This is a genomic window from Hyphomonas oceanitis SCH89 (genome assembly GCF_000685295.1).
Classification (GTDB): domain Bacteria; phylum Pseudomonadota; class Alphaproteobacteria; order Caulobacterales; family Hyphomonadaceae; genus Hyphomonas; species Hyphomonas oceanitis.
Map to the genome: position 1 here is coordinate 57,672 of NZ_ARYL01000004.1, position 55,599 is coordinate 113,270.

The following is a 55,599-nucleotide window of genomic DNA, read 5'->3' on the forward strand; positions in this document are numbered from 1 at the left end:
GAGGTGGCCGACGAGCAGCCGGAAACTGAATAGAAGCGGGCCGTCCGCTCAGTTTTCTGTCAGCATCCCAGTTGACGCCTTCGCACCGTTTATGTATGCCCCCGCCTTCAGCTTGAGGGAGGTTTCCCCCCGGCTTCAGGAGTTAGATATGGCAAATACCCGTTCCGCCAAGAAGATGGTCCGCAAGATTGCGGCTCGTACCGAAGTCAACAAGGCGCGCCGCTCGCGTGTGCGCACCTATGTTCGCAAGGTCGAGGAAGCCATCGCTGCAGGCGACAAGACAGCTGCACAGGATGCCCTGCGCGTTGCACAACCCGAGCTGATGCGCGCCGTCACCAAGGGCGTGATGCACAAGAATACATCTTCGCGTAAAGTCTCGCGCCTCTCGGCCCGCGTCAGCGCGATGGCCTAAGGCCTTCCGGACAAATGTCCGGTACAAGAATTTGAAACCCGCCCGGTTCGCGCTTGGCGGGTTTTTTATTGCCTCGAATTCAGAATAATCAGCTCGCCATGAATGATCGGTTATGATCTGCTTGATGCATGCTTTTCCGGGAGCCACTCCTGCATTTTCAGGCGGCCGACGGCATCAGCTCTGCGTGTTTGACGCCTTTGCAACTTGTGCAAAAATTTACTTCAGAAAAGCCCCGAATTTCACAGCCAATATCGTGTAGGTGGTGTTGACAGAACATTCGCGAACAATTGCGCCGAACGACTCACTCACAAAAAAATGCACAGGGGTAAGCGGCTGATTTTGATGGCCTTTTGATTACATGCCGAAAGAGTCAACTGGCCATTTCCCGTGATCGCAGAAAAGTAACACTTGTCAGTAAAACCGCTGGAAGTTACCTTGTGGATACCAGCAAAAAACTCTCCCTGCACGGAGTATTTACGGGGCCCAGATTTAATCTGGAGGGAGAGTTGCGTGCCTGCTGGTCAGGACGAAACATAACAAGAAAATGGGGCTCGGCGATGGACCGAAATACACTTTTTGATTCTGAGCATAGCGTAGAGTTTTCGGGCGCGGAAAAAGGCAGCAATATCCCCGGCCAGTCGATCTGGAAGCAGGTACGGGCGAAGCTCGCGACCGTCTTGAACGCAACCGACTACGATCGCTGGATCGAAGACCTGCGGCTGATCGCAGAGGTTGACGGCGAGATGGTGATCGCGGCGCGCGATCCGCTTGCCTATGATCGCGTGCTGGCTGAACACAAGCGTCTTATCCAGCGCACCTGGCGCGACTTTGATCCGGCACGCCGTGGCATCCGTCTGGAATGCTGGCGCAATGCCCGCGCAGAAGTGCGCGAACTGGTATCTGACCCCTGGGCCGACGTTGCACCTGAACCTGCGCCACAGCCCACAGCGGCTGCTGCATCCGGCGGCAATGGCAGTGATGGCAGCAAGACGACGGTTGCACCGACGGCCACGGGCGCGCCAGACATGACGTTCGGCACACTTGTCACCGGCGAGTCCAACGAGATCGCCGTACAGCTCGCACAGCGCATCGCGCTGGGCCAGACAGTCGGCACGTCGACGGCGCTCATCTATGGGCGTCAGGGCACCGGCAAGACGCACATCCTCTATGCCCTCAAGAACGAGGTCGAAGCCCATGATCCTGAGCGCGTCGTCGTCTACCTGACGGCCGAGGAATTCATGTCGGCCTATCATGATGGCGTGAAGGTGAAAGACACGAGCGCCCTGAAGAAGCGCCTGCGCTCCGCCACCCTCCTCTTGATCGACGACCTGCACCGCATCGCCGGCAAGCCCGGCACGGAAACCGAGCTTTACCAGAACATCCGTGAAGTCACCGGCAATGGCGGCCTCGTGGTTTTGGCAGGCGACGAAGCCCCCGGTGACGTCACCGGCTTTGGTCCGCGCATGCGGGCTGAACTCAAGGGCTCGATCGCTGTCGAGGTCGGCCTGCCTGATGCCGGCATGCGCCGCGAGATCCTCGTGCGCCTCGCAGCACATATCGAAGCCGGTCACCCGAGCTTCGTCCTGACGGACGAGATGATCGCTCGTATCAATGCAGGCATCCGTGGCCCGGGCCGTGAACTCACCGGCGCCATCTGGAGCCTCTACACCGAAGCCGGCTTCGGTGAGCGTGCGCCGACCATGGAAATGCTCGACCGCGTCATCCGCCGCCATCAGGGAGAAGTGAAAGTGCCGACAATCGAATTGGTGAAACGTGCCACGATGAAAGTCTTCGGAATTTCGAAGAGCGACCTGGAAAGCCCCTGCAAGGCCCGCGCGGTTGTCTATCCCCGTCAGGTCGCGATGTATCTTTGCCGCGAGAAAACCGGCAAGTCCCTGCCCCAGATCGGTCACAGCTTCGGCAAGCGGGATCACACGACGATCCTCTACGCCCACCGCAAAGTGTCCAAGAATATTGCATCTGATCCCGAACTCGCGGGCGACATTGCCCGCGTCTCCGAGACCATTTTCGAACTCCAGGCGGCAGGCGTAAACTAGCTCCCCCAGGTTGCCCTCGCGCAATTCTGCATCGGCGCTTGGCTTTTCCGCCCGATTGTTTAAGTGTTCTTAGCCCGCTCTCCACCGGAGGGCGGGCTGATTCTACCACGGGCTACCTGCCCGACTGGAACGAACCAGCCCTATTGAAACAAGCAAGGCAGACAGGCGCGATCCGGCGCCCGTGATGGACGGACCAACAGATGAAGCTAACGATTGAACGCAGCGATCTCCTCAATGCCCTTTCGCATGTGCAGAACGTTGTCGAACGCCGCAACACCATTCCGATCCTCTCCAACGTGCTGCTTCAGGCCGCCAAGGGCGAACTGAAGCTCACCGCGACCGATCTCGATATCGAGGCCGTCGACAGCGCTGATGCCAAGGTCTCCCACGAAGGCGCTGTTACTGCCCCCGCCGGCACACTGTTCGACGTGATCCGCAAGCTGCCCGCTGGCGCCGAGGTCGAGCTCGAAACGCAAGCCGACAACCAGCGCCTCACGATCCGCGCAGGCCGCTCGCACTTCGAGCTGCCAACCCTGCCCGCCTCCGACTTCCAGACCATGAGCGGCGATGACGGCGCGACGGCCTTTTCCGTCGACGCAAAGGATTTTGCCCGCCTGATCGACAAGACGCGTTTTGCGATCTCCACCGAGGAGACCCGCTACTATCTGAACGGCGTCTACCTGCACGGCGCCAAGAATGACGATGGTGACGCTGTGCTACGTACGGTCGCCACCGATGGCCACCGCCTCGCCCTGGCCGAGATCCCGGCCCCCAAGGGCGCTGAAACGCTCGAAGGCGTTATCGTGCCCCGCAAAGCCGTGGCTGAAGCGCGCCGCCTGATCGACGCCACCGATGGCGATATCGACATCGAAGTGTCCGACACCAAGATCGTCGTGCGCGCAGGCCGCGCCGTGCTGACGTCGAAACTGATCGACGGCTCCTTCCCGGATTATGCCCGCGTCATTCCAAAGGGTAATGACAAGAAGCTCGTCGTCGACAACAAGTCCTTCGAAGCCGCCGTCGACCGTGTCTCGACCGTCTCGGCAGAGCGCTCGCGCTCGGTGAAGCTGTCCCTGTCTGAAGGCAAGCTGACCCTCGCGGTCAACCATGCCGAAACCGGCGCCGGTACCGAGGAAATCGAAGCCGAGTACAGCTCCGACGCCATGGAGATCGGGTTCAACGCGAAATATCTGCTCGACATTGCCGGCCAGATCGAGGCCGACACGGCCGAGTTCATGTTCAACGACCCGGCATCGCCTGCGCTCGTGCTTGATCCGTCAGACGATTCCGCGCGCTACGTGCTGATGCCACTTCGCGTCTAGAGCCTTGATCATTGCCCTGCATCGCCGCCAGTTCATGCTCGGCGCTGCAGCGGTCGCCAGCCTCGGGGCCTGCGCCTCAACAGAGATACGGAGCAAAACGATGTATGGTCTGATCGGCAAGTTCACCTCTACGGATGGCGACAGGGACCGTTTGTCGGCCATCCTGCTGAAGGGCCTGCGCGATATGCCGGGCTGCCTCAGCTACATCGTTGCGAACGATCCCGCTGACGCCAACGCGCTCTGGATCACCGAAGTCTGGGACAATGCCGACAGCCACAAGAACAGCCTCACGCTGCCCTCAGTCCAGGCTGCCATACAGGAAGGCCGCCCGCTGATTGCGGGCATGGAGCAGATTGCCCAAACGGCACCGATTGGCGGCCATGGCCTGACCACGGCATGAGCCTGCGGCCTGCCGGAAAGCCATGACCGCGCTAACTCGCCTCTCCCTGACTGACTTCCGCAATTACGCGTCTCTGTCACTGCCGCTCGACGGACGCCATGTCTGCCTGTTTGGTGCCAATGGCGCGGGCAAGACGAACCTGCTCGAAGCCGTCAGCCAGCTCGGCCCGGGGCGCGGCCTACGCTCCGCGACGCTTCCGGAAATGATGCGCAAGGATGCCCCGGGCAGCTGGACCGTCGCCGCCACGCTCGACAATGACCAGAAGATCGGCGTGGCGCTCGAAACCGGCTCGGGCGCCAAGCGTAACGTGCGCATCGATGGCGCCTCCGCGACCGCATCAGACCTGGCTGACCTTATCCGCATCGTCTGGCTCACGCCCTCCATGGACGGCGTGTTCCGCGGGGGCGCGTCCGACCGGCGCCGTTTCCTCGACCGTCAGGTCATGGCCCATATTCCCACCCATGGCCGCGCCGCCAGCCGCTATGAACAGGCCATGCGCGAGCGCAACGCGCTGCTCGAACGCGGCCATGTCGACCCGGCCTGGGCCGATGCCATCGAGGCCCGCATGGCTGAAGCCGGCGCCGAGATGGCCATCAACCGGGCCCATGTGCTGGAAGCACTACAGGTCGCCATCGAACTACGCCCGGACGGCCATTTTCCCAAAGCGGACCTCACGCTCGAAGGCGACGCCGAACAGGCGGCTCTTCAGGGCGACGACTTCAAATCCATCTTCGAAACCCTCGCCGAAACCTTCCGTACGACGCGTCGCCGCGACATTGCCGCCGGCCGCACAATCGACGGCCCGCACCGCTCAGACCTCGTGGTCATTCACCGCCCCACAGGCGCGCCCGCCCGCGACGCATCAACCGGCCAGCAGAAGGCGCTGCTCATCGGCCTGATCCTCGCCTCTGCGGGCGCCCTGCGCGCGGATGGCGATGGCCCCGCGCCGCTCCTTCTGCTCGATGAAGCCGCAGCCCACCTCGACCCCGATCGCCGCGCCGCGCTCTACGAGGAACTCGGCGCCCTCGGCGGTCAGGCCTGGCTCACCGGCACAGAACGTTTCCTGTTTGAGGCTTTCGGCGACAGGGCCCAGCGTGTCCGCGTGGAAGATGGCGCCGCCCGCGTCGAGGACTAGTCAGCCACTGCCGGCGAGAACCATTCCACCAGCATCGGATTGACCTCATCGTGGCGCTGATAGTTCAGCCCGTGCGTGCCACCTTCAATGATCCGGACCTGCGCACGGGGGATCAGCGCAACCAGCTCTGCCGCACTCGCTATGGCGACGGTTTGGTCCTCACCTCCGAACACGGCCATCACGGGCGTTTCGGTTTTCTCCGCAACAGCGCTGAACAGGATTTCCCGGTTCGACATAGGAAAGTTGCGCAGCGTCGACAGCAGCGCCTTGCCATAGCCGCGATAACCCATCTGGCGCGTGACATCGCCCTGCAGGCGGTTGTCCGGTCCCAGCGCGCTCTCGTCATATTGCGGATCGCCCAGCAGGATGCCGCGACCGAACACGTGCCAGATCCAGTCGCCGACGACCGGCAACTTGACCAGCGCCGCCGCCACGCCGCTATCGCCCTCAACATCCAGCCCGGCGGGCACGAACAGAAAGACGCGCGATACGCGCTCCGGGTGGCGCCCGGCAAAGGCCATCACGATCGGCCCGCCCATGGACAGGCCGACCAGGCCAACAGGCTCGACCAGCCCAAGGCCATCGAGCACGTCCATCAGTTCCCGGTCGTAGAAGTCTTCGTCATAAGGCCCGTCGGGCCGGTCAGACCAGCCGCGCCCGAAATGATCGTACTGGACGACGCGGAACCCCGCCTCGACCAGTGCGGTGGCATTCTGCTCGAAAATGAAGGCCGGTGTCGAAAAGCCATGCACCATCACGATCACATTGCCGTCGTCGGGCCCGCGCGCCTGATAATGCAGCTGGCCGTCTGTCACCTGCAGGAACTCGCCCGGCGCCTCGGCGCGCGCAGCCGCATCCATCGCCTTCAGGTCCTTGCCAGCCCACCAATAGGTGCCTGCCAGAACGGCGACAACGAGCCCGACCGCCCACAGCAATATCTTTGTCATACGCCCACCCCAATTTATTCTGGCCACAGGCCCGTCAGCTTTCTTCCATCAGAGATGTTTATCGAGCCAAATTCCCCATTTTTGCAAGTCTCTAATACGGGGGGAGCGATCCCGGCAGGCGGTAATGCCGGATTCACGTCACACGCCATCAGGCAAACGATAAATTTGGGCCCCGAAACGCATTCAACCGCCCGCAAGGTGTGGATCATCGGGCCTAGCCGGTCTACGTAAGGGCAACACAATATCCGGAGACTGCCCCATGAAAACCCGCGCCGCCGTTGCCTTTGAAGCCAAGAAACCGCTCGAAATCGTCGAGCTGGACCTGGAAGGCCCGAAGGCGGGCGAAGTCCTCGTCGAAATCATGGCCACCGGCATCTGCCACACAGACGCCTACACGCTCGACGGCCTCGACTCTGAAGGCCTCTTCCCCAGCGTACTCGGCCATGAAGGCGCAGGCATCGTGCGCGAGGTTGGCGCAGGCGTCACCAGTGTGAAGCCCGGCGACCACGTTATCCCGCTTTACACGCCGGAATGCCGCCAGTGCAAAAGCTGCCTCTCCGGCAAGACAAACCTCTGCACCGCCATCCGCGCAACACAGGGCAAGGGCCTGATGCCGGACGGCACCAGCCGCTTTTCCTACAAGGGCCAGACCATCTACCATTACATGGGCTGCTCCACCTTCTCGAACTTCACCGTCCTGCCCGAGATCGCTGTCGCGAAAATCCGTACAGACGCGCCTTTCGACAAGGCCTGCTATGTCGGCTGCGGCGTCACCACCGGCGTTGGCGCCGTCACCAACACGGCCAAGGTCCAGGTCGGCGACAATGTCGTCGTGTTCGGCCTCGGCGGCATCGGCCTCAACGTGCTGCAGGGCGCCCGCATGGCTGGCGCCGACAAGATCATCGGCGTCGATATCAACGACTCCAAGAAGGAATGGGGCGAGAAATTCGGCATGACGCATTTCGTCAATCCAAAGAACACCAAGGACGTGGTCGCCCACATCGTCGAGCTGACCGATGGCGGCGCCGACTATTCCTTCGACTGTACCGGCAACACGACCGTCATGCGCCAGGCGCTCGAATGCTGCCATCGCGGCTGGGGCACATCGATCATCATCGGCGTGGCCGAGGCCGGCAAGGAAATCTCGACGCGCCCCTTCCAGCTCGTCACCGGCCGCAACTGGCGCGGCACGGCCTTCGGCGGCGCCAAGGGCCGCACAGATGTGCCGAAGATCGTCGACTGGTACATGAACGGCAAGATCCAGATCGACCCGATGATCACGCACGTCATGGGCCTCGAGAAAATCAACGACGCTTTCGACCTTATGCATTCGGGCGAGAGCATCAGGAGCGTGGTGGTTTATTGATGTGTGTCGAGGATTACTATCGGACTGATCAATACGCTCTGTTTCTAGACAGTTTGCGATTTTCCCAAACGCAAGTTCTTGAGACGGAACAGGACGTTCGAAGTATTCCTTGGGCTATAATCGCCGCGCACAATCTCGTTCAAATGTCGTGTGTTGTCGCCCTTGATGAGCGAGATACAACACAATCTGCTTGCCTCAGCGATCAAAAGCTCAAAGGCGGTATGACCGTTCGAGAGAAAACAATTGAATTGCTAAACTCTGGGCAGTTTGATTCTTTGCCCGAACCGTACCTCGCTAGTCCTGCATCGCTACTAAAGCGCGTTCAGGATAAGAATGACCTCATGGCTGTGGAAGCATTTGATCTAGATGATGAGGTCAAGTGGAATTTGGAACGGCTGAATGAGTATAGAGATATGGTCATTCATTTTCTTCCGTCGTCGTGGAGCCTGGAATTAGATGGAATGTCGGAAATATTCCGATCCGCTTTTGAATTTGCATTACTAACGTTACGTACACCCGGTACATACAGCCATCGAATGGAAGTCCAAAGCAGACATGATGCGGAAGAAACTTGTCTTCGAATGATAGAAAAGTTGAATGAAGGAAACTCAAAATGTACAGCCACATGACGGTCGGCACCAACGACCTCGAAAAATCGAAAACCTTCTACGACGCCCTGTTCACATCGGTTGGCGGCAAGCCTGCGATCACTGATCCCAAGGGCCGTCTCGTCTACCTGCACAATGGCAGCGTCTTCCTCGTCACGCCGCCCATCGATGGCCAGCCTGCCACGCACGCCAATGGCGGCACGATCGGCTTCGCGATGTCTTCCCCGGAAGAAGCGGACACATGGCACAAGGCCGGCGCCGCTGCTGGCGGCACGCCCATTGAGGATGCGCCCGGCTGGCGTGAAGGTGGCGGCCAGCGCCTCTACCTCGCCTACCTGCGCGACCCCGACGGCAACAAGCTCTGCGCCCTGCATCGCGGATAGGCAAACGATGACGGACTGGAACCTCCCCTGGAAGGCCAGCTGCCTGTGCGGCGGCGTTGAGATGAAAATCTCCGCGCCGCCCATGGTCACCATGGCGTGCCATTGCCGCGGCTGCCAGAAACTGACGAGCGGCCCCTATTCGCTCTCGATGTTCCTGCCGGACGCAGGGTTCGAAGTAACCAGCGGCGAGCCCGTGATCGGCGCCCTGAAGGGCGAGCATCGCCACTTCTACTGCCCGGACTGTATGTCCTGGCTGTTCACGCGTCCGGCCGGTATGGACATGGTCAATCTCCGGTCGACCATGCTCGATAATGCCGCCTGGGCCGCCCCGATCATGGAAACCGGCACGGCCACCCGTTTGCCTTTCGCGCAAACCGGGGCAGAGTTCTCATATGAGGAATTCCCCGAAATTTCTGACTTCCCGAAGATCATGCAGGCCTTTGCAGATCACGGCGCCAGACCGGACAACAGCTGATGGAAAGAGAGACGAACATGATGAAATGGGCATTGATGGCCGCGGCGCTTGCCGCCCTCACGGGCTGCGTTGCAGTCGAAGCCAATGAATTTGGGGCGAAACCCACTGTCAGCCATTTCGGCAGCCAGGCCATGGGTGGCACGCAGCTGCCTTTCTCCAAGTCGGTTACGGCAGGCGACACGATCTACATTTCCGGCGAACTCGGTACGGACCCTGCCACAGGCAAGCTTGTCACGGGCGGCACCGGCCCGGAAACGACGCAGATCTTCCTGAACATGGAACGCACGCTCGCCAGCCAGGGTGCCGATCTCTCCAATATCGTGAAATGCACCGTCTACCTCAACAATATCGACAATTTCGGCGAGATGAATGAGGCCTACAAGGCCGCCTTGCCTGATCCCAAGCCCGCCCGCGCAACTGTCGCTGTTACGGCGCTCGCCATGGGCGCCAACCTTGAGATCGACTGCATTGCCGTGAAGTCATGAGCGACGAAGCCCCCAAGGACTGGAAACTAAAGCTCCGTTACGGACAGACAGACACCCGCTATGAGCACTTCGCCATGGTCGCCGATGGCGCTGTCGTCGAAGCCAATGCCGACTTCAAGACAGAGATCGGCCCATGCGTCCTCTCGATGAAGGCCTGGGCCAAGGACACCGAAGAAGCCGCCGAAATGATGATCGCAATCAGCAATCATCTCGGCTTCAAGATGGCCGGCAAGATCGATATCTACGCCACCGAGCCTGATGCTCCGCCCAAGGAAAAACCCTACGGCTACGACCTGAAGTTCACGCCCTATGTCGCGGACACAATTTTGCAATAGCATGTTCGACCGCGATGACCCGCTATCGCTGGAGCCGATTGAGTCAGCTTCGATCCGTTGGATCATCGAGGCAGCAATTGCGGAGGGTAACAGGGTCAGCGTACTTGCCCCCTGGACCCTCGCCCTTGTTGCCCATATGCGCGACCCGCTATCAGCCACTTTGCGCCAGACCATCGCGAAGCGGTTCCCGGCCTTGGCGCATTTCGCAGAACCCGACACCCCTCACGACAGAGCCCATGAAGGCTATATCGAAGGGGGCTTCTCCGCGTCATTTCCAGTCAAGGATTAAGCCAGCCTGAGGCGGAAATCCTTGCGCGCCAGTCGCGCCGGCAGACGAAACTCCATCAACGGCGCCCCGCCAACACGGTCCATCAGTGCCGCCAGACGCATCTTCGCGCTGTCATCCATCGCATCAATCTCGTCTGTCACCGCCTGCAGGCGCCAGAGCGGGAAGCTCCGCGCCGCGCAGTCGCCATCGAAGCCGCCGGTCATGAATTCCACCATGCCAAACCCGCGCGGCACATCTGCCCCGGCTTTCACACTCTTCGCCCATTCGCCAAACAGCGCCGCCGTCTTCACCAGCATCGGCATCTGCTCACTCATCTGACGACTGAGTATCGGCTCCAGCGTCTTCGGCACGCCATCATCCGCCAACACCTCACCATTGCCCTGCTCGCCCGCCTGCACGCGGCGCACATAGTCTGCCACCTTCGGCGCCAGCCGCTCCATGATCCGGCCACTCTCCGGGTCACGCAGAAGGTGCGCATAAAGCGGCCCGTTCAGCGCAAAGTCGCCCAGAGACGGCCGCTCGCCGAGAAGGAAAGCGTGGTGGCGCAAGTGCTCCGTCATGTCCTTCAGGAAGGCCTCATAAGCGGATTCGACGCCCGGGATGTTTTCCTCGCTCACACCCAGCATGGCCACTGCGCCCTTGAACCGCTCGCCATTCTTGCGGCCGATGGCGTATTGCTCTGGCGGCGGCGCGTCCGGCGCCGAGATGCGCCCGAACTCGCCATAGGCCCAGTCCTCATTATAGTTCCACCGGTAGTGCATCGCCGGCAACACGAGCCACTCGTCGGCATAAAGCTCCATCAGCCGCGACACGACCCGCTGCACGGGGCCATCCGGCATCGCGCGCGGCCCATCCGGCGTCGCGGCCTCCACCGCGTCGATAATGTCCGCCGTATCCTGCACCACATCACCGCCCGGCATCTCCATCACGGGAATCACCGGCCAGCCGACCTTCGGTAGAATCACATCACGGTAAACCTCGCGCGTGGCGATGCGCTCTTCGAAATCTGCCCCGCGCCAGCGCAGATAGGCGCGCGCCTTGCCCGAAAAATAACTGACCTCCGCGCCATAGAGAACATAACCGCTCATGCCTTGATCCTTCTGCCCGGTTCGGGCCATGCTTGGCGCCAACCCGAAGGAGCGCTTTTTCATGACCCTAACCCCCGTATCCTCATGGGCAAGCTTTGGCGGCACACTCTCTGTGCATGACCATGAGAGCGCCGTCACCGGCACCACGATGCGCTTTGCCGTCTACAGCCCCCCGCAGGCGAAAAAGGGCCCCGTCCCGGTCCTCTGGTATCTTTCCGGCCTCACCTGCACCTGGGCCAATGTCATGGAGAAATCCGGCCTCCAGCGCACCGCCTCCGAGCACGGCATCATGATCATCGCGCCCGACACCAGCCCGCGTGGGCCGGACGTGCCAGATGATGACGCCTATGATCTCGGCCAGGGCGCTGGCTTCTATCTCACCGCCACCGAAGCGCCGTGGGACAAGCACTATCGCATGGACCAATACATCACCCGCGAGCTGAACGCCCTCGTCGCCGCCAACTTCCCGGCCGACATGAAGCGCCAGGGCATATTCGGCCACTCCATGGGCGGCCATGGCGCGCTCACACTCCATTTCAAATACCCTGACACCTACCGCTCCTGCTCGGCCTTCTCGCCGATCACCAGTCCGTCGCGCGTGCCTTGGGGAGAGAAAGCCTTCACCGCCTATATCGGCCCGCCGTCGATTGCCTGGGAACAGTATGACGCGACAGAACTCGTCCAGACCCGCCAGACAGACGCCCACATCCTGATTGACACAGGCAAGGCCGACCAGTTCCTCGAAACCCAGCTGAAGCCCGACATCTTCATCGACGCCTGCGAGACGTCAGGACAGGCGCTGACCTACCGAATGCATGAGGGGTACGGCCACGACTACTACTTCATCGCCACCTTCATGAGCGATCACATCGCCCACCACGCAAAGGCCCTGAAAGCCTAGACCGCTTTCGCGTGGCGGCGCGGCGCGGGCTTGAACCGTCCATCGAAGCTCTGGGCAACAGTGCGCAGCATCACCCGCGCCGATAGCGGCACGGTCACGACGCCGTCCTTCACCGTGCACAAGCCCGCCGGCACAAGGAAACGCGCCGTCTCCAGCGCATCGTTCAGCGCGTCCGGCGCTGCGCCCATCTCGCCGCACACCTCCGCCACGTCGACGCGCAGATCACACATCAGCCGCTCAATGGCGCGCGCGCGCAGCCGGTCATCATCCTTAAGCACAACGCCGCGCTCGCTCGGCAGACGCCCGGCCTTGATAGAATCCCGCCAGGCGTTGCGATCCTTCAGGTTCTGCACATAGCCCTCCGCGAACTGCGAGATGGACGATGTGCCAAGCCCGACAAGTGTGTCGCACGGATCGTCGGTATAGCCCTGGAAATTGCGCCTTAGCTGTCCTGACTTCGCCGCAATGGCGAGGCTGTCATCCTCACGCGCGAAATGGTCCAGCCCGATCGGCACATAGCCGGCGTCCAACAAAATGGCCGTCGCCGCTTCGGCCTGTTCGAACCGCGCTTCGATATCCGGCAGCGTGTCTTCGCGGATCGCCGCCTGATGCTTGGCGAACCATGGCACATGCGCATAGCCAAACACCGAGATGCGCGACGTGCCCTGCAGCACGGCAAAGGCTGCCGCCTCTTCCACATCGGCCACCGTCTGGCCCGGCAGGCCATACATCAGGTCCATGTTATGCTTGGTGATGCCAGCGGCATTGAGGCGGGCAATCACCCGTTCCACCTGCGCGCGCGGCTGCACCCGGTTGATGGCTTTCTGCACATCAAGGTTCAGCGTCTGCACGCCAAGGCTCACGCGATTGACGCCCGCCCCCGCCATGGCCTCGACCTGCGCCTCGGAGAGCACGCGCGGGTCCAGCTCCATCGCAATCTCCGCATCGGCACGCATGGCAAACCTCTGGCCGATATGGCCGATCAGCGAGGTCATGTCCTCCGGCCGCAGCGAATTGGGAGAACCGCCCCCAAAGTGCAGGTGCGCCAGCCCGCCATGCGGCCCCATCGCATCGGCCCAGAGATCGATCTCGGCATGCAGCGTTTCAACATAGGCCGCGATCCGGTCATAGCCGTTCGGCACCGTGGTCGCACAGCCGCAATACCAGCACAGCTTGTCGCAAAAAGGGATGTGCGCATAAACGGAGATCGCAGACCCGGGTCTCACGCCCCCCGCCCAGGTCCGCGCCTCCCCCGCTCCCACGGCTGGCGCAAAGTCCGCGGCCGTCGGATAGCTTGTGTAACGCGGCACCGGCCGCTGCGCGAAGGTCATCCAGCTCTGTTTCATGCAGGAACAGCTATCAAATCAGGCACTCGGCGGAACTCCGGAAAACCCCCTAGTCCCGCGCTCGACCCGGCCCTGACCGGGTGCTAGCGTTCCGCCAAAGGAGCCCCCTCATGATCAAATCCCTCGCTACTCTCGCTGTCACGCTTTGCCTGGCTACTGCCGCCCACGCCGGCGAGGACGATTTCGTCGCCGGAACTCTGGTGCCGGACTATGGAAAATATGCGCCCCGCGAGAGCGCCCGGCTGCCGGAAGGCACGGTCATGAAAGTGGCGTTCGACATGTCAAAGGCCGCCCCTGACGGCGAGATCAACAGCGATCTGGTCAAAGTCGCGCGCTTCCTCAACATGCATGCAGGTTCCGGCGTTGCGCCTGAGAACCTCTCCGCCGCCATCGTGGTCCACGGCGCAGCCTCGGCTGATCTTCTGACCGCCGAAAAGCTCGGCCATGAGAACCCCAACGCCGAACTGATTGCCGAACTGCTCGCCGCAGGCGCCACGATCGACCTCTGCGGAACCACCTCGGCCGCGCGCGACATCGCGCAGGAAGATCTCCTGCCCGGAATCACGATTTCGCTGTCCGCGATGACGTCCCATGCCCTGCTGCAGCAACAGGGCTACACCCTCAACCCCTTCTGAGGGCAATGTCAGCCGCAGTAGCAATGCGGCCTGAAACGTGCAATGAGCGGCAAAACCTCGCTCCGTTCCACGCAAGAACGGTGCGCTGCGCATGGATTCCCCGCGCACGCCCTTGAAAGACATATGCTAAATGACTGATACCACCCTCGTTCCTCCGGCCCTTGCCGAGGCGCTCGCCGCACGTGGCTATGAGAGCCTCACACAAGTGCAATCTGCTGTGATTGCAACAGAGCTGACTGGACAAGACCTCCTCGTTTCCGCCCAAACAGGCTCCGGCAAGACCGTCGCCTTCGGCCTCGCAATGGCCGGTGACCTGCTCGATGGCGCCGAAAAGTTCGGAAATGCCGACGCCCCCCTCGCCCTGATCGTTGCGCCAACCCGCGAACTCGCCCAGCAGGTCGCCCGCGAACTGCAATGGCTTTACGCCTCCACAGGCGCCCGCATGGCCACCTGCGTCGGCGGCATGGACATGCGCGACGAGAAGAAAGCCCTCGCGCGCGGCGCCCATATCGTCGTCGGCACGCCCGGCCGACTGTCGGACCACATCAAGCGCGGCTCGCTGGATACGTCCGGCATCCGCGTTGTCGTCCTCGATGAGGCCGATGAAATGCTCGACATGGGCTTCCGCGACGAGCTGGAGCACATCCTTCAGGATACGCCCGCCGAGCGCCGCACGCTGCTCTTCTCTGCGACTGTGCCAAAAGGCATCGCTGCCCTCGCCGGCCGCTACCAGCGCAATGCCGTGCGCGTCACAACCGAAGCCGAGAAATCCCAGCACGTCGATATTGAATACAAGGCCCTGCTCGTTGCCCCCGGCGACGAAGAGAACGCCATCGTCAATATCGTCCGCCATTCCGACAGCGAAAGCGCGCTCGTCTTCTGCACGACCCGCGCAGCGGTCAACAAGCTGATGAGCCGCATGGGCAACCGGGGCTTCCCCGTCGTCGCCCTCTCCGGCGAACTCAGCCAGAAGGAACGCTCCAACGCGCTCCAGTCCCTGCGTGATGGCCGCGCCCGCGTCTGTATCGCAACCGACGTTGCCGCTCGCGGCCTCGACCTGCAGAACCTCGGCCTCGTCATCCATGCCGACCTGCCGCGCGACCCGCAGACCCTGCTCCACCGTTCGGGCCGTACAGGCCGCGCGGGCCGCAAGGGCGTCAGCGCGCTTCTGGTCGCGCCAAAAGGCCGCCGCCGCGTCGAACGCCTGCTGAACGACGCCAAGATCGATGCGACCTGGGGCAAACCGCCCACGGCCGAAGAAATCAACGCCCTTGATGACGCGCGCCTGCTCGCCGATCCGGCCCTTAGCCGCCCGATCCACGAGAGCGAAGCCGAGATGATCGCCAAGCTGATCGAAACGCACGGCGCCGAACAGGTCGTCGCTGCCTTCCTGCGCAAGAGCCGCGAAGGCCGCTCGGCCCCTGAAGACCTGCGCGACGTTGACGACCGCGCCCCGCCGGCCCGCAAGGAACGCGGCGACCGCGCTGACTGGACCGATCGCAATGACAGCGGCCCCCGCGAGAAACGCCCCCGCGCCGAGCGCAAGGGCTTTGACAATGCCGCCTGGGTCTCACTCAACATCGGCCGCAAGAAGAACGCTGAAGCCCGCTGGCTGCTCCCCATGCTCTGCAAGGCTGGCGGCCTGTCCCGCGAGGATATCGGCGCCATCCGCATCAACCCGGCCAACACGCATGTCGAGCTGACCCGCGAAGCTGCTGACCGCTTCTTCGCGTCCCTCGGTGAAGGGGCCTCGCTTGAGAAGGGCATCCGCGCCTTCCCGCTCGACGGCCCGCCCGCCAAGGAGTTCGACGACGAGCGCCCGGCGCGCCCGGCCCGTCCACCGCACGTCAAACCGCCCTTCAAGAAGACCTCGGCCAAGGGCGAAGGCAACTGGAGCCCTGACGCCAAGCCGGCCTACAAGTCGAAAAAGCCGAAATGGGAAGAGGGCGGCCCTGCCAAGCCCCCCAAGGATCCATCCCTGGCCGACTACATCCAGCACGATGGCCCGAACGACAAGAAGGCCTACAAGGGCAAGCCAAAACCCGGCGGCGCAGCCTCCAGCGGCAAGCCCCCTTTCAAGGGTAAGCCAGCCTTCGCAAAAGGCGGAAAACCGGCAAAAACCTTCAAGAAAAAGCCCCCTCAGGGCTGAGGGTAGCCGAAGCGCCTGAAATACCCAAAATGACACATCACAAGCCCCTGTTTTCATTGCGGAAAACGGGGGCTTTTTTGCACTGCTAAATAGCCCCCGATTCATTTCCCTTATCGGCCAAAACCCCCTATATTTACGGGGTTATCTGACGAATCGACGAGGATGCTGGAATGGCCGACGAAATCATGGGCGAAACCCCCGAATATGGCGCAGACAGCATCAAGGTCCTGAAGGGCCTCGAAGCGGTCCGCAAACGCCCGGGCATGTACATCGGCGACACTGACGATGGCTCAGGCCTGCACCACATGATCTACGAAGTCGTCGACAACGCGATCGACGAGGCCCTGGCCGGCCATGCTGACCGCGTCACCGTCACGCTCCTGCCCGATGGCAGCGCCGAGATCACCGACAATGGCCGCGGCATCCCTGTCGGCAAGCACACGGGCGAAGGCGTCTCCGCCGCTGAGGTCATCATGACCCAGCTCCATGCCGGCGGTAAATTCGACCAGAACTCCTACAAGGTCTCCGGCGGCCTGCACGGCGTCGGCGTCTCGGTCGTCAACGCCCTGTCCGACTGGCTGGAACTGACCATCCACCGCGAAGGCAGCGAACACTGGGTCCGATTTGTGGATGGTGGCCGCGTCGAGGCACCGCTCATCACACGCGGCCCATCACCGATGACCGACAAGGGCAAGCCCTATACCGGCACGGCCGTGCGCTTCATGGTCTCCGCCTCCACGTTCACGATGACCGACTATGACCGCAAGACGCTGGAACACCGCCTGCGCGAGTTGGCCTTCCTGAACTCCGGCGTCCGCATCATCTTCCGCGACGAGCGCGAAGCCGACCCGTTCGAGATCATCCTCGAATACGAGGGCGGCGTGAAAGCCTTCGTCCAGCACATGGACCGCCAGAAAACGCCCATCGTGCCAGACCCGATCTTCGTCACCGGCGAGAAGGATGGCATCACGGTCGAGGCTGCGCTCGAGTGGAATGACAGCTACCACGAGAACGTGCTCTGCTTCACCAACAACATCCCCCAGCGCGACGGCGGCACGCACCTTGCCGGCTTCCGTGGCGCGCTGACGCGCATCATCAACAAATATGCCAACGAGACCGGCATCGCGAAAAAGTCCAAGGTCGAAATCTCGGGCGACGATGCCCGCGAAGGCCTGACCTGCGTGCTCAGCGTCAAGGTGCCCGACCCGAAATTCAGCTCACAGACGAAAGACAAGCTCGTCTCGTCCGAAGTGCGCCCCGTGGTCGAAAGCCTGATGGGCGAGAAACTGTCGGAATGGTTCGAGGAGCATCCGAAGGAAGCTCACGAGATCATGATGAAGATCGTCGAGGCTGCGGCCGCCCGTGAAGCTGCCCGCAAGGCGCGCGAGCTGACGCGCCGCAAGTCCGCGCTCGACATCACAAGCCTGCCCGGCAAGCTTGCCGACTGCCAGGAAAAAGACCCGGCCAAATCCGAAATCTTCATCGTCGAGGGTGATTCCGCTGGCGGCTCCGCCAAGCAGGGCCGGTCCCGTGACAATCAGGCCATCCTGCCCCTGCGCGGCAAGATCCTGAACGTCGAACGCGCCCGCTTCGACAAGATGCTTTCCTCCGATCAGGTCGGCACACTGATCATGGCGCTCGGCGCCGGCATTGGCCGCGACGAGTTCAACATCGAGAAGCTGCGCTACCACAAGATCATCATCATGACCGATGCTGACGTCGATGGCGCGCACATCCGCACGCTGCTGCTCACCTTCTTCTATCGTCAGATGCCGGAGATTATCGAACGCGGCTATCTCTACATCGCCCAGCCGCCGCTCTACAAGGTGACGCGCGGCCGCTCCGAGCGTTACATCAAGGACAATGCCGAACTTGAAGCCTATCTCATCGGCGAGGGCACAACCGGCGAAACGCTGATCCTCGACGATGGCACGCAGATCGGCAGCGAAGACCTGCGCGACCGCGTGCGTCAGGCCGCAAACTTCCGCTCTGCCCTGCGCCGCCTCGCCCTGCGCGCCCCGGCCGACCTCATCGAGCACGCCGCCCTTGCCGGCGCGATGAGTGCCAATGCCGCGCCTGAAACGGCTGATGCCACGGCGGCCCGCCTCAACCTCCTCGCCGAGGAAGGCGAGGACACATGGGAAGGCAAGTTCGAAGATGGCAGCCTCATCCTCCACCGCACAGTGCGCGGCGTGGATGAAGACGCTGTCCTGCCAGCCGCCCTGCTCGCCAGCCAGGATGCCATCCGCCTCGCCGAGCGCGCCGCCGGTCTCGCTGATCTGTACACGAAGCCTGCCATCCTGCGTCAGGAGAAAGGCGGCGACGTCGCCGTCCACGGCCCTGCCTCCCTGCTCGACGCCGTGCTGAACTCCGGCCGCAAGGGCCTCAAGGTCCAGCGCTATAAGGGCCTCGGCGAAATGAACGCCGACCAGCTCTGGGAAACCACCCTCGACTCCAACGCCCGCACCCTGCTGCAGGTCAAAGTCGACCACGCCGACGAAGCCGACGAAATGTTCACGAAACTGATGGGCGACGTCGTGGAGCCAAGACGCGAGTTCATCGAAGAGTTTGCGCTCGAAGCCGAGGTGGATGCCTAGCCTCACAGCCGTGATCCCGGACTTGATCCGGGATCTCAGGCGAAGGCTTCCCGTCGCCACCGCATGAGCCCCCGGCTTTCGCCGGGGATGCGGAGGGGTTGAAATGACAGGCTTGACCCACAGCCGCCTGCCATGATTTTCTTGAGCCCTCGCATGAGGCCCCGGCATGCGCCGGGGACACGGGAATTGAGGAAAACAGCCATGGCTTTCTTCACCTATATCGTGACGAACAAGCCGCGCGGGTCACTCTATTGTGGGCAAACGGACGATATCAACCGCCGCGCCTGGGAACATCGCAACCGCGTCCTCAAGGGCTATTCCCATCAATACAATTGCACCGCGCTCGTCTGGTTCGAAACCTTCGAGTCCCGTGAGAACGCGCTCGCCCGCGAACGCCAGATCAAAAACTGGAAACGCGACTGGAAGATCGAACTGATCGAGGAAGCCAATCCTGACTGGCGCGACCTCGCCGATACGCTGATCTGAACTCTGCCCTACTCTCCACATCCGCTTTCCCGGGCTTGACCCGGGACCTCGTGCGAGGGCTTCCGGTCGCCGCCGCGAGAGACCCCGGATCAAGTCCGGGGATGCGACGTGAGGGAAGCAAGTTCCTGATCCATTTCCTGCTCGCTTACGTAACCATCCCCATGACCACACCTTACGAAACCGGCACACGCGTCGAATGGGACTGGGGCCGCGGCACGGCGCAGGGCTTCATCACCGAGACCTTCACGCAGCCCGTCGCGCGCACGCTTAAGGGCGCCCACGTCAAACGCAACGCCACGGACGACAACCCCGCCTATCTCATCCGCCATGACAGCGGATCAGACGTGCTGAAAAGCCATTCCGAACTGCGCGAGGCCTGACACGTCAGCCCCCTCCTCAGCCGTGATCCCGGACCTGATCCGGGATCTCATGCGAAGGCTTCCCGTCGCCGCCGCGAGAGCCCCCGGATCAAGTCCGGGGATGCGTAGAGTTTGAAATCCAATCTCAGGCCAGCCGCATCTCCACGCCCGCCACGCGCACGCTGCGCCCGTCAACCTCCAGCCCGGCCTCCTTCGCCCGCGCCAACACGTCGTCCCCGTCCGCCAGCGACAGGTCAAACGCCACCAGCCGATCCACGTCGCCCTGGCTGAACACGATATCCCCGTCATCCATCTTCAGCGCATGGCCGCTACCGCCCGCGCCAAGCGCGCTCGCCCAGCGCGCCATCAGGCGTATCGGGTCCGGGCTCGTCAGCTCCGCGCCGATCAGCCGCCCCACTGCGCTGCGCTGGCGCCAGTCCGGCCCGGCCCAACGCCATTCGCCCGCAGGCTTCGGCTGGTCGACCGAGACAATCGCCCCGCCAAGGTCTGCCGGGTGCAGATGGCTGGCCGCAATGTCTTCAAGGTCGATGTCCCACACCCGGCGTATGCCCAGCCTGTCGACCCGCGCGCGCGTCGCGGCCAGGTCCGCCACTTCAAAAATCGCCATGTAGCCGCCCGGCCCGCCGCGCGCCATGAACCGCGCCGCCGGCGCCGTCTCCACCGTCGGCACCACAACTTCCAAGAACTGGTCGCCAATCGCAAACACGCCATTCACCAGGCCAAACTCTGCGACGCCCGGATCAGGGAAAGGCGCCTCAAGCCCGAACACATTTTTCAGCGTGTCGATCGTGTCAGTCGTCTCGCTGGCAATCACCAGCTGGCGCAAGCGCGGGAATGTCATGGGCGGCTCCTCCGGGGCTTCATTTTTGACAGCATCAGGCCACGCGCGCGCCCTTCGTGCAAGGCCGGGCACGTTCGGGCACTATCCGGGCAGCATCCGGGCACTTTTCGGGGTTTTTACGGGGAATCGTTCGGGCATGCCGGCTGCGGGAAAAACCCCCGCTTTTGCAACGCTATCACACACGAATTGACCCCGGCCCCAAAGAGCGCCACCTGAAGCCCATGAGCAGTCATACACACGACCACGATCACGACCACGCGGATCATCAGGGCCATGGCCACAGCCATGACCATTCCCATGCCGCCGACATGACCTCGGCCGACAGCCGCCGTCGTGTAGCGATTGCTGCAGTTCTCACCGGCGCCTTCATGTTCGCTGAAGTGGCGGGCGGCCTCCTCTCCGGCTCGCTCGCCCTGCTGGCAGACGCAGCCCACATGCTCACCGATTGCGGCTCGCTCGTCCTCGCCTGGGTCGGCTACAAGCTGGCCGAGCGCCCGGCCGACCCGCAACGCTCCTTCGGCTTCGCGCGGATGAAGATCCTCGCCGCCTTCACCAACGGCATCCTGTTGATTCTACTGGCCATCTGGATCGTCTGGGAAGCCATCCACCGCCTCATGGACCCGGTCGAAGTCATGGGCGGCATGCTTATGGCCGTCGCCGTGGGCGGGCTCGTGGTCAACATCATTGCCTTCTTCATATTGCATGGCGGCAGCAAGGAAGACCTCAACATGCAGGGCGCGCTCTGGCATGTTGCGGGCGACATGCTCGGCTCTGTCGCGGCCATCGCGGCCGCTGGCATCATCATGGCCACCGGCTGGATGGCCGCCGACCCGATCCTCTCCGTTCTGGTGGCTGGGCTCGTCCTCATTGCGGGCATTCGCATCGCGCGCCAGTCCGGCCACATCCTGCTGGAGGGTACGCCGGAAGGCCTCTCTTCTGCAGATATCAGTGCAGATCTCATCGAACAGGTTTCCGGCGTCAGCAGCGTCTCCCACGTCCACGCCTGGGCCCTGACCGAGACCAAGCGCCTGATCACGCTTGAAGTGACAGCCAAGGAAGGCGCCTGTATCGAGACCGTCCGGCGCGACGTGAAGGCCCGCCTGTCACACGCGTTCGATCTCAGCCACGCAACGGTGGAAGTGGTTTCCAAGCCGCTTTAGCCCTCCTACACGGCCAGATGAGACACCCCGCCCCTTTTACTTTGGGCCGCGAGTCGCCATACCAGTCCTGAACAGTTTCCACGCCCCTTCAGGGAGGCCCCGATGGCCGATACAGACACGAATACCCGCCACGCCGAAATCCTAATCATCGGCTCCGGCCCCGCCGGCTGGACCGCCGCCGTCTATGGCGCACGCGCCATGCGCGACGTCCTCGTCGTCACCGGCATCCAGCCGGGCGGCCAGCTCACCATCACGACAGAGGTCGAGAACTGGCCCGGCGAAAGCCAGATCATGGGCCCCGCCCTGATGGAAAAAATGCACGAACACGCCCTCGCCATGGGCGCCAAAGTCGCTGATGACCACATTGCCAGCGTCGATTTCGACGTGCGCCCCTTCCGCGCCATCGGCGAGAGCGGCACAGTCTACACCGCTGATTCCATCGTCATCTCCACCGGCGCGCAGGCCAAATGGCTCGACCTTCCTTCCGAGCAGAAATTCAAGGGCTTCGGCGTCTCCGCCTGCGCCACATGCGACGGCTTCTTCTATCGCGGGCGCGAAGTCCTCGTCGTTGGCGGCGGCAACACCGCCGTTGAAGAGGCTCTGTTCCTCACGAACTTTGCCTCCAAGGTCACCGTCATCCACCGCCGCGACCATTTCCGCGCCGAGAAAATCCTGCAGGACCGCCTGTTCAAGAATCCCAAGGTCGACGTGCGCTGGAACACGACGCTCGAAGACGTGCTGGGCGATACCGACCCACTCGGCGTCACGGCGGCGCGCCTGAAGAATGTTGAAACCGGCGAGACAGAAGACTTGCCCGTCCATGGCATCTTCATCGCCATCGGCCACGCCCCTGCGACGGAACTCTTCACCGGTAAGCTCGCGATGAAGCCGAACGGCTACCTGATCACCGCGCCCGATTCGACCGCGACCGACATTCCCGGTGTCTTTGCTGCGGGCGACGTCACCGACGAGACCTATCGCCAGGCCGTCACCGCTGCCGGCATGGGCTGCATGGCCGCGCTCGAAGCCGAACGCTTCCTCTCCGAACAGGAAGCCCACGCCGAGACCGTCGCCGCCGAATAGGCCCTACAGCATCCCCTCTGCAAGCGCCTCGATATCGCGGCTCTTCGGGCTGGCCATGGCGTCTGCAAGCGTGCGGGCCCGATCCTGCATGACGCGCTCGAGTTCATCGTCCACGGGCGCCGCCAGCGCCGCATTCAGCGCGTCCGAAATCTCGTTGCGATACTTGCGGGCATTGAGCGTCGCCAGCGCCCTCGCGAACTGCCAGTTCAGGGCGGCATCGCCCGGTGACGCGGCCGCCGCCGCCTCGTAATGGGCCTCGGCGGCATCAAGGCTCGCGCCCATGATCATCGCGCCCAGCATGCCGCCCCGGCGCATCACTTCCAGGTTCCAGACGGCCAGAAAACCATGAGCATAGGCATTGTGCGGGTCGTCCCGCAGGACGGCCTCCGCGAGCTGCCGCGCCTCCTCACCATAACCGGAATCACGCGCCTCCCTCAGGCTCATCGGACGCGCCATCAGCGACAGCGCAATCGCTTTCTGCAGGCGCCCTTCGACATGACCCGGCTGCACGGACAGCGCGTCATTCGCCTCATTCAGGGCACTCTGGAGCAGGGTCTGGGGCGGCTCTGTGTCACCACTGATCGCTTTCGCCAGCAGGCTGCGCGCGCTGAAAGCACAGGCATCTGCCCCGTGATCTGCAGCAACATCAGCGATTGCCGCATCGTAATGGCCAGCCGTATAGGCCTCCATAGCCGACGGGCTCTGGCCCCAGGCGGGCTGGAAAACCATAAAAATCAGGAATGACATCACCGACAGCACGACGCGTATCATATAGCCAATCTAGGGCGGTCGGAGAGGTTCGGCCAGCGCAATGTAAAATGACGCGCAAAAGCAGCAGGAGACACGCTTGCGAGGCGGCTCACACCCGTGTAAGAGGCGCCCTCGCATCCAGCGAAACGGTTCGGTAGCTCAGCTGGTTAGAGCGCGCGACTCATAATCGCGAGGTCGGGAGTTCAAGTCTCCCCCGAACCACCACTCCTCCATCGCGTAGGGATCAATTCGCCTGCAGGGCGATGTCGGCATACTGGATGTCGTGTCGGTCATCTCCGATGGCTACCGGTACGACAAGTTCGCTGATACGCGGCATGGCGGAACGAAAGGCGACTTCGAAACTGGTCGTTACGCCAGCGGGAATGTCGGCGTCCTGGTCGCCCGTCATTTCGATGACGCGCGAAGCGGCCCTCTTCTCGGTCCCGGCGTCATCCGTTGCGGTTGCCCGATCCAGCCTGAACTGCACCGTCGCGTCCGTTGTATTATGCACGTCGAACGTGCAGGTCGGATTGTCCGGGTTGGCGCAACCGAGGAAAACGAATTCCAGTCCGCTGAGCGTCAAAAGACCACCGGGCTGATAGGCTTGGTCGCGCCGCGCGGTCTTGATAGCAGGTGGTTCCGCATCACCGAGATTGAGGTTCGTGAACGCCTTCGGATAGGCCTCGTATTCGACATTGAGCTCCGGCCAGAAGGCCTGGAAGAATTCAGCCGGCGACCGGAAGGTCACGTCCCAACTCGTAACGATTCCCGGCGGCAGCTCCCCCTCCGACTTGCCGCTCAGGCTGAGGACCGATTGGGCCGCTTTTCGCTGCAGACTCTGGCTGTTGAAGGCCAGTCCGCCATAGGTCGAGATTTTTCGGTCGCTGGTGCCGGTATTCATCAGGTCGAACCGGCAGATCGGCGCGTCAGGGTTGGCGCAGCCGAGGAAATGCACCGCCACGTTATCAACTTCATACGCGTATTCGGGATGATCCGGATCCACCGGGCGCATGGCCCGCACATCCACCTGCCGTCCGCCGCGAATGGCAATGTCCCGGAATTCCTTGTTGAATTCGACAGTGTTCACATGCAGTTCGAAACGGACCAACTGGAAGATGTTGGCGGGGCGATTATAGGTCACCTCGATCTGCGAGGCCTCAAGCGAGGGGATGTCCCACGTATAGTGAGAAGAGGCGACGATATTACGTCCCTTGTCGTCCAGCCACCGGCCCTGCTCATTGATGGCCGAGGATGACCCGATCCAGAACTTCACGGTATCGGGCGTCGTATTCATGACTGACAGGACGCATTTTGGCGCATCGGGGTTTTCACACCCCAGGAATTCGAATTGCAGGCCGGACAGCTCAAACTTCGCTCCGGGAATGGCCTTTACCGCATTCTTCTCGGCCGTTTCGGCCTTCAGTTTCTTCACCCGCGTCTGCAGGACCGGATTGTCCGGGTCGAGTTCCAGCGCCTTCTGATAGGCCGCCAGCGCCTTGGCCGGGTCGGAGGGCACGAGGATATCGCCAGCATTGCGCAGCAGGTCGGCGCGGCCCTGCGCCGGGATCGCTTCGCTCGCGCCGGAGGTTTCAGCCGTGGTAACCAACTTTTCGGCGGCCGCTTCGGCCTGCCCGGAAACCGCCAGGAAACGCGCATCAGTCAGCGTCGGGTCTTCAGACGCCAGCAGGGATGTGAGCGCGGCCTCGTAATTGTCCTGTTGATCGGCAGACACATTCTCGCCGCGGGCATCGGCGCCCGCCATGGCGGACGTGATGGAGGCCTGAACGATCATCGCGATCCGCTCCTCGCTGAGCTGGAGCTGCTCCTTCACATCGGCGCGGGTCGCGGCGTTCTGGTCGGGAAAGAGCCGGCCGCGGATTTCGTCATTGACGAAGACATAGATCCCGAGAACCGCTGAAAGGACGCCCACGGTCCAGGCAAAACGCGACCAGAAATGTCCCGTGGATTGATTATCGTTGGCCATGCTGCCCTCCCCTGAATCTCAGGAGAAAAAGCTAACCAACGTGTGTCTCAAGGCCAGAATTTTCTGGATTTGCGCGGGTCTGCCCGAGGGAGTGTGATGCAATAATGCAACACATCTTGGAATGCCCCTTTCCCCTGCAGGCCATGCCTGCAGGGAACAATAGCCTTGGCGTCCCGTTGGCTTTTCTGAGGCAGCTCACACAACAGGGACATTACCATGATTAAATTAGCGCTCGTATTTCTGCTGATCGCAGCAGTGGCCGGTATTCTTGGGTTTAGCGGACTCGCTGGCGCGGCGGCAAATATCGCCATGTTTCTGTTCGCCGTGGCATTGATCATCTTTGTTGTACTGCTGGTTCTAGGGCTTACCGTATACAAGAAAATCACGTGAGCGGCGGCAGAGACCCATCAACTTTATGGGGCTTCACGGCGCGGCTGTTATTGACGATTCTTCTGATCGCGCTGGCGCTGTTCCTGTGGGTGGTGAGAGACGCCGTCCTGCTTGGCTTTGCAGCGGTGTTGCTGGCAATTGCAGTGCACGGCGTCGCGGATGCCTTGATGAAGGTCGCGCCACTTCCCCGACCCGCAGCATTGGGCGTGGGCGCGCTCCTGATTGTTGCGATCCTCACCGGTATTCTGTGGCTTTTCGGCGCTCAACTCAGCGCCGAGCTATCCGGCGTATTTGAGCGTCTCCCGCAGGCGTGGGAGCAGGCAAAGGAAACGTTGCAGGGCAATCCTGTTGGCGCTGCTATTGTCTCCGAAATTCAGCATCTTACGTCAGGCGATAGTGGCGGATCTGCGATTGACATGATCTCAAGCGCCGGTGGCTTTGCCCTACCCGCAGCGTCAGGAATGACAACGGCGCTGCTTGTATTCTTTACTGCGGCATTTCTTACGAGCTCCGCGTCTGTCTATCGCCGTGGCGCGCTTCTCCTCATTCCCAAGGGGCCCGATGAAAAGGTGGGTGCAGCACTCGACTATTCAGCGCTCGCACTGAAAAAGTGGTTATTGGGCATAACGGTCGACATGATGATAATCACCGTTCTTCTGGCCATCGCGCTGTGGGCTTTGGGTATTCCGGCGTTCATCGGGCTTGCATTGCTGGCGGGCTTTTCGCAATTCGTGCCTACGGTCGGTCCGCTGATAGCGGCCATTCCCGGCATATTGCTGGCTTTCACAATTGGTCCAATGACCGCCCTGTACACTGCGGCGGCCTATCTCGTCATTTCACAGCTTGAGGCCAATCTGATCTACCCGATCATTCAGAAAAAGGCGGCCTCCATTCCACCCGCCCTGAATCTCGTGGCCATACTTGCCTTCGGGATGCTCTTCGGACCTCTTGGTGTGCTTCTCGCTACGCCGATCCTGATTGTCGTCACCGTGTGGATAACGAAGCTTTACGTGCAGGACACACTTGGCAAGGATGCTTCGATCCCGGGCGATTAGCGCCAGGACAGCCCGGCTCAGTCAGCCCAGCACGTCAACATCACGCCCGCTTCGCGCCCAGTTCCCAGCCGGTGTCTTCGTCCGCCATCAGCACGTCAGCGAGCGTTGCCACCAGCGCGCGGGGCCGGATGGGCTTTTCGATGAGCGCGGTAAAGCCGACCGCTTCGCAGGCGGCACGGCGCTCGGCGCTGAGGTCAGCGGTAACAGCCAGGATCGGGGTCAGCTGGTTCGGCCCGTCGGAGCAGCGCAGCGCCCGGACAACCATTTCGCCATTGACGCCCGGCATGTGAATGTCGGTCAGGATCGCCTGGTAGCGCGCGGCCATGGCATTGGCGATCGCCGCTTCGCCATTGGCAACAGTGTCGACCTTCCACCCGGCCGCGGTCAGGGCCCGCGACATGACAAGCGTACTGACATCATGGTCTTCCGCGATCAGGATATGGCCCAGCGTCAGGCTGCGCCTACGCGGCTTGTTCGGCGCCTGCGCGGCGAGGCGCGGCCCGGCGCGCAGCACAGGCAGGGTGACGGTGAACACCGTGCCGCCGCCCGGATTGTCCGCCAGCGCGATCTTACCGCCGAGGCGTGCCGTCAGCCCCTTGGCGATGGAGAGGCCGAGGCCCGAACCGCCATGCGTCTGGGCCGTCGTCGCGTTCGCCTGCTCGAACGCGTTGAACATACGGGCCTTGTCGCTGTCGGAGATGCCGCAGCCCGTGTCGGACACGGCCATGCGCAGCGACAGCTTACCTGCCGTCTCGTCCGTCGCGAGCACGACGCTGACATGGCCCTGCTCGGTGAATTTCAGCGCATTACTCATCAGATTGAACAGGATCTGGCGAATGCGCATGGCATCGGCCTCGATCCGCATCACGCTGGTGGACTCCACCTGAATGCGCAGGTCCAGCCGCTTGCCGGCAATGCGCGACTGCCAGAGGTCGCGCGCTTCGGCGGCAAACTCGTGCAGGTCGAACGGCAATGGGTTGATGGGCAGCTTGCCCGCCTCAAGGCGCGACAGGTCCAACAGGTCGCCCAGCAGGCGGTCGAGATGATTGCCGCTCTCGCTGATCGTGCGGGCGAGGCGGCGCGGTTCAGCGCCGGACACGCTGTCCTGCAATATGTCGGCGACGCCCAGAATGCCGGTCAGCGGCGTGCGGATTTCATGGCTGAGGAAAGCCAGGAAATGCGCCTTGTCACGGGCGACGTCCCGCGCACTGGTCCGGGCCTCGGCAAGGCGCTTTCTGGCCCCTTGCATGGCTTGCGCACGCTGGGCATTTTCCTGCGCCACGGCCGAGAGGATGGCCCGGGGACTGACCAGGCCGCTATAGCGCCCCTCATGGATGACGATCACGCCGTCGGTCAGGGCAGACGTATTCCCGTCAGCGGCCAGCTTGGCGATCAGGGCAACGGATGTGCCTGTCTCCACCATGACCGGATTGGGCGTCATGAAATTGGTGATGCAGCGCGCAGCATAGATTTCGCGGCCGCCGGGCCCGGCCATGATTTCGGTCAGGCGCCCACGCGTGACGTGGCCAAGCGCGGCGCCATTGACCACGATGGGCAAGGCAAAAAGGGCAGAATCGGAGAGGAAGAGACCAAGCGCCGCCGAGGCGGACGTCTCGGCGTTGATGGGACGGATGGCGACCGCAATATCCTCTATACGCACCGGCATTGGTTAAGACGCATCCCTTCCCCGTTAAGGATGGGACTTTCCGCCAAAATCGTTTACGCGCCGCAAACGTATCCCTAACGGAAAGTAAACCGGACGCCGAATGCAGGAACGCCCGGACCAATGGCCCGGGCGTTCTTCAGGTCTGCAGAAGGGGCGTTTCAGCCCGTTCGCTGCCTATTTGATCTCGCCGCGATGGGTGACGATCTTGTTCACGAGGCCATATTCCACGGCTTCCTCGGCGCTCATCCAGAAGTCACGATCTGTGTCCTTCTTGATCTGGTCGAGGCTTTTGCCTGTGGCTTCAGCGAAAATCTGGTTCAGGCGTTCGCGCATCTTGATGATCTCGCGCGCCTGGATTTCCACGTCCGTCGCCTGGCCGCCAACGCCGCCGCGGGGTTCATGAAGCAGGAAGCGGGTGTTCTTCAGGGCGTAGCGGTTCTCTTTCTGCGCGGCCGAATAGATCAGCGCGCCAGCCGAAGCGACCCAGCCAGTCCCGAGGATTTTCACCGGTGCGCCGACAAACTTGATCATGTCATGGATCATGTCGCCGCTCTCGACGTGGCCGCCGGGCGAGGAAATGACGAGCAGGATCGGCTTGTCGCTCTCCGAAGACAGCGCCAGCAGGCGTTCGCAGACGCGCTTGGCCTGTTTGAAGTCGATCCCGCCGGTCAGCAGGATGGTGCGGGCCTTGAAGAGGGCTTCTTCAAGGAACGCATTCGGCTCGCCCATTGGCGGGCTTTCGGCTTCTTCGTCATCAAGGCGTGAATAAGGGGACATGTCATCTCCGGCAGAGGGATATTCGATTGGCACCATAGGTGAGGCGCCACGGCGCCCGGGTCAAGGCTGGAGAGGTTAAACCCGTGGAAAACGCTGTTTTTGCTCGTGTCCTTCATCTTCCCCCGCTTGTGGGGGAAGTGGGCTTCGGCCCGTCAGGGCTGAAGGTCGATGGGGGATTCGTGTGCGGGAATGCCCCCTCCGACCCCTTTGGGGCCACCTCCCCCGCAAGCGGGGGAGGATAAGCTCATCTCACGCCGCTTCCGCAATGATCCTTGCCACATCTTCGGCGTAGCGTTGGGCCTTTTTCTCGCCGACGCCGCTGATCTGGCGCAGGGCATCGGAAGAAGCCGGGCGTTCGCGGGCGATTTCGGCGAGGGTACGGTCGTGGAAGATGACGTAAGGCGGCACGCCGCGCGCCTTGGCCGTATCGGTCCGCCACGTCCGCAGGGCATCGAACAGGTCCTGGTCGCGTCCTGACAGGTCGGCCACGGCGGCAGCTGAGGCCACTGAGCGACCCTTCGCGGGTTTCTTGCGGGCCGCAGCGACATCCTCGCGCAGCATCAGCGTCCGCTCGCCCCGGAACAGGGCGCGGGCCGCCTCGCCATCGGGCACGATGATGGAGGGCCGCATCAGGTCGCCGCCTTCGGCCAGCATCCCGTCGAACAGGAGCGCATCGAACACGCGGTCCCAGCCCGCCTTGGGCAGGTCCTTGCCGACGCCGAACGTGGACTGGGTGGAGAGCTGCTCGTCGAAGCCATCTTTCGTGGTGCCCATCAGGTGCAGGACGAGCCGTCCCCGGCCCACTTTCTGACCACAGCGGATGACCGCCGAGACCGCCATCTGGGCCCAGCGGGTCGCATCATGCGCCTGCCCCGGCTCGGCCGTGCAGACATCGCAGACGCCGCAGGGCTCAACCTTCTCCTCGCCGAAATAGCGCCGCACCGCGCCGCGCCGGCATTCATCACCATTTAAGAAGGCGAACAGCTGCCGCGTCTTGGTCAGCTGGACGCGTTTAACCTCTTCCGGCGCATCGCCCTGATGCGTCCACGAGAGGGAACGTGCCATGTCGGACGGGCCGTAAAGCGCAATGCCGTCTGCCGGTTCGCCGTCGCGCCCTGCCCGGCCGACTTCCTGCCAATAGGCTTCCAGTGTCTTTGGCGGATCGGCATGAATGACGAAGCGCACATCCGGCTTGTCGACGCCCATGCCGAAGGCGACCGTCGCGCACATGACCAAGCCTTCTTCCAGCAGGAACCGTCGCTGGCGCTCGGAGCGCACCTCCGCGTCGAGCCCTGCATGGTAGGCGAGTGCGGGAATGCCTGCCCGTTCCAGCGCCTCGGCCACGTCTTCCGTGCCCTTGCGCGTGGCGGCGTAGACAATGCCGGAGACACCGCCGCGCGCCTTGACCAGCTGGACCACGCGCGCCGTGCGCCCGCCGCCCTTGGGCTCGGCCGAGAGCGTCAGGTTCGGGCGGTCGAAGCTCGCCACATGAAGGGCCGGATCGGTCAGTTGCAGCTGGGCGAGGATGTCGTCACGCGTGCGCGTGTCGGCGGTGGCGGTCACGGCGAGGCGGGGCACGCCGGGGAAGAGTTCGCGCAGGCGGCCAAGGGCGCGATAGTCGGGCCGGAAGTCATGGCCCCACTGGCTCACGCAGTGCGCTTCATCAACCGCGATCAGCGACACATCCATGCCCGCAAGGCGCTGGGCGAGGCCGGTGCCGAGGCCTTCGGGCGAGACATAGAGCAGGTCCATCTCGCCGCGCTGGGCGGCATTCAGCGCCTCGGTGCGGGCGTTGAAATCCATCGAGCTGTCGAGCCGCTCGGCCCGCACGCCGACCTGTTTCAGCGCGTCGACCTGGTCCGACATCAGCGCGATCAAAGGCGACACGACAATGGCGCAACCGGGCCGGATCAGCGCCGGGATCTGGTAGCAGAGCGACTTGCCGCCGCCGGTCGGCAGCACGGCGAGCGCGTCGCGGCCTTCCAGCACATCGCTGATCACGTCTTCCTGAAGGCCGCGAAAGGCCTTGAAGCCGTAAACGCGCTGCAGGATCGCACGGGCTTCATCGAGTTGAGGGCTGGGAGGCATGGAATGTGTTGTGGCGGGTCGCGTGAGTCGGAGCAAGAGGCGGAATGCGGAGGGCTAGCTGACGAAGTCGATCCGGTCGTCGTAAATCTCGTAGGCCCAGCTGCTGGCCTTCTGGCGCTGCGTCTCCGCAGCAACGAAGGCGATGATGGCGTCGCGCTCGGCGATGGGTCGCCCTGTCACGCTTTCCCAGCGCTGCGGTGTCGGCAGGTCAACGCTGATATGGACCCGGCCGGCGCACATCTCGTGCGGGAAAGGGATACGAATATCACCGTCTGAATAGATGATGGTTCCGGCGCGGGCATTGCCGTCGAACTCAAGATGCCGACCAAACTGCGAAACCATTCGCCCCAGCACGCGCGCGCGCAGCTCAAGGTCCTCGTCCGGAAGGCTGTTTCCAAAACCGTCGCGGTACACGATGGGCCCCGTCGAGGGCTCGGGCGCCGGCTGGGGTTCAGGGGGCGGCGCGATGCCTGCTTCCAGCTTCTCGAGCGGCAGGACATGGCACCAGCCATCGGTATGGTGGATCTCGATACGGTAAGGGCCGGGCGGCCAGGGGAACGTATCAATGAGAATCTGGACCCGGCCATTCAGGCGCGCCGTGACGTCTGCCTCGTCGATGACAGCCCCGCCGGGGCCAAGAATGCGGAAGGTACTGTAACCCGTATAGCCGTCCTGCGGCAGCCAGAACGTGACCTGTTGACTGCCGGGATAGCGCACGAACCGCGCCGCAAGATCACCGACACCCGCCAGTGTTTCGGACAGCGTCGCATGGCCCAATACGATCGCGCCTTCAAAGCCTTCGCCGCCTGCCATGGATGTCCCGCCTGATCGTCGCGGCGATCTAGGGCCGCATGCCGCCGGTTGCCAAGGGGCTTTCCCTCACCTCCCACGCCCTAACGGTCGCGGGTCCCTCCTCTCCCAGAGGGAGAGGGGTTTGACCGGAAGAGCCACTAACCCCTCTCCCGCTTGCGGGAGAGGAGGGGCCCATCGCGCAGCGATGGGAGATGAGAGTCTACGTCAAATCCGCAATGGGGAAAAGCATACATTCGATTTTGAATTGAACGGAAGGTTGAATGCCCCCATGTCAGATATGGAGGTGTGATGGAAACGTCCGATCAAAACAGACCGACCCAAGAGCGCGCTGCGCTTCAGAGGCTTTTGCGGCGACGGGGTCGGAGGGGGAAAGTCGGTGCAAACGCCAAGACCACGATCAAGAGCTGGGCGGAGTATAACGAGGTGAACTTCGCACCTTCAGGCGATCATTCGCGGTCGACAAAATTCTTGGTGATCGCAGTCGCCGTTCTGTTGGTGATCGTATTTCCGGCGAGCTTGATGATCGTACAATCCGCGCACTCTCATCCACGCACAATGCATGAGATCCTTGGAAGCGCACTCGAATCCATCATGCATGTATCTATCGGTCTCATCATTGTGGCAGTACTGGGCGCGGTCGGCGTTCTTCTCATTAGCCCATTTCTCTGGCTTTACGCGCGACTTGACCGGGATAACCCTGCTGCCCGCCGGTCACTCAGCGCTCATGCCGATCGCATCAATGCTCGCCACCAAGCCGCAATGCCGCCGCGCGACGGCGCTGGCGTCGGAACTGTAGCCGCCGCCGAGAACAGCGCAGAGCGGGACGGCCTGTGAGGCGCAGGCCTCGGCCACGTAGCGGTCGCGGGCGGCGAGGCCTGCGTCGCTGAGGCTGAGTAGACCGAGCCGGTCGTCGGCATGGGGATCGACCCCCGCATTGTAGAAGACAAGGTCCGGCTGGCTGGCCAGCGCTTCAGCCACGAGCGTTTCCAGCGCCGCGAGATAGGCCGCATCGCCCGTGCCCTTCGGCAGGCCGATATCAAGATCAGAGGGCGGCTTCTCGCGCGGCCAGTTCTGTTCGCAATGCAGCGAGGCGGTGAAGGCGCGTGGCTCGGCACCCAGGATCAGCGCGGTGCCGTCACCATGGTGCACATCGCAATCGACCACGGCAACGCGGCGCACGGCGCCTTCCTGCAAAAGCAGCAGGGCCCCCACGGCCACATCATTGAACACGCAAAAGCCCGCGCCGCCATCCGGCCCGGCATGGTGGCTGCCCCCGGCGAGGTTCACCGCCGCGCCATGTTCCAGCGCAAGCCGCGCGGCAAGGCAGGTGCCGCCCACGGCTGCGCGCGAGCGCCGGGCAATGGCGGGCGTGATCTCGAAGCCGATCTTGCGGGCGGCTTTGGCGTCCAGCGTCTGGCCGAGAATGGCGCCGACATAGGCCGGGTCATGCGCAAGGTGCAGCCAGGCCTCGGGCGCCAGCAGCGGCTCGAAGAACTCGTAACCCGCCGCGCGGAGCATATCCGCCACCAGCGCGTATTTGCGCATGGGGAAGCGGTGGTCGTCCGGCACGGTGCGGGCGTCATAGTCAGGATGATGAACGAGCGGGAGCATGGGCATGAGGTAGCGGATTTCGCGGCGGCGTCCAGTCATGCGCAAAACGCATAAATGTGATCCAGCCGCCGCCCTACATGGGAACTCAGGCCATGCCATATAGCTTTCAACACCAACACTTATACGGATGGAGCACACCGATGATTGACATTCGACGCTTTGAAAACCTGGGCCGCTTCAAGAATGAGTGGCTGAACGCAAACTATCACTTCTCCTTCTCGGGCTATCACGACCCGCGCCGCATGGGCGAAGGCGCCCTGCGCGTCTGGAACGATGACACGATCGAGCCGCATACCGGCTTCCCGCCGCATGGCCACCAGTCCATGGAGATCATCACCTATGTCCGCAAAGGGGCGATCACCCACAAGGACTCACTGGGCAATCATGGCCGCACCGAAGCCGGTGACGTTCAGGTGATGAGCGCCGGCAGCGGTGTGCAGCATGCGGAATGGAACGAGGAAGACGAAGCCACGACCCTGTTCCAGATATGGATCCAGCCACGCTCGGCTGGCGGCAAGCCCAGTTGGGGCGCCCGCAAGTTTCCGAAAGGCGAACGCTCCGGCAACTGGGCGCTGCTCGCCTCCGGAGACGGCGACAAGGACAGCCTTGTCATCAATCAGGACGCCAAGATTCTGGGCGCCACTCTGAAGACGGGCGAAAAGCTGACCTATGAGGTGACCGCAGGTCGCCACGGCTATCTCGTTCTGGCCGCCGGTTCGGTGACGTTGAATGGCGAAACGCTGAAAGCCCGCGACGGCGTTGCCGTGACGGGGGCCGAGACCCTGACGCTGGAAGGCGTCGAGGATGCCGAGATCGTCTTTGTTGATACGGTTTGACCTTTCCGTCAGGCCCACCTACCAGCCAGCCTGAGCCATGTGACCCGCGTGGCTCAGGTCTGACAGGGGGACGCCACCTTGAAAATCATCCGCAGCAAAGACTTTACCGCACCGCAAGCCTGGGGCGCGCTGGATGTCGCAAACATGGGCGGCATCACAACGCGCCTTCACTGGACGGATCAGCCCTACAAGTGGCACGTCAATGACGGCGAGGAAGTGTTCGCCGTGCTCGATGGCATTGTCGACATGCACTATCGCGAGGACGGCGAGGAGAAAGTCGTCACGCTAACAACGGGCGATGTCTTCTTCGCCGGGATCGGGTGCGAGCATGTCGCCCATCCGCAAGGCGAAGCCCGCATACTCGTCGTCGAACGCGAAGGCAGTGTCTGACGCGCCGCTCACAGCCCCGTGACTTCAGGAACATGCGGCCGCATGCTACATTGATCATGAGGACAATTCAGGAGAATGATCCCATGAAATACCTACTTGCTGCTGCCTCTTTCGCCCTGCTTGCAACGCCTGCCGCACTGGCGACCGAAATCGATGTTGGTTACTCGACTGACTTTCAGGAAAAGCTCCAGGATGATTATGGCGCCCGCGAAGGCACCTATCTAGCCGACTCGATCAAGGAAGACCTGAAGCGCGAATTCAAGGCCGCCAGCCTGAATGTCGACCGCGTCAGCGTCACCATCGAGAAAGCCACACCAAACAAGCCGACATTCAAACAGCTCGGCGACAAGCCCGGCCTTGACTACGGCGCTTCCCGCAGCATTGGCGGCATGAAACTGTCGGCGACCGCGTTCGATGCGAGCGGCACCGAGATGGGCTCCATGACCTATGACTGGTTCGAGACCGACATCCGCTATTCCGGTATCGCCACATGGCAGGACGCCAAGCGTTCGGCTGACCGCTTTGCCCGCAAGTTTGCGAAACAACTCGCAGGCGCGCCAGCTGACGAAGTGGAATCCTGATCGCTTGCGCGAGCCGGTTTAAAGCACCAGTTCGCAGCGCTCATTGAGGCTTGGCCGGGCCACCGCAACGCGGGTCAGGCCCGGCAGGCCCGGCGCCAGATCAGCCGCCGCCCAGAGGCATATGCGCTCAAGCGTCGGCACGTCCAGGCCCTCAATCTCGTTCAGCAGCTTGTGGTCCAGCTTCGCAGCCGTGGCCTCCAGCGTGGCTGTGAGATGAGAGAAATCCTCGACCCATTGCTCTCCGGCTTTCACCGTTCCGGCCACCGTGGCTTCCAGACGGAAGGAATGCCCGTGGACATTGCGATAGGGATGGCCCTCGGGCTTGCCGCCCATGTAGTGTGCCGCCTCGAAGGTCACCGCTTTGGAGATTTCGAAGACACGGCCTTCCACGCTCAGGGAAGCCCGATCAGTTTGTGCGTTTGCAAGCTCAGTCGCCATTGGGGATTCTTCATACAATAGGTCGTTGCGGCCTGAATATTTCGGGCCTGGTCCGGGTCGTCCTTCGGTTGCAGGAAAAAGTGCGAAAAGTCCAGTTTCGAGAACCGTTCCGGCTGCGCTTCGGCTTCGTCCTGCGGATAGACCAGTTTCAGCTCGCTGCCGCGTGTCTGCACCAGAGGCGCATTGGCCTTCGGGCTGACGCAGATCCAGTCGAGGCCTTCGGGCGCCGCGATCGTGCCGTTTGTCTCGACGCCGATCTCGAAGCCTTCGGCCTTGAGAGCGGCAATCAGGGGCGCATCGAGCTGCAGCAGTGGCTCGCCGCCCGTGCAGACAACATAGCGCGGGCCAGCCTCGCCGGCCTCGGCTTCCCAGATCGCCTTCACATGGGTCGCCAGGTCTTCCGCCGCGCGGAACTTGCCGCCATTGACGCCATTCGTGCCGACAAAGTCGGTGTCGCAGAAACGGCAGACGGCCTTGTCGCGGTCGCGCTCCAGCCCCGACCACAAGTTGCATCCGGCAAAGCGCAGGAAAACGGCCGCGCGGCCGGTTTGCGCGCCTTCGCCCTGCAGCGTGTAATAGGCTTCCTTGACGGTCCAGGTCATGCGCCGGCCTTCCAGCGCTGCCAGCCACTGGAGCGCAGTTCGCAGGCCGGGCACGTGCCACAGCCATAGCCCCACTCATGCCGGCGTGTGCGGTCACCGAGGTAGCAGGTATGGGTCTCTTCCGTGATCAGATCGACCAGCGCCTGACCGCCTGTCTCCTCGGCGAGGGCCCATGTTCCTGCCTTGTCGACATACATTAGCGGTGTCTCGATCCGGACAGTGGAATCGAGCCCGAGCTGGAGCGTCTGCTCTTGCGCGGCGAGGGTGGCGGCGCGGCAATCGGGATAGCCCGAATAGTCCGTTTCGCACATGCCGCCGACGAGGACGTCGATACCCCGGCGATAGGCCAAAGCCCCCGCCAGCGTGAAGAAAAGCAGGTTGCGACCTGGCACGAAAGTTGACGGCAGGCCCGCCTCAGTCATCTCGATGGCAACGTCGTCGGTCATCGCGCTTTCGCCGAGCGACTTCAGGACACTCGCGTCCAGCATGTGGTCGGCGCCGAGGCGCTCGCCCCATTCGGGAAACTGCGCACGAATCGAATCGATGAATCGCGTCCGGCATTCCAGTTCCACGCGATGGCGCTGGCCGTAATCGAAGCCCAAAGTCTCGACCCTTCCGTAGCGTCTTAACGCAACGGCAAGGCATGTCGCCGAGTCCTGTCCCCCTGAGAAAAGCACGAGTGCGGATGTGTTCTTGTCTGTCATGGATCGCCTGTAACAGCCTGTCGGAATGGGGCCAAGCGGCAGCGTTACATTAATGACACCTACCCCAAACCAAATGCATGGGGGCCATGCAAATATGTTGACATTGGGGTCCCACTCAATTTCTGATGATAGGTGAAGTGGTCCCGCCAATGAGGACGCTCATCAAAATCAGTTAGATCGTGGCTTGCCATCCCGACGAGCCCGAGGGGAGGAAAATTAAGAATGACTCGCAGAAAAGACTCGAAAACCGTCTTGTTTGCCGGCGCTTCGGCGCTGGCAATGGTCCTTTTGTCTGGACAGGCAGTTGCGCAAGAAGGTGACACGCCGTCGGCGGTGGACGACGCATCGAACCCGCGTATGCTTGATCGCGTGGTTGTGACGACCCAGAAACGGTCGGAAAGCATCCAGGATGTTCCTATCGCGGTTTCAGCATTTGATCCGGAAAACCTGGATCGTTTGAACATCAACACCGGTGCCGATCTCCAGTTCAACATCCCGAACTTCCAATCTTCGCAAGGTAACTTCTCGGCCGGTTCGATCTCGATTCGTGGTATCGTAAACGCGGCTGTTGGCGCGTCTTCCGATGATGCAGTTGGCACTCACATCAACGGCGTCCCATCCTCCGGTTCATACATTCTTGAAACAGAATTGTTCGATGTCGAACGCGTCGAGATCCTTCGGGGACCGCAGGGCACACTCTACGGCCGCAACGCGACGGGCGGTGTGCTGAACGCTGTGACCGCAAAGCCAATTTATGATGAATTCTCTGCTAACCTCCAGGGTTCATATGGCGAATACAACATGCAGAAGCTTACGGGCTACGTGAACATTCCTTTCGGTGATGATTTCGGCGTACGCCTCGCGGGCTTTACTTTGAAGCGCGACGGTTTCTCTGATGCGATACTGCCGGACGGCTCTAAGCAGGACGTTGATGGACGCGATCTGAGTGCCCTGCGTGCAACGATTGGAGGCGACTTCAGCGACAACTCCAGCTTCTGGCTCATGTACGAAACATATGATGAGGATTCGACACGGACCCGCTCGACGAAGCAGCTCTGCACAAAAGATACACGTCCGTTTCCGTTCAACCAGGGTTGTACGCCGTACGAGACATCCGGCCTCGGATACGCACGTGACGGAAATGGGAATCCGATCTAGGTGCGCCCGGGATTTGGAACCGTTAATTCCGCCGGGACGCTCGGCGGCGTTCTTGCCGCCAATCTCGGGCTCTACAACGCGTTCGGAACGGACTCCAACGCCGGAAATACAACGTCGTCCAACCTACGGGAGTTCGAAACCAACCTCGTTCCTAAGTTTGTCTCCAGCCAGCAGACGATCACTGGCCAGTTCCAGCATGACTTCGACAATGACCTGAGCATGACTCTGCTTGGCTCCTACAATGACAGCAGCCGGGAGTTTACCGACGATTATAACAAAGGCATCGGTTCGGTTAAATTCAACATTACTCCTCTGACACCCGACCTCGACGGCGATGGTGATGGTGACTTCCTGGGTTATACGGCGCTGACGGGCCAGCCCTTACCTTTTGATTCACGTATGCGCGTACCGGCCGACACGCTGCTGGCAACGGACCGTGCTGCCCAGGCTTTCATAACGACCAGTTTCGAAGCCCGCCTTCAATCTGACTATGAAGGCCCATTCAACTTCACAGTTGGTGCCCTTAGCCTGAACGCCGAAGGGAACGCTGACTATAACGTGTTTTTTAATACGGCCGAAGCACTTGGTGTCGCCACAGGCTTGCCTGGCGACCGGACCTACTTCCGTAGCAATAGCCCTTATGAGCTGGACGCCAAAGCAGTCTTCGGTGAAGTCTATTACAATATGACCGATGACTTCAAATGGACCCTGGGTCTTCGCTATACGGATGACCAAAAGTCTCAGAAGAACACACCCAGCCTTCTGCTTGAGCCAGCCGGCCCTGCCGGTGCCTATGATGACGGAGGCCGCCTCAACGGTGAATTTGAGGGCGGGCCGGTTCAAAAAGCCGACTTCCAAGAACTCACCGGCCGCTTTGGTTTCGACTGGCAGTTGGGCGATTTTGGTCCGACCGATGAAACGTTGCTCTATGCCTTTGTTTCACGCGGTTATAAGGGTGGCGGCATCAACCCGCCGCAATCGGCTGGTCTTGTCACTGTGAAAAATACATTCGATCCGGAATTTATCAACGCGTTTGAGGTCGGCACCAAGAGCACGCTCTTTGGTGGCGCAGGCCAGATGAACTTGGCGGCCTTCTATTACGACTATAAAGGCTACCAAATCTCATCGATCGTGAACCGCTCTTCGATTAACGAAAATGTCGACGCGAAGGTCGCAGGTTTCGAGGCAGAATTCTACTGGCAGATGACCAACAATTTCCGGGTCGACACAACACTCGGTCTGCTGAGCGCTAAGCTCAAGGATCAAAGCTTGCTCGACACATACGACCAGACAGGCGGCGACCCGAACTGGCTCATCGTCAAGGATGCTGCCACGACACAGAACTGTGTCGCCAGCGCTGCTGGTGTGGGAGCACTTCTCGCTGCGACGGCTGGAACGCCCTTGGCAGGTACGCCTGCTCTGATCTGTAGTCCGGCGCAGCTGAACGCAACGCTAGCGACTTTCCTGGGTCAAGCAACGGCCGATGCCCTTACACCAGCTCTGGCACCAAATGGTATTCAGACCGATGTGTCGGACAATTTCTTGCCACGTGCGCCGGAAACCACCCTCTCGGTGGGAGCACAGTACGAAATGGAGCTGGGTGAAAACTGGAGCACCATCCTGCGGGGTGACTTCTACTACCAGGCCGATATGTACTCGCGGATCTTCAACCTTGAAGCCGACAAGATCGACAGCTGGCAGAACGCGAACGCGTCCCTCACGTTCACAAATGAAGGCGCCGGTTTCGAAGTGGAACTCTACGTCAAGAACCTTCTCGAGGATGACCAGATAACGTCGCAATACCTCACAGACGCATCGTCGGGTCTCTACACCAATGTATTCCTTCTGGAGCCGCGCCAGTTTGGTATCCGGGTCGGTAAATCCTGGTAAGACGCCACGAACTGCGCGGCGGGCTCAAGACCCGCCGCGTCACAAACTGGGGCAGCTCGCAGGAGCTGCCCCTTTTTTTGTTTGGTCCGCGCGCCGCAGCAGACTATCCTGCCTGTCATATTTCAGAACAAGGATACGGGTTATCATGCGCTTTTACCCAGCAGGCCTCGCCGCTGCTCTCATGCTCGCCGCCTGTGGCAGCGCCGCCGAAAACACGCCAACCGTCAGCAGCGATGTCAAACTGAAGCTCACGCCGGTCGTTACCGAGGCCGAATTCCCGTGGGGCATGGCCTTCCTGCCGAATGGGGACCTGCTGTTCACCGAAAAGGAAGGCGGCCTGAAATATGTCGCCGGCGGCGAAGGCACACCGACATCCGTCAGCGGCCTGCCGCCTGCCTATATCGAAGGCCAGGCCGGCTATCTGGGCATTGCGCTGGACCCGGACTTTGCCACCAACCGGCAGGTCTACATTTCCTATTCCAAGGGCGATGACGCGGCCAATGGCGCCGCAATCATTCATGGCCGCCTGAGCGATGATGGCAGCGCGCTGGAAGACGTGACCGAAATCTTCTGGGCCGACCGGCGCGACACGGCCTACCATTTCGGCTCGCGCCTTCAGTTCGCCAGTGACGGCACGCTCTATGCGACGCTGGGCGAGGGCTTCAAATACATGGAGCAGGCGCAGGACCCGAAAATTACGCATGGCTCGATCATCCGTATCAACAAGGATGGCAGCATCCCCGCCGACAATCCCTTCGCCGATGGCGCGGTCGGCAATCCGGCGGTCTGGTCCTATGGCCACCGCAATGAGCAGGGCCTCTACTATGACGCCGAGACAGACACGCTCTACGAGACCGAGCACGGGCCGAAGGGCGGCGACGAGTTCAACATCATCAAGAAGGGCGCCAATTATGGCTGGCCCAAAATCACCTATGGCGTCGACTATGACGGCACAATCATCACCGACCAGACCGAGGCCGAAGGCATGGAACAGCCGCTGACTTATTGGGTGCCATCCATTGCGCCATCAGGCCTCACCAAGCTGACCAGCGATGTCTATCCGGGCTGGAAGGGCGACATTTTCACTGGCGGCATGAACGGCCCGGCAGGCCTGAAACTGGTGCGCATCGACATGGAAGACGGCAAGGTCGCCGGCAAGGAAGACCTGCTGGTTGACGAATACGCGATCCGCGACGTGATCCAGGGGCCGGACGGCCACCTCTACGTGGCCACCAAGGACATGGACGGCATCTTCCGCGTGGATCTGGCGGAATAGCGCCTAGCGCTTGACGTCCCGGCGCGACCTGAGGGCGGCGGCCAGCGTGCCGTCGTCCAGATGGTCGAGTTCGCCGCCAACGGGTACACCATGGGCAAGGCGGGTGACTTCCACGCCCGTTCCCTCCAGCATGTCGGCGACATAATGGGCCGTTGTCTGCCCGTCCACGGTGGCATTCAGGGCGAGAATGACTTCGCGAATGCCGCCCGCCTCGACGCGGCCGACCAGCGGACCGATGTGGAGGTCATCCGGGCCGATGCCGTCAATCGCCGAGAGGACGCCGCCGAGCACATGGTAGCGCCCCCGGAAAGCCCCGCCGCGCTCCAGCGCCCAGAGGTCCGGCACATCTTCCACAACACAGATCACGCCATCGTCGCGGCCATCGGCCTGGCAAACGGCGCAGGGCTGGACCGTGTCGAAATTCCCGCAGATCTCGCAGCGATCGATCTTCTCGCCTGCGTCGCGCAGGGCATCGGCCAAGGGTAGCAGCATCTGGTCCTTGCGCTTCAGGAGGAACAGCACGGCGCGCCGGGCCGAGCGCGGGCCAAAGCCGGGCAACCGGGCCATCAGCTCGATCAGGCGAAGAAGTTCAGGACCAGCGGAGCGTTGGGACATGCGATCAGTCTCTGCCCGAGTCTGCTGTGGCAAGGCAAGGCCGAATGCGGGTTCCGCTTCTGTTGAGGGTCAGCCCTCGCTGGCCGTGTCTGCAAGAACCTGACGGAGGGTGTGGCGCGAGCGCTCTGAGATATCGGCGTTGCTATCCCGATAATAGGCCAGCGCAACAAGCGCGACGGAGAGGGCCCATCCACGCCCTCGTTCCCATGTTGCGGCATCAACGTCCAAAGAGGACCGGAAGACGGCACGGGAGGATTGTGGCAGCAGGCTCCAGGCGACCATCAGGTCGCAGGCAGGATCGCCAACGCCCGTCAGGCCAAAGTCGATGAGGCCGCAGAGGCGACCATTGCTGGCGAGCAAATTGCCGGAATGGATATCGCCATGAATCCAGACGGGTGCTGCGGTCCGGACCGGCGCCGCCAGGGCTGTATCCCACAGGGCGGTGAGCGCCGGGAGGTCATATTCGTCTTTCAGCGTTTCCATCGCCTTACGCGTCACGCCATCACGCAGGGCAAGCGGCACGCCGCGATATTCATTGTGGGCGCCACTTGGCGGGCCGGCTGCGGCATCCACTGTTTGAAACGCGTTGAGCAATGCAGCTAGCGTTGCGGCGGCATCATCCATATCGGCAATCTGGTCGGGCGTGGCGGGGACGCCTTCAATCCAGCTGTAGACCGACCAGTTCCAGGGATATCGGTCATCGGCCAATCCGTGACCAAGTGGCTCCGGAATGGCGAGCGGCAGGGCGCCGAGCCGAGGCAGCCAGAGCTGTTCCTTATCAACATGCCCCGCCGCCCGGGCAACACGCGGCAGACGCACGCACATGTCTGTGCCCAGCCGGAACATGACATTGTCCGTTCCATCCGAGGCAACAGGCGTCAGCGGCAATGCCGCCCATTGGGGAAACTGGCTGTCCAGCAGACTGCGAACCAGCGAGACGTCAATTTCCGGTCCGGATGTGCTTTTCTCGCTTATGTCCAATCCCCGCAATCGTCCTCGCCGGGTATTCTATCAGAGAATGCAGCCTTTGGGAGAAACAAGCCTCAGAACGGCAGCTTGAAGCCGGGGAGCATGCCCCCGCCGAGGCCCTGGGTGGCGGCTTTCATGGCCTCTTCCATCGCTTCGTCGAGGCGCTTGCGGGCATCTGAATGGGCGGCTTTGAGCAAGTCTTCGAGGATTTCCGGATCGTCGCTCATCAGGGACGGGTCGATCTGGACGGAGATCAGGTCGCCCTTGCCTTTGAGGCGGATGCGGACGAGGCCAGCGCCAGCGACGCCATCGGCCTCGGTGGCTTCGATCTTGGCCTGGGCCTCCTGCATCTTGGCCTGCATTTCCTGGGCCTGCTGCATGATCTTGGCGAGGTCTTTCATGGCGGTGCTTCCTCTTATTATTAGCGCCGGGCGGCGAGCTGGATGACATTGTCACCCGCAGGCCCGGATTCAAGCGGTTCGGGCTCGATCACATCCACAATCACTGCGCCCGGCAGGCTGGCCAGCGCCTCGGCGACGGCCGGATGGGCCGCGGCGGAGGCGAAGCGCTCCTCGCGGGTGCGGATCTCGGTCTGGCGCACGGTTTCGCCGCCGCCGGAGACGCGCTCGACAACCCAGTCCATGTCGGTTTCGTTCTCGAGGAATTTCTTCAGGCGGGCCAGCAGGTCGGCCGGGGCGCCGGGCTCCAGTTCGCACTGCAGCAGGCCGGGCGTGATCTTGCCGGGGCGGACGTATTTCTCCAGCTCGACCTGAAGGTTCACTTCGCGCAGCTCGTCGAGGCAGGCGATGATATCGGAAAAGCTTGTGATGCCGCCGGGATGGTGCGGCGCCTCAGGGGGGGCGTCAGACTTTCCCGGCGAATCTGTGCCTCCGCTGGCGATGAGGCGCGCAGCCTCTTCGGGCGATGGCAGGGTGCAGGCGGCTGTCAGGCGCAGAAGTACCATGTTCAGCGCCGTCGCCGTGTCGGGCGCGGTCTGCAAATCATTGAAGCCGGAGAGCAGGATCTGCCAGCAGCGCGAGGCCTGCGCCGGTGTCAGCTTCTGCGCGAGCGCCTGCGTGCGGGCGGCCCAGTCGGCCGGGCCGCCGGGATCGTAGTCGCCGCCAGTGGCCTGCGCAACGGCGACGTCGGCGGCAATGTCCATCAGGTCCTTCAGGATGACCGACGGGTCAGCCCCGGCATGGACCTGGTCCTTGATCTCGGTGAGGGCGGCCTTGGCGTCGCCATTGATGGCAAAGCTGAACGCATCGAGCAGGCGGCCCCGGTCGCCAAGGCCGAGCATGTCGCGCACGGCGGGGCCGGTGACCTCGCCGCCATCCATTGTCTGGACGATGGCCTGATCGAGAATGGAGAGCGCGTCGCGCACCGAGCCTTCGGCGGCGCGGGAAATAAGGGCGAGGCCTTCTTCGGAGACCCTGGCGCCTTCGCGCTCGGCGATGCGTTTCAGGTGAGCGGCGAGTTCGACGGAGTCGAGCCGCTTCAGGTCAAACCGCTGACAGCGCGACAGGACCGTGACCGGCACCTTGCGGATTTCCGTTGTCGCGAAGATGAATTTCACATGCGGCGGCGGCTCTTCCAGCGTCTTCAGCAGCGCATTGAACGCGGCTGTCGACAGCATGTGAACCTCGTCGATGATGTAGACTTTATAGCGCGCCGAGACGGGCGCGTAGCGGGCGCCGTCCAGCAGGTCGCGCATGTCGGCGACGCCTGTGCGGGAGGCGGCATCGAGTTCCAGCACGTCAGGATGGCGGCTGGCCATGATGGCTTCACAATGGTCGCCCGGCGGGTCGAGATGAATGGACGGGGCGTCGTGGCCCTCGCGTGTGTAGTTGAGGCCGCGGGCGAGCAGGCGCGCCGTGGTGGTCTTGCCGACGCCGCGCACGCCGGTGAGCATGAAGGCATGGGCGATACGGCCCGTCTCGAACGCGTTCGAGAGGGTGCGGACCATGGCCTCCTGGCCGATCAGGTCGGTGAAGAGGCGCGGGCGGTATTTGCGCGCGAGAACCTGATAGGCCTTGGGCTTCGCGCCAGCCTCTTCCTCTCCGAACATGGAGAAGGTCTGGTCGTCGCGCTCGGGGGTATCAGATTCGCTCATCGCGGGGACATTAGCGGCTTCGCAGGCGCGGGGGCAAGGAAACAAAGCAAGGCTCATCCGGAGTGAAGTCGAAGGATGCGCCGGGAGGCAGAGAATCCGGCATTCGCCCGCGCCCGTCCTTCGACTTCGCTCAGGATGAGCGCTTTGCGAGGGCGGCACTACCTATCGAATTCGTAACTCAAGCCGGGATTGGCTTGCTGCTATGCCTGCAATCATGGGTGGGATGAGACATGCGCAGAGGCTGGCGGAGGCCATGGCAGGGTCGCTCTGGGCGAAAGGCCTGCTGTCGGCCGGGCTGCATGCGCTGGTGCTGGGCGCCGTGCTGCTGGTCAATCCCTGGCGCCCGCGCCCGCCGGTTGCGACGGTGCCGCTGATTGTCGACCTGATCGTCGAGCCGCCTCCCGAGACACCCCCGCCGCCAGCCCCTGCCCCGCCCGCGCCCGTCGAGACAGTCCCTGCCCGCCGCGACCTGCCAAAGCTGGAGACACAGACGACGCGCGCACCACCCGCCGCCACGCCTGACGATACGCCGGGCGAGACGCTGATCCTGCCGGAGGAGACCGCCCCCGGCAGCGCGGAAATCGGCAATGTGCCCGAGGGGCCGGGGGTAGACCCCGCCGTGCAGACAGCGCTGGCGATGATGTTTTGCGGGCGCATGAGCCCGGAGGAGCGCGAGGCCGCGGACTGCCCGCCGGAGCCCATGCCTGATCCGTTTGACCGGGAGCCCTGGTTCAGGCTGGCCACGCCGGAAGAGAAACGGCTACAGGCGCTGTATAGCGAAAAACTGGCGCGGACGGGTGGCTATGACAATCTGCTGGAATGGTATGTCGAGCATGACAAGCCTATTCCCAAAATGCTGCCGGGCGGGATCGACAATTCGATATTTGTCGATCGCAAGAGCGAGGCGGATATCCAGCATGACCGTTTGATGCGCGGCGGCACGATGGACTGGGAAGACGACATCCGCCGCGCGCACGGCCAGTAGGCGCCCGCTGAAGACCGGGCGACCGGCGCAAGGGAAACACGGTCAAATCGCAGGTTTGACCATTTCACACCGACCCATAAAGTGTGGAGCATGATGCCGCGTATCGGTCTGCTTTTCATGATGGTCTTCCTGTCGGCGTGCGCAAAGCAGCCGCCGCCGGTGGATGACGCCCTGTGCCAGGACGCTCCCGCCATAAAGAAAGCGATTAAGAGCGACCAATTGAATTATGTACCTGATCACGTTCTGAACCCTCCCCTTAACGCCCCCGAGCCATCCCTGCTTGATCCCATCAAGATACGGCCGTGTGATGTGGTGGCGCTGGATATCCAGACGTGGGGCGAGCACCCTAACGGAAGACTACTTCGTAACTCTTTTGACAAAATCGACGGTGAGGGACGTCTTGAGTTTGTATCCGAGACCTGGGAGCGCAGCTTTGTTCGAAACACGGACGACGACAGCTACCATGTTGCGGTGCAGACTCGAAAATTTTACCTCGTCACCTCGGCCAAGCCTGTGACATGGCAAATATACTATTCACATGAATCAGACACCGTCTGGATGGCCCCGGATCTTCTGATGTCCGCTCAACTGGAGCCCTAGCGCGCGATCAGTCGATCCCGAATCGCCTGCTGCATGGCGTCGTCCACCCCGAGCGTGTCGGCAAGGTAGGCGTCGATGGAGCCGGATTCGGCGGTCATCGTGGCGAGGGCTGTTTCGAGATAGCGCAGGCGCACGCCGAGGAAGGGGCGATAGACCTCCGCGTCATGGCGCTTGCCCAGCATGTCGTTGAAATACTTCGCCGCTTCCGGGAGGAAGAGCGAGACATTCACGGCCTTGTTGGTCAACTCGTAATCCTCGCGGATATCTTCCTCGCTGACACCCAGCACATGATGCGTGAGGGCGCAGAGGATGCCCGTGCGGTCCTTGCCGGCGGCGCAGTTGACGAGGCCCGCCTGATCGCCATCCAGGGCAGCCAGTAGGCGGAACCAGTCGGCAAACATCTCGGTATGGTGGGCCTTGTAGGGGGCCAGCTGGTAATAGGTGTTCATCCAGCCATCGGCGGCCTCGGCATTGACTTCGACTTCCTGCAGGAAGCGCGTGTGGGGGGCATCTACCTCACGGCCGCCATCATGGGTGATCGTGGCGGGAGCCGACCAGCGGCCGGGCTGTTTTTCGCGCTCGTCAGGGCGGCGCAAGTCTGCCTGAAGGGCGATGCCGAGCGCTTCAATGGCCTCGATATCGGCCTCGGAGGCCTCGCCATAATGGCCGGAGCGGAACAGGAGGCCGGGTTTCACCGCGCCCCCGTAGCGGGAGGCGTAGCCACCGAAATCACGGAAATTGCGGACGCCTTCGAGCGGATAGATGCGGGTTTTCATGGCTAACCAGCTAGCGCGCGATACCCACCCCGTCCAGACAGGACCTTGCGTCAGCTGTGAATGACCGGGAACCAGGGCCAGTCTTCCGCGTAGTGAGGGCCTACGGCATATCTGCCGATGAAGGAGATACCTCAATGACAAAGTTCCGTTCTGCCCTACTCGCTGCCTGCCTCGTGGTTGGCGCGCCCGTCCTGACAACCGCGTGCACAAGCATGCCGGACGAAGTCAGCCGCGCTGATATCGATTCCCAGAGCACGCAGGCGCTGAACCGCCTGACCGCTGACAATTCGGCCGCCAAGGCAATCGCTGCGAAATCGCGCGCCGTGCTGATCTTCCCGTCGATCGTCAAAGCCGGTCTCGGTGTTGGCGGCGCTTATGGTGAAGGCGAAATGCGCAAGAGCGGCGTCGTGCAGGACTATTACAGCACGTTTACCGGTTCGTGGGGCCTTCAGGCCGGCGCGCAGCAATATGGCTATGCCGTCTTCCTGATGAATGACGATGCCGTGAAATATGTTGAAGATTCGGACGGCTGGGAAATCGGCGTCGGCCCAACGGTCGTTCTGGTGAATGCCGGTGTTGCCGAGAACCTCTCGACCTCGACGCTGAAGGAAGACGCTTACGCGTTCATCTTCGACCAGAAGGGCCTGATGGCCGGCATCAGCATCGAAGGCACAAAGATCACGAAGCTTGATGCGAAATAGGCTTTAGGCTTTTGAACTGAATGACGGGCGCTTCCTTTGGAGGCGCCCGTTTTCTTTTGGGGCGGGACACTACGTATGGACGCTCCGACAATCGCTCTCTAGCTCAGTGCAGTCCCTTCAGGATGAAAGGTGCCTGCGATGAACGTCATGAGCCGCGTACGACTCTATCATGCGACGCTCGCCATTCTGGCGATCCTTGCCTACCTCACAGGTGAAATTTTTCCCGCCCATGCCTGGCTGGGCTATGGCGTTGCCTTCGTGATTGCTGCGCGACTTGCCTGGGCGATCGGCGGCGAGCGGCAGTTCGGGTTGACGCGTTTCTATCCCGACTTCTCCGGCCTGAAGCTCAAGGGCGCAGCCACACATCCCGCGATCAGCCGCACCCTCATGCTGGGCATCGCCCTCACCCTCGTAACCGCTACCGGGACCGGCATTGTCATGGATGGGGGACGGTCCCTGCCGTCCATGTCGTCCGGGGTGGCAGCCGCCCCGGCGACTGCGGGTGAACAGACTCAAACGCCTCGCATTCGCGATCACGGCGATGACGACGACGACGACGAAGGAGAGCGCGAAGGAGACGAAGGCCCGCTATCGGAAGTGCACGAACTGTCCGCGAACCTGCTTCTCCTGTTTGTCGGCCTGCACGTTGCCTATCTCATCCTGTTCAAGCGTCCGCTGGCGAAGTTCATGCTATTCCTGCCGCGTGGCGCGAAGCGCAAGCCGCCGGCTACCTGAATGACGGGCGCTTCCTTTGGAGGCGCCCGTTTCGATTCCGGGTTGTCTCCGGCAAATTTTCGCCTGAAACTTCGCCCTGTGGAAACGGGACGGAGACGAAAAGGGGACCGACATGCCCGAATGGATTCTTCGCTGGATGGCCATCGGCCTTTTGGCGCTCATCACTTTCATCTTCATCGTGCTGGGAGCGGCTGTCCTCAGCGGCCTGACCAATGACCTGTTCCATGCCTTTCTGGAGCTGACCTGGCCCGACAGGCGCGTGGCCGCCATGGCCTCGTTCGAGCCGGATTCGCGCGAGCAGATTTCCTTCTCCATCCTGAATTATGGCATCACGGCGCTTGGCACGGCCTGGGTCGCGTCCTTTGCCTATCTCGTCGTGATGCGGAACCAGCAGAAACAGACCGACCAGCAGCTGTCCATGGCACGCCTGCAACTGACAACGGACCTCGACGAGCAGATCCTCCAGGTGCTGGAATCCGAAGGCGTCGTGGATTTCACCGCTGACGGCAAGCCGGTACGTGTCCGCCTGATCAGCGTGATGGACCGCAACACGCAATGGCGCGCCGGATCGGACCGTTACTGGAAATACCGGGAGGGCGAACGCACGGTTGCCTTTGTCGACACGTCCACCGTGGTCAGCCAGAAGGCCGAGGTCAGCGTCTCGGCCCTGCAGCGCTATCTCGGCTGGATACGGCGGATCATGCGGGCCATCGAGACCGGCGTGCTGCATGACCGCGACGTGCTGCTGTTCTGGCGATGGGTCGTGATCGGCTGCTACAAGGGACGATACCCCTTCATGCGCGACATCTTTTTCAAGGACGACCTTGATGATTTCGTGGCGCTGGTCGACCGGATCATCGTGACCGGCGCGAAGGAAGGCAGCGGACGCGACTTTGTCGGCTACCTGCAAACTCTTGGCGAGCCGGAGCTGATCGCGCTGCTGTCGGACGAGGCGAAAGCGATTGTGACGCCGCAGGCCGTGGCGGTTTAGACCCTCACCTCCCATTGCTGCGCAACGGGCCCCTCCTCTCCCAGAGGGAGAGGGGTTGACCCGGCGCCGTCGCGGATGTGGATTTGCGGCATGAAGGAAACGAGGGATCGAGCTCGCGAATTACGCCGGGACGGAAGTTTTCCGGAGCGTTTGCTATGGTCAAAATTGCGGAACCGACACCTCGGTGGTTTGAAGTTCCGGCGGCAGCATCCGATTGGTCCCTATTTTGCTGACTTCGCATGCGAAGAGGCGAAGCTCATTATTGAACTTGATGGGGATACGCATGGCAATCCGGACCAGCAGGCACATGATGCCAGGCGGACGGCTTTCCTCGAGAGTCAGGATTGGCAGGTAGTTCGTATCTGGAATAGCGATCTGCTGGAAAATATCGACGGGGTTCTGGATACGATCCAGCTCACCCTCATTCACATTTCCAGAACACGCGACGGCTCGACGTAACCCCTCTCCCTTTGGGAGAGGAGGGGCCCGCGCCCGTCAGGGCGTGGGAGGTGAGGGCCTACCGGAACGGCGGTTCGTCGAAGGCGCGGAGTTTGCGGCTGTGCAGTTTGGCGCCCTTGTCGGCGGCGAGCATTTCGAGGGTTTCGATGCCGATGCGGATGTGTTCGCCGATGGCGCGTTCGTAGAAGCGGTTGGCCGCCCCGGGCAGCTTGATCTCGCCGTGGAGCGGCTTGTCGGAGACACAGAGGAGGACGCCATAAGGCACGCGGAGGCGATAGCCATTGGCGGCAATCGTGGCGCTTTCCATGTCGATGGCGATGGCGCGGGACTTGTTGAAGCGCCGGGCGCTGGCGGTGAAGCGCAGTTCCCAGTTGCGGTCATCCGTGGTGACAACCGTGCCCGTGCGCAGGCGACGCTTCAGGGCATCGCCGGTTTCGCCGGTGACGCGGGCGGCGGCTTCCTGCAGCGCGACCTGGACTTCGGCGAGGGCCGGGACCGGGATTTCGGGCGGCAGCACGGCGTCAAGCACATGGTCTTCGCGCAGGTAGGCGTGGGCGAGCACATAGTCGCCGATTGACTGGCTGTGGCGCAGGCCGCCGCAGTGGCCGACCATGAGCCAGACCTGCGGGCGCAGGACGGCGAGATGGTCCGTGATCGTCTTTGCGTTGGACGGGCCAACGCCAATATTGACCAGCGTGATCCCTGCCCCGTTGGGCGCGCGCAGGTGATAGGCCGGCATCTGGTAACGGCGCCACGGGGCCGCGTCGATGTCGGCGCGCGACGCCTCGGTGACATCCGACACTTCCAGCCCGCCGGGGACGGAGAGCGAGGTGTAGTGGCTGTCCGTGCCGATCTGGGTCAGCGCCCAGTCGCAGAAGGCATCGACATAGCGGTGATAGTTCGTGAAGAGAACATAGTGCTGGAAGTGCTCGACCGGCGTGCCGGTATAGTGCTGGAGGCGCTTCAGCGAGAGATCGACGCGCGGCCCGTCGAACAGGGCCAGCGGGTGGGTCTCGTAGGGCTCGTAAAGCTCGCCATCGGCCACTTCATCGCCAATGTCTGCCAGTTGCGGGCTGGGGAACCAGCGGGCGAGTTCGGCGGGCGAGATTTCCTCAAGGCCCTCGGCCTGTCCCTGTTCCCAGACATAGGCATAGGGGATTTCCTGCGACGAGCGCTCGACGACGACTTCGATGTCATAGTCACGCATCAAAGGCGTAAGCTGTTCGATCAGGTAGGGGCGGAAGAAATCCGGCCGTGTGAAGCTGGAAATATAGGTGCCGGCTTCCGACATCTTGCCGAAGGCGCGGGAGATGGGCGGCGGCGGGCCGTCCGGATCATAGGTGAGCCGGATCTGCGGATAGCAGAAGGCGCCGCTATCGCGGAGATTGGCCTCGGGCGGCGTGCCCTTGTGGAGGTAAAGATCGAGCGCGCCGGAAAGCGCCTCGACGGCTTCGCTGTAAAGCTTGTCCAGCGCGTCAACGACCGCTGCAGGTGTGGTGAGTTTCGTCATGTGCCCAGATGCCGGAAATGAATGGACTCGTCAATTGCCGCTGCTTGTTACGGCGAATTACGGATTGCCGACTTCCCTTGATGGTTGCAATGGCTTGGCGCGCCTGAAAAACGGAATAGTTTCAGTCGCAACCTTGGGAGGGGATAATGCGTACACGCCTGTTGGACGGAGTTGTGGCCCTGTCGGCCGCAGCGGGGGCCGGGCTGGAAATGATCCTGTCGCTGGCCCCGCCAAACCCGGGTGGGCTGGCCGGAACGCTCGTCGAATATTTCAGCTATTTTACGCTGGATACGAATGTGCTGGTCGCTCTGGCCATGGGCTGGAGCGCGCTGGCACCTGAAAGCGGACCAGGGAAATTCTTTTCGAAGCCGGGCGTGCGCACTGCCATCACGCTCTACATCCTGCTGGTGGCGCTGGTTTATCACTTCATGCTGCGCGATATCTGGACGCCTTATGGCTGGGCCAAGGTATCCAATTTCATCCTGCATTATGTGACGCCGGTCCTGATGCTGTGCAACTGGCTGCTGATCTCGCGCAAGGACGGGCTGCGCCTGTTGCAGATTCCGGGCTGGATGACCTTCCCGGCCATCTATGCCGTGCTGGTGCTGCTGCGCGGGCAGCTGACCGGTATCTATCCCTATGGGTTCCTCAATGTGGCCGAGATCGGCTGGGGCGCATCGCTGATGAATGTGGCTGGCATGATCCTCGGGATGGGGCTGGCCGGATGCGTCATGGTTGTGGCGGCGCGAAGGCTGCCGCATGGCCCCATGGGGGCCATGCCGGCCAAGTGAGGCGTCAGTGCGATTTCGGTGACGGGACCGCGCTGGAGCCCGCCGTTCCGATGCCGAGTGAGCCGTCCATGTAATCCGAAATCGGCGTGGGCGTTGCAGCACGTGCGCCCGGTGCAGGTGGTGCCTGCCCGGTCGATTTTGCGCTGTGGAGGGCCTTCGGTTCAGGACGTATCGGCGTGCGCGACGGCTTTCAACGCAATATCATGAAGCTCCAGAATAGCGGCGCGTTCGTGCGTGTCCTGACGGGGACTGCGCACCACGGGTGGCAGGTCTTCGGCGAGAATGGGCGCGGGCTCCGGTGCGCGCAGGTCGTCTGCGAGGCGCCGTGTCATGCGGGCAATGTGGCGGGCGGGATCGGCATAGACATCGCGCAGGGCGACAGCGCGGCGCACAAGGGCCTGGGCGGGAATGAGGTCGTCAGGCCGGGGCGGATATTCGCCGGGCTCTGGCGGTGGCAGGGGCTGGTCGAGATAAAGCATGCGCGGACGCAGGGCAGCGGCGCGACTGGGCGGTTGTGGGCGGGCGGCGCCGGGGCGTGGGCAAGGATCGGACAGGCGGAAGACGGGACGCGTGAAGAGAGCGCGGCGCGCGGGCCGGGCGGGCTTGCGGGTGGGCGCGCTGACCTTGTGGCTGCTGCGCACAACGCGTTCCGGCAGGGGCTGTTCCAGCACCATGAGGACAAGCAGGCGGCGCGTGAGCATTTCGAGCCGCACGAGGCGGGCGCGCAGGACGGCGCATTCAGCCCGCTTGAGGAACGGGCGGCACAGGGTGAGCCCGAGCCGCAGACTGCCCACAAGTCCATGGGCATGATAATCCGCCCGCCGCCAGGAGACGATGAGGAGGCTGCGCAGGGAGTCAGAGAGGTTGAACATGGCGCCGATCATGCCACGAGCTGGTGAGGGGGCGGAAAGCGCAGGGGCAAAAGAGCCGGAATGGCCGGTGCCTGCTGGATCGGCGGCAGAGCGAAGTGTGGGATAGGCGGACGGCCGCGCGCGAATCACTGGTCGCGTCCGGCGCAGCATTTCGCGGGCCATATGCCGGATGCCCGGTCCACCCCCGATGGAGCCGCGGGCAATGTCTGGCACCTGCAGGAAGCCGTGCAGATCGCGGCGCTGGCCGGCGATTCACCCCTGCCCTGTTATGCCGCACCATGACCGTGGTCAGGCGCCGGATGAACTTGCGGAATTTTGACCGGAATCGCTTAAAATACCCTCAGTACATTGTTTTAATACTATTTATATGGGAATCTTCCGTAGCGTAAGCTGGCAAAAGGAATGAGTTATCATGCAAATATGCATGCCAGACCTCCAGAATTCGGGATTCGGAGCGCCATTTCAGATGAAGGTTTAGGCAGCCGCGCCCGCTAAACAGGCGCTGGCAGAACAGACGCAGCGTTTGACATAAAATTCGCGTTTCAATCGTTGCGTTGCTGCGTCTGCGAGAACATTATTGCAGTGCAGCATGAGTTGGCTGCTCCCAGTTGGCCAGTGCGCGCCTCAGCGCATTACGGGGAGTAGCGATCATAAGACTCAGTTGCGGGGGGAGTTTCCTGCCGGAATTTTCCGGCGCTAACTTCTTAAAGGGCTAAACCCATGTTGAAACCAATTGCATCTATCATGGCCGCTGCCGTGATCCTCTCGCCAGTCGCTTTTGCTGAAGCGCAAACACCCATCACTGTCGAAATCCAGTACGACAAGGACCTGCTGGCGCTTGATGCCGGCGCACCTGTCGTGATGGCTTCGATCAAGGCGCAGGCCAAGAAAGCCTGCACCAGCTATGTTCCCGTCTTCGGCGGCAATTACACAGATCGCAGCTGTGTCAACGACATCGTGTCGGCCGCCGTTTCCAAGATCAACGAACAGCAGGCGCTGGAAGGCCGTGAAACGGCTGACGAATTTGCCCAGCAGACCGTGATGATCCTCGCCGACGCGGAACAACGCTAGGCCATTTCCTCCCGGTCTTGTGCGTTGGAGGGGTCGCCCACGGCCACGGGCGGCCCCTCACTTCACCTTATTGGTGAAAGGTGAGTCCGTTACAAAATCTGAAGGACAAAGCGCGCGAACCATGTATGTTCACGCTTTGGTGCAGGGCGACGTGAAAGCGTCGCCTTGTTTGCTTTGGTGACTGGACGGGCCCTTCCGGCGGACAATGGATACGGGATGATTTTCAAACACGGAGACGGCGCACGCCCCTCTGCCGCAAATGATCCACGCATGCTGCAGCAGGCGCTCAACGCGGCCGGTTACGGCGTATTCCTTTATGATGCCGCCAGCGGCCAGATGAGCCTGGATGCCCGCACGCGCGAGCTGTTCGGCGTGCCACATCTCGACAGCGCGCAACCCGCCGACATTATGATCCAGCTGGCTCATGAAGAAGACCGGGCCTGGGTGGCGCGGGCCGCCAGCGAGGCGCTGAACCCGAACGGCAGCGGGACTTATACGGTCGAGCACCGCACGCTGATGCAG

Annotated in this window: 59 protein-coding genes and 1 tRNA gene (2 of these 60 running past the window's edge); 39 read left to right on the forward strand and 21 right to left on the reverse strand. The window is 62.2% G+C overall.

Features of this window, described 5'->3' with window-relative positions:
• The 6 genes from HOC_RS04075 to recF all read left to right on the forward strand — a co-directional run.
• A protein-coding gene (locus tag HOC_RS04075) for an SPFH domain-containing protein (RefSeq protein WP_035536038.1) crosses the window boundary here: on the forward strand, positions 1-33 show its final stretch. Its footprint begins 1,035 nt before the window's first position; only the last 33 of its 1,068 coding nucleotides appear in the window; its start codon lies beyond the left edge, outside the window; its stop codon occupies positions 31-33.
• A 115-nt stretch (positions 34-148) separates the two neighbouring features.
• Positions 149-412, forward strand: coding sequence for a 30S ribosomal protein S20 (gene rpsT, locus HOC_RS04080; RefSeq protein ID WP_035536039.1), 264 nt, complete (start codon positions 149-151; stop codon positions 410-412).
• A 557-nt stretch (positions 413-969) separates the two neighbouring features.
• On the forward strand, positions 970-2,469 hold the full coding sequence (locus tag HOC_RS04085) for a DnaA ATPase domain-containing protein (protein WP_035536040.1): 1,500 nt from the start codon (positions 970-972) through the stop codon (positions 2,467-2,469).
• Positions 2,470-2,669: 200 nt separating this feature from the next.
• Positions 2,670-3,791 carry a DNA polymerase III subunit beta gene (gene dnaN, locus HOC_RS04090; RefSeq protein WP_035536041.1) on the forward strand — a complete coding sequence of 374 codons (1,122 nt, stop codon included), beginning with the start codon at positions 2,670-2,672 and terminating at the stop codon, positions 3,789-3,791.
• A gap of 4 nt (positions 3,792-3,795) precedes the next feature.
• The gene (locus HOC_RS04095) at positions 3,796-4,191 is read left to right on the forward strand and encodes a putative quinol monooxygenase (RefSeq protein ID WP_241766891.1); all 396 of its coding nucleotides are present in this window, start codon (positions 3,796-3,798) and stop codon (positions 4,189-4,191) included.
• Positions 4,192-4,213: 22 nt separating this feature from the next.
• Positions 4,214-5,326, forward strand: a complete 1,113-nt coding sequence (recF, locus tag HOC_RS04100) for a DNA replication/repair protein RecF (RefSeq protein WP_035536042.1) — start codon at positions 4,214-4,216, stop codon at positions 5,324-5,326.
• Here recF and HOC_RS04105 read toward each other — a convergent pair.
• The gene (locus tag HOC_RS04105; RefSeq protein ID WP_035536043.1) at positions 5,323-6,273 is read right to left on the reverse strand and encodes an alpha/beta fold hydrolase; all 951 of its coding nucleotides are present in this window, start codon (positions 6,271-6,273) and stop codon (positions 5,323-5,325) included. The two genes, recF and HOC_RS04105, sit on opposite strands and share 4 nt — an antisense overlap.
• Before the next feature lie 259 nt (positions 6,274-6,532).
• On the opposite strand from HOC_RS04105, the gene HOC_RS04110 reads away from it, so the two are divergent.
• From HOC_RS04110 to HOC_RS04140, 7 genes are read left to right on the forward strand one after another with little or no spacing between them, the layout of a single operon-like run.
• Complete coding sequence (locus HOC_RS04110; protein ID WP_035536044.1) at positions 6,533-7,639, forward strand: S-(hydroxymethyl)glutathione dehydrogenase/class III alcohol dehydrogenase; 1,107 nt, start codon at positions 6,533-6,535, stop codon at positions 7,637-7,639.
• Positions 7,639-8,268, forward strand: coding sequence for a hypothetical protein (locus HOC_RS04115; RefSeq protein ID WP_035536045.1), 630 nt, complete (start codon positions 7,639-7,641; stop codon positions 8,266-8,268). Before HOC_RS04110 ends, HOC_RS04115 begins: the two co-directional genes overlap by 1 nt.
• Positions 8,253-8,630, forward strand: a complete 378-nt coding sequence (locus tag HOC_RS04120) for a VOC family protein (protein ID WP_035536046.1) — start codon at positions 8,253-8,255, stop codon at positions 8,628-8,630. The genes HOC_RS04115 and HOC_RS04120 overlap by 16 nt, the downstream gene beginning before the upstream one ends.
• Before the next feature lie 7 nt (positions 8,631-8,637).
• A complete protein-coding gene (locus tag HOC_RS04125) occupies positions 8,638-9,105 on the forward strand; it encodes a GFA family protein (protein WP_035536047.1) in 468 nt (155 codons plus the stop codon).
• Positions 9,106-9,122: 17 nt separating this feature from the next.
• A complete protein-coding gene (locus HOC_RS04130) occupies positions 9,123-9,590 on the forward strand; it encodes a RidA family protein (protein WP_162174801.1) in 468 nt (155 codons plus the stop codon).
• Positions 9,587-9,925, forward strand: coding sequence for a hypothetical protein (locus HOC_RS21020; RefSeq protein ID WP_051624507.1), 339 nt, complete (start codon positions 9,587-9,589; stop codon positions 9,923-9,925). Before HOC_RS04130 ends, HOC_RS21020 begins: the two co-directional genes overlap by 4 nt.
• Position 9,926: 1 nt before the next feature.
• A complete protein-coding gene (locus HOC_RS04140) occupies positions 9,927-10,214 on the forward strand; it encodes a hypothetical protein (protein WP_035536049.1) in 288 nt (95 codons plus the stop codon).
• Here HOC_RS04140 and HOC_RS04145 read toward each other — a convergent pair.
• Complete coding sequence (locus HOC_RS04145; protein WP_035536233.1) at positions 10,211-11,302, reverse strand: glutathione S-transferase family protein; 1,092 nt, start codon at positions 11,300-11,302, stop codon at positions 10,211-10,213. The two genes, HOC_RS04140 and HOC_RS04145, sit on opposite strands and share 4 nt — an antisense overlap.
• 61 nt (positions 11,303-11,363) lie before the next feature.
• On the opposite strand from HOC_RS04145, the gene fghA reads away from it, so the two are divergent.
• Entirely contained in the window at positions 11,364-12,203 is an 840-nt protein-coding gene (gene fghA, locus HOC_RS04150; RefSeq protein ID WP_035536234.1) for an S-formylglutathione hydrolase, read from the forward strand.
• Here the strand turns inward: fghA and hemN are convergent.
• A complete protein-coding gene (hemN, locus tag HOC_RS04155) occupies positions 12,200-13,549 on the reverse strand; it encodes an oxygen-independent coproporphyrinogen III oxidase (RefSeq protein ID WP_035536050.1) in 1,350 nt (449 codons plus the stop codon). The genes fghA and hemN overlap by 4 nt on opposite strands.
• A gap of 110 nt (positions 13,550-13,659) precedes the next feature.
• Between hemN and HOC_RS04160 the strand changes: the two genes are divergently transcribed.
• The 5 genes from HOC_RS04160 to HOC_RS04180 all read left to right on the forward strand — a co-directional run bounded on the left by HOC_RS04160 (position 13,660) and on the right by HOC_RS04180 (position 19,796).
• The gene (locus HOC_RS04160) at positions 13,660-14,184 is read left to right on the forward strand and encodes a DsrE family protein (protein WP_035536051.1); all 525 of its coding nucleotides are present in this window, start codon (positions 13,660-13,662) and stop codon (positions 14,182-14,184) included.
• A 130-nt stretch (positions 14,185-14,314) separates the two neighbouring features.
• Positions 14,315-16,333: a DEAD/DEAH box helicase gene (locus tag HOC_RS04165; RefSeq protein WP_035536052.1), complete on the forward strand. Its 2,019-nt coding sequence runs from the start codon at positions 14,315-14,317 to the stop codon at positions 16,331-16,333.
• Between the two features lie 170 nt (positions 16,334-16,503).
• Complete coding sequence (gyrB, locus tag HOC_RS04170) at positions 16,504-18,930, forward strand: DNA topoisomerase (ATP-hydrolyzing) subunit B (protein ID WP_035536053.1); 2,427 nt, start codon at positions 16,504-16,506, stop codon at positions 18,928-18,930.
• Between the two features lie 201 nt (positions 18,931-19,131).
• A complete protein-coding gene (locus HOC_RS04175; protein ID WP_035536055.1) occupies positions 19,132-19,416 on the forward strand; it encodes a GIY-YIG nuclease family protein in 285 nt (94 codons plus the stop codon).
• A 101-nt stretch (positions 19,417-19,517) separates the two neighbouring features.
• Positions 19,518-19,796, forward strand: coding sequence for a hypervirulence associated TUDOR domain-containing protein (locus HOC_RS04180; RefSeq protein ID WP_241766892.1), 279 nt, complete (start codon positions 19,518-19,520; stop codon positions 19,794-19,796).
• A gap of 124 nt (positions 19,797-19,920) precedes the next feature.
• Here HOC_RS04180 and HOC_RS21025 read toward each other — a convergent pair whose 3' ends face one another.
• On the reverse strand, positions 19,921-20,637 hold the full coding sequence (locus HOC_RS21025) for a VOC family protein (protein ID WP_051624508.1): 717 nt from the start codon (positions 20,635-20,637) through the stop codon (positions 19,921-19,923).
• A gap of 221 nt (positions 20,638-20,858) precedes the next feature.
• Between HOC_RS21025 and HOC_RS04190 the strand changes: the two genes are divergently transcribed.
• Positions 20,859-21,797 (forward strand): cation diffusion facilitator family transporter, encoded by a 939-nt coding sequence (locus HOC_RS04190; RefSeq protein ID WP_035536242.1) that lies wholly within the window; start codon positions 20,859-20,861, stop codon positions 21,795-21,797.
• Between the two features lie 102 nt (positions 21,798-21,899).
• Positions 21,900-22,880 carry a thioredoxin-disulfide reductase gene (gene trxB, locus HOC_RS04195; protein ID WP_035536056.1) on the forward strand — a complete coding sequence of 327 codons (981 nt, stop codon included), beginning with the start codon at positions 21,900-21,902 and terminating at the stop codon, positions 22,878-22,880.
• 3 nt (positions 22,881-22,883) lie between these two features.
• Here trxB and HOC_RS04200 read toward each other — a convergent pair whose 3' ends face one another.
• Positions 22,884-23,651: a hypothetical protein gene (locus tag HOC_RS04200; protein WP_035536057.1), complete on the reverse strand. Its 768-nt coding sequence runs from the start codon at positions 23,649-23,651 to the stop codon at positions 22,884-22,886.
• Between the two features lie 127 nt (positions 23,652-23,778).
• Between HOC_RS04200 and HOC_RS04205 the strand changes: the two genes are divergently transcribed.
• A tRNA-Met gene (locus HOC_RS04205) sits at positions 23,779-23,855 on the forward strand.
• A gap of 19 nt (positions 23,856-23,874) precedes the next feature.
• Here the strand turns inward: HOC_RS04205 and HOC_RS04210 are convergent.
• Entirely contained in the window at positions 23,875-25,614 is a 1,740-nt protein-coding gene (locus HOC_RS04210; RefSeq protein WP_035536058.1) for a tetratricopeptide repeat protein, read from the reverse strand.
• Between the two features lie 216 nt (positions 25,615-25,830).
• Between HOC_RS04210 and HOC_RS04215 the strand changes: the two genes are divergently transcribed.
• Both HOC_RS04215 and HOC_RS04220 read left to right on the forward strand, forming a co-directional pair.
• Positions 25,831-26,004, forward strand: a complete 174-nt coding sequence (locus tag HOC_RS04215) for a DUF1328 family protein (RefSeq protein WP_156950372.1) — start codon at positions 25,831-25,833, stop codon at positions 26,002-26,004.
• Positions 26,001-27,059 (forward strand): AI-2E family transporter, encoded by a 1,059-nt coding sequence (locus HOC_RS04220; protein WP_162174802.1) that lies wholly within the window; start codon positions 26,001-26,003, stop codon positions 27,057-27,059. The genes HOC_RS04215 and HOC_RS04220 overlap by 4 nt, the downstream gene beginning before the upstream one ends.
• Before the next feature lie 40 nt (positions 27,060-27,099).
• Here the strand turns inward: HOC_RS04220 and HOC_RS04225 are convergent, their stop codons facing one another.
• The 5 genes from HOC_RS04225 to HOC_RS04245 all read right to left on the reverse strand — a co-directional run bounded on the left by HOC_RS04225 (position 27,100) and on the right by HOC_RS04245 (position 34,014).
• Positions 27,100-28,725 carry an ATP-binding protein gene (locus HOC_RS04225; RefSeq protein ID WP_035536060.1) on the reverse strand — a complete coding sequence of 542 codons (1,626 nt, stop codon included), beginning with the start codon at positions 28,723-28,725 and terminating at the stop codon, positions 27,100-27,102.
• A 174-nt stretch (positions 28,726-28,899) separates the two neighbouring features.
• Entirely contained in the window at positions 28,900-29,502 is a 603-nt protein-coding gene (locus tag HOC_RS04230; protein WP_035536246.1) for an ATP-dependent Clp protease proteolytic subunit, read from the reverse strand.
• Between the two features lie 249 nt (positions 29,503-29,751).
• Complete coding sequence (gene recQ / locus HOC_RS04235; RefSeq protein ID WP_035536061.1) at positions 29,752-31,590, reverse strand: DNA helicase RecQ; 1,839 nt, start codon at positions 31,588-31,590, stop codon at positions 29,752-29,754.
• 54 nt (positions 31,591-31,644) lie between these two features.
• On the reverse strand, positions 31,645-32,403 hold the full coding sequence (locus HOC_RS04240) for a hypothetical protein (protein ID WP_035536062.1): 759 nt from the start codon (positions 32,401-32,403) through the stop codon (positions 31,645-31,647).
• 711 nt (positions 32,404-33,114) lie between these two features.
• Positions 33,115-34,014 carry a histone deacetylase family protein gene (locus HOC_RS04245; protein WP_035536247.1) on the reverse strand — a complete coding sequence of 300 codons (900 nt, stop codon included), beginning with the start codon at positions 34,012-34,014 and terminating at the stop codon, positions 33,115-33,117.
• 140 nt (positions 34,015-34,154) lie between these two features.
• Here HOC_RS04245 and HOC_RS04250 point away from each other — a divergent pair, with 140 nt between their 5' ends.
• The 3 genes from HOC_RS04250 (at position 34,155) to HOC_RS04260 (ending at position 35,821) form a co-directional block, all read left to right on the forward strand.
• Complete coding sequence (locus tag HOC_RS04250) at positions 34,155-34,850, forward strand: pirin family protein (RefSeq protein ID WP_035536063.1); 696 nt, start codon at positions 34,155-34,157, stop codon at positions 34,848-34,850.
• A 78-nt stretch (positions 34,851-34,928) separates the two neighbouring features.
• Entirely contained in the window at positions 34,929-35,240 is a 312-nt protein-coding gene (locus HOC_RS04255; RefSeq protein ID WP_035536065.1) for a cupin domain-containing protein, read from the forward strand.
• A gap of 83 nt (positions 35,241-35,323) precedes the next feature.
• Entirely contained in the window at positions 35,324-35,821 is a 498-nt protein-coding gene (locus tag HOC_RS04260) for a hypothetical protein (protein WP_035536067.1), read from the forward strand.
• An 18-nt stretch (positions 35,822-35,839) separates the two neighbouring features.
• Here HOC_RS04260 and HOC_RS04265 read toward each other — a convergent pair whose 3' ends face one another.
• From HOC_RS04265 to queC, 3 genes are read right to left on the reverse strand one after another with little or no spacing between them, the layout of a single operon-like run.
• A complete protein-coding gene (locus tag HOC_RS04265) occupies positions 35,840-36,259 on the reverse strand; it encodes a 6-carboxytetrahydropterin synthase (RefSeq protein WP_051624510.1) in 420 nt (139 codons plus the stop codon).
• Positions 36,214-36,861, reverse strand: coding sequence for a 7-carboxy-7-deazaguanine synthase (gene queE / locus HOC_RS04270; RefSeq protein ID WP_035536070.1), 648 nt, complete (start codon positions 36,859-36,861; stop codon positions 36,214-36,216). Before queE ends, HOC_RS04265 begins: the two co-directional genes overlap by 46 nt.
• Complete coding sequence (gene queC, locus HOC_RS04275; RefSeq protein ID WP_035536073.1) at positions 36,858-37,565, reverse strand: 7-cyano-7-deazaguanine synthase QueC; 708 nt, start codon at positions 37,563-37,565, stop codon at positions 36,858-36,860. Before queC ends, queE begins: the two co-directional genes overlap by 4 nt.
• A 222-nt stretch (positions 37,566-37,787) precedes the next feature.
• On the opposite strand from queC, the gene HOC_RS21030 reads away from it, so the two are divergent.
• The 3 genes from HOC_RS21030 (at position 37,788) to HOC_RS04285 (ending at position 41,889) form a co-directional block, all read left to right on the forward strand.
• Positions 37,788-38,723 carry a TonB-dependent receptor gene (locus tag HOC_RS21030; protein ID WP_051624511.1) on the forward strand — a complete coding sequence of 312 codons (936 nt, stop codon included), beginning with the start codon at positions 37,788-37,790 and terminating at the stop codon, positions 38,721-38,723.
• On the forward strand, positions 38,724-40,613 hold the full coding sequence (locus HOC_RS04280; protein WP_051624512.1) for a TonB-dependent receptor domain-containing protein: 1,890 nt from the start codon (positions 38,724-38,726) through the stop codon (positions 40,611-40,613).
• Between the two features lie 145 nt (positions 40,614-40,758).
• On the forward strand, positions 40,759-41,889 hold the full coding sequence (locus HOC_RS04285) for a PQQ-dependent sugar dehydrogenase (RefSeq protein WP_035536074.1): 1,131 nt from the start codon (positions 40,759-40,761) through the stop codon (positions 41,887-41,889).
• Between the two features lie 3 nt (positions 41,890-41,892).
• Here the strand turns inward: HOC_RS04285 and recR are convergent, their stop codons facing one another.
• From recR to HOC_RS04305, 4 genes are all read right to left on the reverse strand, one after another.
• Positions 41,893-42,504 carry a recombination mediator RecR gene (gene recR / locus HOC_RS04290; RefSeq protein ID WP_035536075.1) on the reverse strand — a complete coding sequence of 204 codons (612 nt, stop codon included), beginning with the start codon at positions 42,502-42,504 and terminating at the stop codon, positions 41,893-41,895.
• A gap of 69 nt (positions 42,505-42,573) precedes the next feature.
• A complete protein-coding gene (locus HOC_RS04295) occupies positions 42,574-43,485 on the reverse strand; it encodes an aminoglycoside phosphotransferase family protein (RefSeq protein WP_156950373.1) in 912 nt (303 codons plus the stop codon).
• 62 nt (positions 43,486-43,547) lie between these two features.
• On the reverse strand, positions 43,548-43,874 hold the full coding sequence (locus tag HOC_RS04300; RefSeq protein ID WP_035536076.1) for a YbaB/EbfC family nucleoid-associated protein: 327 nt from the start codon (positions 43,872-43,874) through the stop codon (positions 43,548-43,550).
• A gap of 20 nt (positions 43,875-43,894) precedes the next feature.
• The gene (locus tag HOC_RS04305; protein ID WP_035536077.1) at positions 43,895-45,586 is read right to left on the reverse strand and encodes a DNA polymerase III subunit gamma/tau; all 1,692 of its coding nucleotides are present in this window, start codon (positions 45,584-45,586) and stop codon (positions 43,895-43,897) included.
• Positions 45,587-45,839: 253 nt separating this feature from the next.
• Between HOC_RS04305 and HOC_RS21035 the strand changes: the two genes are divergently transcribed.
• Positions 45,840-46,571 (forward strand): hypothetical protein, encoded by a 732-nt coding sequence (locus HOC_RS21035; RefSeq protein WP_051624513.1) that lies wholly within the window; start codon positions 45,840-45,842, stop codon positions 46,569-46,571.
• Positions 46,572-46,661: 90 nt separating this feature from the next.
• The gene (locus HOC_RS04315) at positions 46,662-47,171 is read left to right on the forward strand and encodes a hypothetical protein (protein ID WP_156950374.1); all 510 of its coding nucleotides are present in this window, start codon (positions 46,662-46,664) and stop codon (positions 47,169-47,171) included.
• Here HOC_RS04315 and HOC_RS04320 read toward each other — a convergent pair.
• Complete coding sequence (locus HOC_RS04320) at positions 47,168-47,947, reverse strand: tyrosine-protein phosphatase (protein ID WP_035536081.1); 780 nt, start codon at positions 47,945-47,947, stop codon at positions 47,168-47,170. The genes HOC_RS04315 and HOC_RS04320 overlap by 4 nt on opposite strands.
• A 134-nt stretch (positions 47,948-48,081) precedes the next feature.
• Here HOC_RS04320 and HOC_RS04325 point away from each other — a divergent pair, with 134 nt between their 5' ends.
• From HOC_RS04325 to HOC_RS04340, 4 genes are all read left to right on the forward strand, one after another.
• Positions 48,082-48,648, forward strand: coding sequence for a lipid-binding SYLF domain-containing protein (locus HOC_RS04325; protein WP_035536083.1), 567 nt, complete (start codon positions 48,082-48,084; stop codon positions 48,646-48,648).
• Positions 48,649-48,795: 147 nt separating this feature from the next.
• Entirely contained in the window at positions 48,796-49,383 is a 588-nt protein-coding gene (locus HOC_RS04330) for a cytochrome b/b6 domain-containing protein (RefSeq protein WP_162174803.1), read from the forward strand.
• 112 nt (positions 49,384-49,495) lie between these two features.
• The gene (locus HOC_RS04335) at positions 49,496-50,374 is read left to right on the forward strand and encodes a hypothetical protein (RefSeq protein ID WP_035536086.1); all 879 of its coding nucleotides are present in this window, start codon (positions 49,496-49,498) and stop codon (positions 50,372-50,374) included.
• 90 nt (positions 50,375-50,464) lie between these two features.
• Positions 50,465-50,833, forward strand: a complete 369-nt coding sequence (locus tag HOC_RS04340) for an endonuclease domain-containing protein (RefSeq protein ID WP_051624530.1) — start codon at positions 50,465-50,467, stop codon at positions 50,831-50,833.
• Between the two features lie 58 nt (positions 50,834-50,891).
• Here HOC_RS04340 and HOC_RS04345 read toward each other — a convergent pair whose 3' ends face one another.
• Positions 50,892-52,343 carry an AMP nucleosidase gene (locus tag HOC_RS04345; protein WP_035536092.1) on the reverse strand — a complete coding sequence of 484 codons (1,452 nt, stop codon included), beginning with the start codon at positions 52,341-52,343 and terminating at the stop codon, positions 50,892-50,894.
• A 146-nt stretch (positions 52,344-52,489) separates the two neighbouring features.
• Between HOC_RS04345 and HOC_RS04350 the strand changes: the two genes are divergently transcribed.
• Complete coding sequence (locus HOC_RS04350; RefSeq protein WP_051624514.1) at positions 52,490-53,134, forward strand: Pr6Pr family membrane protein; 645 nt, start codon at positions 52,490-52,492, stop codon at positions 53,132-53,134.
• Between the two features lie 161 nt (positions 53,135-53,295).
• On the opposite strand, the gene HOC_RS22085 is transcribed toward HOC_RS04350, so the two are convergent.
• Complete coding sequence (locus HOC_RS22085) at positions 53,296-54,219, reverse strand: hypothetical protein (RefSeq protein ID WP_156950375.1); 924 nt, start codon at positions 54,217-54,219, stop codon at positions 53,296-53,298.
• 507 nt (positions 54,220-54,726) lie between these two features.
• Here HOC_RS22085 and HOC_RS04360 point away from each other — a divergent pair.
• Entirely contained in the window at positions 54,727-55,077 is a 351-nt protein-coding gene (locus HOC_RS04360) for a UrcA family protein (protein WP_084146129.1), read from the forward strand.
• 216 nt (positions 55,078-55,293) lie between these two features.
• Positions 55,294-55,599 carry the start of a sensor histidine kinase gene (locus HOC_RS04365; RefSeq protein ID WP_035536099.1) on the forward strand. Its footprint extends 1,119 nt past the window's final position, so only the first 306 of its 1,425 coding nucleotides appear in the window; its start codon is at positions 55,294-55,296; its stop codon lies off the right edge, out of view.

Coding starts and splice junctions, on each gene's coding strand:
- HOC_RS04305 (WP_035536077.1), bottom strand. CDS start 45,586: ATGAGCGAATCTGATACCCCCGAGCGCGACGACCAGACCTTCTCCATG.
- HOC_RS04300 (WP_035536076.1), bottom strand. CDS start 43,874: ATGAAAGACCTCGCCAAGATCATGCAGCAGGCCCAGGAAATGCAGGCC.
- HOC_RS04180 (WP_241766892.1), top strand. CDS start 19,518: ATGCGACGTGAGGGAAGCAAGTTCCTGATCCATTTCCTGCTCGCTTAC.
- HOC_RS04120 (WP_035536046.1), top strand. CDS start 8,253: ATGTACAGCCACATGACGGTCGGCACCAACGACCTCGAAAAATCGAAA.
- HOC_RS04165 (WP_035536052.1), top strand. CDS start 14,315: ATGACTGATACCACCCTCGTTCCTCCGGCCCTTGCCGAGGCGCTCGCC.
- HOC_RS21025 (WP_051624508.1), bottom strand. CDS start 20,637: ATGACATTCCCGCGCTTGCGCCAGCTGGTGATTGCCAGCGAGACGACT.
- HOC_RS04260 (WP_035536067.1), top strand. CDS start 35,324: ATGAAATACCTACTTGCTGCTGCCTCTTTCGCCCTGCTTGCAACGCCT.
- HOC_RS04350 (WP_051624514.1), top strand. CDS start 52,490: ATGCGTACACGCCTGTTGGACGGAGTTGTGGCCCTGTCGGCCGCAGCG.
- HOC_RS04345 (WP_035536092.1), bottom strand. CDS start 52,343: ATGACGAAACTCACCACACCTGCAGCGGTCGTTGACGCGCTGGACAAG.
- HOC_RS21020 (WP_051624507.1), top strand. CDS start 9,587: ATGAGCGACGAAGCCCCCAAGGACTGGAAACTAAAGCTCCGTTACGGA.
- dnaN (WP_035536041.1), top strand. CDS start 2,670: ATGAAGCTAACGATTGAACGCAGCGATCTCCTCAATGCCCTTTCGCAT.
- HOC_RS04250 (WP_035536063.1), top strand. CDS start 34,155: ATGATTGACATTCGACGCTTTGAAAACCTGGGCCGCTTCAAGAATGAG.
- fghA (WP_035536234.1), top strand. CDS start 11,364: ATGACCCTAACCCCCGTATCCTCATGGGCAAGCTTTGGCGGCACACTC.
- HOC_RS04315 (WP_156950374.1), top strand. CDS start 46,662: ATGATGCCGCGTATCGGTCTGCTTTTCATGATGGTCTTCCTGTCGGCG.
- HOC_RS04225 (WP_035536060.1), bottom strand. CDS start 28,725: ATGCCGGTGCGTATAGAGGATATTGCGGTCGCCATCCGTCCCATCAAC.
- HOC_RS04285 (WP_035536074.1), top strand. CDS start 40,759: ATGCGCTTTTACCCAGCAGGCCTCGCCGCTGCTCTCATGCTCGCCGCC.
- HOC_RS04340 (WP_051624530.1), top strand. CDS start 50,465: ATGAAGGAAACGAGGGATCGAGCTCGCGAATTACGCCGGGACGGAAGT.
- HOC_RS04110 (WP_035536044.1), top strand. CDS start 6,533: ATGAAAACCCGCGCCGCCGTTGCCTTTGAAGCCAAGAAACCGCTCGAA.
- HOC_RS04105 (WP_035536043.1), bottom strand. CDS start 6,273: ATGACAAAGATATTGCTGTGGGCGGTCGGGCTCGTTGTCGCCGTTCTG.
- HOC_RS04320 (WP_035536081.1), bottom strand. CDS start 47,947: ATGAAAACCCGCATCTATCCGCTCGAAGGCGTCCGCAATTTCCGTGAT.
- HOC_RS04230 (WP_035536246.1), bottom strand. CDS start 29,502: ATGTCCCCTTATTCACGCCTTGATGACGAAGAAGCCGAAAGCCCGCCA.
- HOC_RS04215 (WP_156950372.1), top strand. CDS start 25,831: ATGATTAAATTAGCGCTCGTATTTCTGCTGATCGCAGCAGTGGCCGGT.
- HOC_RS04335 (WP_035536086.1), top strand. CDS start 49,496: ATGCCCGAATGGATTCTTCGCTGGATGGCCATCGGCCTTTTGGCGCTC.
- trxB (WP_035536056.1), top strand. CDS start 21,900: ATGGCCGATACAGACACGAATACCCGCCACGCCGAAATCCTAATCATC.
- HOC_RS04360 (WP_084146129.1), top strand. CDS start 54,727: ATGTTGAAACCAATTGCATCTATCATGGCCGCTGCCGTGATCCTCTCG.
- HOC_RS04330 (WP_162174803.1), top strand. CDS start 48,796: ATGAGCCGCGTACGACTCTATCATGCGACGCTCGCCATTCTGGCGATC.
- HOC_RS04145 (WP_035536233.1), bottom strand. CDS start 11,302: ATGAGCGGTTATGTTCTCTATGGCGCGGAGGTCAGTTATTTTTCGGGC.
- HOC_RS04140 (WP_035536049.1), top strand. CDS start 9,927: ATGTTCGACCGCGATGACCCGCTATCGCTGGAGCCGATTGAGTCAGCT.
- HOC_RS04240 (WP_035536062.1), bottom strand. CDS start 32,403: ATGGCAGGCGGCGAAGGCTTTGAAGGCGCGATCGTATTGGGCCATGCG.
- HOC_RS04200 (WP_035536057.1), bottom strand. CDS start 23,651: ATGATACGCGTCGTGCTGTCGGTGATGTCATTCCTGATTTTTATGGTT.
- HOC_RS04085 (WP_035536040.1), top strand. CDS start 970: ATGGACCGAAATACACTTTTTGATTCTGAGCATAGCGTAGAGTTTTCG.
- queE (WP_035536070.1), bottom strand. CDS start 36,861: ATGACCTGGACCGTCAAGGAAGCCTATTACACGCTGCAGGGCGAAGGC.
- recQ (WP_035536061.1), bottom strand. CDS start 31,590: ATGCCTCCCAGCCCTCAACTCGATGAAGCCCGTGCGATCCTGCAGCGC.
- HOC_RS21035 (WP_051624513.1), top strand. CDS start 45,840: ATGGCAGGGTCGCTCTGGGCGAAAGGCCTGCTGTCGGCCGGGCTGCAT.
- hemN (WP_035536050.1), bottom strand. CDS start 13,549: ATGAAACAGAGCTGGATGACCTTCGCGCAGCGGCCGGTGCCGCGTTAC.
- rpsT (WP_035536039.1), top strand. CDS start 149: ATGGCAAATACCCGTTCCGCCAAGAAGATGGTCCGCAAGATTGCGGCT.
- recF (WP_035536042.1), top strand. CDS start 4,214: ATGACCGCGCTAACTCGCCTCTCCCTGACTGACTTCCGCAATTACGCG.
- HOC_RS04130 (WP_162174801.1), top strand. CDS start 9,123: ATGATGAAATGGGCATTGATGGCCGCGGCGCTTGCCGCCCTCACGGGC.
- HOC_RS04160 (WP_035536051.1), top strand. CDS start 13,660: ATGATCAAATCCCTCGCTACTCTCGCTGTCACGCTTTGCCTGGCTACT.
- HOC_RS04325 (WP_035536083.1), top strand. CDS start 48,082: ATGACAAAGTTCCGTTCTGCCCTACTCGCTGCCTGCCTCGTGGTTGGC.
- HOC_RS21030 (WP_051624511.1), top strand. CDS start 37,788: ATGACTCGCAGAAAAGACTCGAAAACCGTCTTGTTTGCCGGCGCTTCG.
- HOC_RS04210 (WP_035536058.1), bottom strand. CDS start 25,614: ATGGCCAACGATAATCAATCCACGGGACATTTCTGGTCGCGTTTTGCC.
- HOC_RS04125 (WP_035536047.1), top strand. CDS start 8,638: ATGACGGACTGGAACCTCCCCTGGAAGGCCAGCTGCCTGTGCGGCGGC.
- HOC_RS04265 (WP_051624510.1), bottom strand. CDS start 36,259: ATGGCGACTGAGCTTGCAAACGCACAAACTGATCGGGCTTCCCTGAGC.
- HOC_RS04115 (WP_035536045.1), top strand. CDS start 7,639: ATGTGTGTCGAGGATTACTATCGGACTGATCAATACGCTCTGTTTCTA.
- gyrB (WP_035536053.1), top strand. CDS start 16,504: ATGGCCGACGAAATCATGGGCGAAACCCCCGAATATGGCGCAGACAGC.
- HOC_RS04175 (WP_035536055.1), top strand. CDS start 19,132: ATGGCTTTCTTCACCTATATCGTGACGAACAAGCCGCGCGGGTCACTC.
- queC (WP_035536073.1), bottom strand. CDS start 37,565: ATGACAGACAAGAACACATCCGCACTCGTGCTTTTCTCAGGGGGACAG.
- HOC_RS04190 (WP_035536242.1), top strand. CDS start 20,859: ATGAGCAGTCATACACACGACCACGATCACGACCACGCGGATCATCAG.
- recR (WP_035536075.1), bottom strand. CDS start 42,504: ATGTCCCAACGCTCCGCTGGTCCTGAACTTCTTCGCCTGATCGAGCTG.
- HOC_RS04245 (WP_035536247.1), bottom strand. CDS start 34,014: ATGCTCCCGCTCGTTCATCATCCTGACTATGACGCCCGCACCGTGCCG.